General features: G+C 45.6%; 58 protein-coding genes (2 of these 58 cut by a window edge). 13 read left to right on the top strand and 45 right to left on the bottom strand.

What is annotated here, in order from left to right; genetic code table 11:
- The 10 genes from MHI37_RS09580 to MHI37_RS09535 all read right to left on the bottom strand — a co-directional run.
- Positions 1-692 carry the beginning of a hypothetical protein gene (locus MHI37_RS09580; RefSeq protein WP_144023806.1) on the bottom strand. The gene continues 778 nt to the left of window position 1, outside the view, so the window shows 692 of its 1,470 coding nt (coding positions 1-692); it begins with the start codon at positions 690-692; the stop codon falls past the left edge of the window.
- Positions 693-712: 20 nt separating this feature from the next.
- Positions 713-1,582, bottom strand: a complete 870-nt coding sequence (locus tag MHI37_RS09575) for a carbohydrate ABC transporter permease (RefSeq protein ID WP_083676549.1) — start codon at positions 1,580-1,582, stop codon at positions 713-715.
- A gap of 16 nt (positions 1,583-1,598) precedes the next feature.
- Complete coding sequence (locus tag MHI37_RS09570; RefSeq protein WP_076339623.1) at positions 1,599-2,498, bottom strand: sugar ABC transporter permease; 900 nt, start codon at positions 2,496-2,498, stop codon at positions 1,599-1,601.
- Positions 2,495-5,335 (bottom strand): extracellular solute-binding protein, encoded by a 2,841-nt coding sequence (locus MHI37_RS09565; RefSeq protein ID WP_083676548.1) that lies wholly within the window; start codon positions 5,333-5,335, stop codon positions 2,495-2,497. The genes MHI37_RS09570 and MHI37_RS09565 overlap by 4 nt, the downstream gene beginning before the upstream one ends.
- Before the next feature lie 319 nt (positions 5,336-5,654).
- Complete coding sequence (locus MHI37_RS09560) at positions 5,655-7,277, bottom strand: response regulator (RefSeq protein ID WP_256710704.1); 1,623 nt, start codon at positions 7,275-7,277, stop codon at positions 5,655-5,657.
- A gap of 3 nt (positions 7,278-7,280) precedes the next feature.
- Positions 7,281-9,065 carry a histidine kinase gene (locus MHI37_RS09555; protein ID WP_076339622.1) on the bottom strand — a complete coding sequence of 595 codons (1,785 nt, stop codon included), beginning with the start codon at positions 9,063-9,065 and terminating at the stop codon, positions 7,281-7,283.
- 31 nt (positions 9,066-9,096) lie between these two features.
- Positions 9,097-10,437, bottom strand: coding sequence for a sugar ABC transporter substrate-binding protein (locus MHI37_RS09550; RefSeq protein ID WP_256710703.1), 1,341 nt, complete (start codon positions 10,435-10,437; stop codon positions 9,097-9,099).
- A gap of 235 nt (positions 10,438-10,672) precedes the next feature.
- Positions 10,673-11,926 carry an MFS transporter gene (locus tag MHI37_RS09545; protein WP_076339621.1) on the bottom strand — a complete coding sequence of 418 codons (1,254 nt, stop codon included), beginning with the start codon at positions 11,924-11,926 and terminating at the stop codon, positions 10,673-10,675.
- Positions 11,927-12,184: 258 nt separating this feature from the next.
- Positions 12,185-13,507, bottom strand: coding sequence for a HAMP domain-containing sensor histidine kinase (locus MHI37_RS09540; protein WP_076339620.1), 1,323 nt, complete (start codon positions 13,505-13,507; stop codon positions 12,185-12,187).
- Between the two features lies 1 nt (position 13,508).
- Positions 13,509-14,195, bottom strand: a complete 687-nt coding sequence (locus MHI37_RS09535; protein ID WP_076339619.1) for a response regulator transcription factor — start codon at positions 14,193-14,195, stop codon at positions 13,509-13,511.
- Positions 14,196-14,368: 173 nt separating this feature from the next.
- Between MHI37_RS09535 and MHI37_RS09530 the strand changes: the two genes are divergently transcribed.
- Both MHI37_RS09530 and MHI37_RS09525 read left to right on the top strand, forming a co-directional pair.
- Positions 14,369-15,403, top strand: a complete 1,035-nt coding sequence (locus MHI37_RS09530) for a DJ-1/PfpI family protein (protein ID WP_076339618.1) — start codon at positions 14,369-14,371, stop codon at positions 15,401-15,403.
- Between the two features lie 20 nt (positions 15,404-15,423).
- Positions 15,424-16,059, top strand: coding sequence for a DUF2306 domain-containing protein (locus tag MHI37_RS09525; RefSeq protein ID WP_076339617.1), 636 nt, complete (start codon positions 15,424-15,426; stop codon positions 16,057-16,059).
- A gap of 152 nt (positions 16,060-16,211) precedes the next feature.
- Here MHI37_RS09525 and MHI37_RS09520 read toward each other — a convergent pair whose 3' ends face one another.
- From MHI37_RS09520 to MHI37_RS09500, 5 genes are all read right to left on the bottom strand, one after another.
- Positions 16,212-16,394 carry a DUF2524 domain-containing protein gene (locus MHI37_RS09520; RefSeq protein ID WP_076339616.1) on the bottom strand — a complete coding sequence of 61 codons (183 nt, stop codon included), beginning with the start codon at positions 16,392-16,394 and terminating at the stop codon, positions 16,212-16,214.
- Between the two features lie 243 nt (positions 16,395-16,637).
- Positions 16,638-17,180, bottom strand: coding sequence for a DinB family protein (locus tag MHI37_RS09515; RefSeq protein ID WP_076339632.1), 543 nt, complete (start codon positions 17,178-17,180; stop codon positions 16,638-16,640).
- 68 nt (positions 17,181-17,248) lie between these two features.
- Positions 17,249-18,196 carry a YafY family protein gene (locus MHI37_RS09510; RefSeq protein ID WP_076339615.1) on the bottom strand — a complete coding sequence of 316 codons (948 nt, stop codon included), beginning with the start codon at positions 18,194-18,196 and terminating at the stop codon, positions 17,249-17,251.
- A 77-nt stretch (positions 18,197-18,273) separates the two neighbouring features.
- Complete coding sequence (locus MHI37_RS09505) at positions 18,274-19,512, bottom strand: ATP-grasp domain-containing protein (protein WP_076339614.1); 1,239 nt, start codon at positions 19,510-19,512, stop codon at positions 18,274-18,276.
- 182 nt (positions 19,513-19,694) lie between these two features.
- Positions 19,695-19,961, bottom strand: coding sequence for a hypothetical protein (locus tag MHI37_RS09500; protein WP_179090323.1), 267 nt, complete (start codon positions 19,959-19,961; stop codon positions 19,695-19,697).
- On the opposite strand from MHI37_RS09500, the gene MHI37_RS09495 reads away from it, so the two are divergent.
- The gene (locus MHI37_RS09495; RefSeq protein WP_076339612.1) at positions 19,908-20,132 is read left to right on the top strand and encodes a helix-turn-helix transcriptional regulator; all 225 of its coding nucleotides are present in this window, start codon (positions 19,908-19,910) and stop codon (positions 20,130-20,132) included. The two genes, MHI37_RS09500 and MHI37_RS09495, sit on opposite strands and share 54 nt — an antisense overlap.
- 563 nt (positions 20,133-20,695) lie before the next feature.
- Here MHI37_RS09495 and MHI37_RS09490 read toward each other — a convergent pair.
- Complete coding sequence (locus MHI37_RS09490; protein WP_076340035.1) at positions 20,696-21,214, bottom strand: GNAT family N-acetyltransferase; 519 nt, start codon at positions 21,212-21,214, stop codon at positions 20,696-20,698.
- 243 nt (positions 21,215-21,457) lie between these two features.
- Here MHI37_RS09490 and MHI37_RS09485 point away from each other — a divergent pair, with 243 nt between their 5' ends.
- Positions 21,458-22,768 carry a GHKL domain-containing protein gene (locus tag MHI37_RS09485; RefSeq protein ID WP_076340034.1) on the top strand — a complete coding sequence of 437 codons (1,311 nt, stop codon included), beginning with the start codon at positions 21,458-21,460 and terminating at the stop codon, positions 22,766-22,768.
- A gap of 420 nt (positions 22,769-23,188) precedes the next feature.
- Here MHI37_RS09485 and MHI37_RS09480 read toward each other — a convergent pair whose 3' ends face one another.
- The gene (locus MHI37_RS09480) at positions 23,189-23,710 is read right to left on the bottom strand and encodes a GrpB family protein (protein WP_076340032.1); all 522 of its coding nucleotides are present in this window, start codon (positions 23,708-23,710) and stop codon (positions 23,189-23,191) included.
- A 401-nt stretch (positions 23,711-24,111) separates the two neighbouring features.
- Positions 24,112-24,540 (bottom strand): hypothetical protein, encoded by a 429-nt coding sequence (locus MHI37_RS09475; RefSeq protein WP_076340030.1) that lies wholly within the window; start codon positions 24,538-24,540, stop codon positions 24,112-24,114.
- 720 nt (positions 24,541-25,260) lie between these two features.
- Here MHI37_RS09475 and MHI37_RS09470 point away from each other — a divergent pair.
- From MHI37_RS09470 to MHI37_RS09455, 4 genes are all read left to right on the top strand, one after another.
- Entirely contained in the window at positions 25,261-25,716 is a 456-nt protein-coding gene (locus tag MHI37_RS09470) for a MarR family transcriptional regulator (RefSeq protein ID WP_076340029.1), read from the top strand.
- 128 nt (positions 25,717-25,844) lie between these two features.
- The gene (locus MHI37_RS09465; protein WP_076340028.1) at positions 25,845-26,405 is read left to right on the top strand and encodes an NAD(P)H-dependent oxidoreductase; all 561 of its coding nucleotides are present in this window, start codon (positions 25,845-25,847) and stop codon (positions 26,403-26,405) included.
- A gap of 136 nt (positions 26,406-26,541) precedes the next feature.
- Positions 26,542-27,567 carry an LLM class flavin-dependent oxidoreductase gene (locus tag MHI37_RS09460; protein WP_076340027.1) on the top strand — a complete coding sequence of 342 codons (1,026 nt, stop codon included), beginning with the start codon at positions 26,542-26,544 and terminating at the stop codon, positions 27,565-27,567.
- Between the two features lie 122 nt (positions 27,568-27,689).
- Positions 27,690-27,986 carry a hypothetical protein gene (locus tag MHI37_RS09455; protein WP_144023828.1) on the top strand — a complete coding sequence of 99 codons (297 nt, stop codon included), beginning with the start codon at positions 27,690-27,692 and terminating at the stop codon, positions 27,984-27,986.
- A 63-nt stretch (positions 27,987-28,049) separates the two neighbouring features.
- Here MHI37_RS09455 and MHI37_RS09450 read toward each other — a convergent pair whose 3' ends face one another.
- From MHI37_RS09450 to MHI37_RS09440, 3 genes are all read right to left on the bottom strand, one after another.
- Positions 28,050-28,514, bottom strand: coding sequence for a hypothetical protein (locus MHI37_RS09450; RefSeq protein ID WP_076340025.1), 465 nt, complete (start codon positions 28,512-28,514; stop codon positions 28,050-28,052).
- A 159-nt stretch (positions 28,515-28,673) separates the two neighbouring features.
- On the bottom strand, positions 28,674-29,006 hold the full coding sequence (locus tag MHI37_RS09445; RefSeq protein ID WP_256710730.1) for a DUF3221 domain-containing protein: 333 nt from the start codon (positions 29,004-29,006) through the stop codon (positions 28,674-28,676).
- A gap of 129 nt (positions 29,007-29,135) precedes the next feature.
- Positions 29,136-29,465 (bottom strand): hypothetical protein, encoded by a 330-nt coding sequence (locus MHI37_RS09440; RefSeq protein WP_144023827.1) that lies wholly within the window; start codon positions 29,463-29,465, stop codon positions 29,136-29,138.
- 417 nt (positions 29,466-29,882) lie between these two features.
- On the opposite strand from MHI37_RS09440, the gene MHI37_RS09435 reads away from it, so the two are divergent.
- Positions 29,883-30,275, top strand: a complete 393-nt coding sequence (locus MHI37_RS09435; protein WP_256710729.1) for an IS110 family transposase — start codon at positions 29,883-29,885, stop codon at positions 30,273-30,275.
- Positions 30,276-30,467: 192 nt separating this feature from the next.
- Here MHI37_RS09435 and MHI37_RS09430 read toward each other — a convergent pair whose 3' ends face one another.
- The 5 genes from MHI37_RS09430 to MHI37_RS09410 form a co-directional block, all read right to left on the bottom strand.
- Positions 30,468-30,719, bottom strand: a complete 252-nt coding sequence (locus tag MHI37_RS09430; protein WP_306010689.1) for a hypothetical protein — start codon at positions 30,717-30,719, stop codon at positions 30,468-30,470.
- Between the two features lie 166 nt (positions 30,720-30,885).
- Positions 30,886-30,987, bottom strand: coding sequence for a histidine phosphatase family protein (locus tag MHI37_RS09425; RefSeq protein ID WP_306010690.1), 102 nt, complete (start codon positions 30,985-30,987; stop codon positions 30,886-30,888).
- A gap of 249 nt (positions 30,988-31,236) precedes the next feature.
- Complete coding sequence (locus MHI37_RS09420) at positions 31,237-32,508, bottom strand: FAD-binding protein (RefSeq protein ID WP_076340022.1); 1,272 nt, start codon at positions 32,506-32,508, stop codon at positions 31,237-31,239.
- A 162-nt stretch (positions 32,509-32,670) separates the two neighbouring features.
- Entirely contained in the window at positions 32,671-34,029 is a 1,359-nt protein-coding gene (locus MHI37_RS09415) for a transposase (RefSeq protein ID WP_076340183.1), read from the bottom strand.
- A 102-nt stretch (positions 34,030-34,131) separates the two neighbouring features.
- Entirely contained in the window at positions 34,132-34,440 is a 309-nt protein-coding gene (locus MHI37_RS09410) for a DUF5071 domain-containing protein (protein ID WP_076340160.1), read from the bottom strand.
- Positions 34,441-34,705: 265 nt separating this feature from the next.
- On the opposite strand from MHI37_RS09410, the gene MHI37_RS09405 reads away from it, so the two are divergent.
- On the top strand, positions 34,706-35,041 hold the full coding sequence (locus MHI37_RS09405) for a metalloregulator ArsR/SmtB family transcription factor (protein ID WP_076340159.1): 336 nt from the start codon (positions 34,706-34,708) through the stop codon (positions 35,039-35,041).
- A 101-nt stretch (positions 35,042-35,142) separates the two neighbouring features.
- Positions 35,143-36,471 carry an alpha/beta fold hydrolase gene (locus MHI37_RS09400; protein WP_256710737.1) on the top strand — a complete coding sequence of 443 codons (1,329 nt, stop codon included), beginning with the start codon at positions 35,143-35,145 and terminating at the stop codon, positions 36,469-36,471.
- Between the two features lie 295 nt (positions 36,472-36,766).
- On the opposite strand, the gene MHI37_RS09395 is transcribed toward MHI37_RS09400, so the two are convergent.
- The 3 genes from MHI37_RS09395 to MHI37_RS09385 all read right to left on the bottom strand — a co-directional run bounded on the left by MHI37_RS09395 (position 36,767) and on the right by MHI37_RS09385 (position 38,329).
- The gene (locus MHI37_RS09395) at positions 36,767-37,393 is read right to left on the bottom strand and encodes a histidine phosphatase family protein (protein WP_076340158.1); all 627 of its coding nucleotides are present in this window, start codon (positions 37,391-37,393) and stop codon (positions 36,767-36,769) included.
- Positions 37,394-37,611: 218 nt separating this feature from the next.
- Positions 37,612-37,836 carry a helix-turn-helix transcriptional regulator gene (locus MHI37_RS09390; RefSeq protein ID WP_076340157.1) on the bottom strand — a complete coding sequence of 75 codons (225 nt, stop codon included), beginning with the start codon at positions 37,834-37,836 and terminating at the stop codon, positions 37,612-37,614.
- 10 nt (positions 37,837-37,846) lie between these two features.
- Positions 37,847-38,329, bottom strand: coding sequence for a DUF2975 domain-containing protein (locus tag MHI37_RS09385; protein WP_076340156.1), 483 nt, complete (start codon positions 38,327-38,329; stop codon positions 37,847-37,849).
- Between the two features lie 1,608 nt (positions 38,330-39,937).
- Between MHI37_RS09385 and MHI37_RS09380 the strand changes: the two genes are divergently transcribed.
- Entirely contained in the window at positions 39,938-40,552 is a 615-nt protein-coding gene (locus MHI37_RS09380) for a 3'-5' exonuclease (RefSeq protein WP_076337432.1), read from the top strand.
- Here the strand turns inward: MHI37_RS09380 and MHI37_RS09375 are convergent.
- The 15 genes from MHI37_RS09375 to MHI37_RS09305 all read right to left on the bottom strand — a co-directional run bounded on the left by MHI37_RS09375 (position 40,549) and on the right by MHI37_RS09305 (position 54,817).
- Complete coding sequence (locus tag MHI37_RS09375; protein ID WP_076337431.1) at positions 40,549-42,045, bottom strand: alpha-glucosidase/alpha-galactosidase; 1,497 nt, start codon at positions 42,043-42,045, stop codon at positions 40,549-40,551. The genes MHI37_RS09380 and MHI37_RS09375 overlap by 4 nt on opposite strands.
- 120 nt (positions 42,046-42,165) lie before the next feature.
- Positions 42,166-43,089, bottom strand: coding sequence for an AraC family transcriptional regulator (locus MHI37_RS09370; RefSeq protein WP_076337430.1), 924 nt, complete (start codon positions 43,087-43,089; stop codon positions 42,166-42,168).
- Between the two features lie 29 nt (positions 43,090-43,118).
- A complete protein-coding gene (locus tag MHI37_RS09365) occupies positions 43,119-43,853 on the bottom strand; it encodes a nucleoside phosphorylase (protein WP_076337429.1) in 735 nt (244 codons plus the stop codon).
- A gap of 4 nt (positions 43,854-43,857) precedes the next feature.
- Entirely contained in the window at positions 43,858-44,532 is a 675-nt protein-coding gene (locus tag MHI37_RS09360; protein WP_076337428.1) for a sulfite oxidase-like oxidoreductase, read from the bottom strand.
- A gap of 57 nt (positions 44,533-44,589) precedes the next feature.
- On the bottom strand, positions 44,590-45,513 hold the full coding sequence (locus tag MHI37_RS09355) for an ABC transporter permease (protein ID WP_076337427.1): 924 nt from the start codon (positions 45,511-45,513) through the stop codon (positions 44,590-44,592).
- 1 nt (position 45,514) lies between these two features.
- The gene (locus MHI37_RS09350; protein WP_076337426.1) at positions 45,515-46,564 is read right to left on the bottom strand and encodes an ABC transporter permease; all 1,050 of its coding nucleotides are present in this window, start codon (positions 46,562-46,564) and stop codon (positions 45,515-45,517) included.
- A complete protein-coding gene (locus MHI37_RS09345) occupies positions 46,557-48,056 on the bottom strand; it encodes an ABC transporter ATP-binding protein (RefSeq protein ID WP_076337425.1) in 1,500 nt (499 codons plus the stop codon). The genes MHI37_RS09350 and MHI37_RS09345 overlap by 8 nt, the downstream gene beginning before the upstream one ends.
- Positions 48,057-48,172: 116 nt before the next feature.
- On the bottom strand, positions 48,173-49,225 hold the full coding sequence (locus MHI37_RS09340) for a BMP family protein (protein ID WP_076337424.1): 1,053 nt from the start codon (positions 49,223-49,225) through the stop codon (positions 48,173-48,175).
- 163 nt (positions 49,226-49,388) lie between these two features.
- Positions 49,389-49,796: a MarR family transcriptional regulator gene (locus MHI37_RS09335; RefSeq protein ID WP_076337423.1), complete on the bottom strand. Its 408-nt coding sequence runs from the start codon at positions 49,794-49,796 to the stop codon at positions 49,389-49,391.
- A gap of 206 nt (positions 49,797-50,002) precedes the next feature.
- Complete coding sequence (locus MHI37_RS09330; RefSeq protein WP_342556544.1) at positions 50,003-50,827, bottom strand: urease accessory protein UreD; 825 nt, start codon at positions 50,825-50,827, stop codon at positions 50,003-50,005.
- A 50-nt stretch (positions 50,828-50,877) separates the two neighbouring features.
- Entirely contained in the window at positions 50,878-51,606 is a 729-nt protein-coding gene (gene ureG / locus MHI37_RS09325) for an urease accessory protein UreG (protein WP_076337422.1), read from the bottom strand.
- A gap of 33 nt (positions 51,607-51,639) precedes the next feature.
- Complete coding sequence (locus tag MHI37_RS09320; RefSeq protein WP_076337421.1) at positions 51,640-52,332, bottom strand: urease accessory UreF family protein; 693 nt, start codon at positions 52,330-52,332, stop codon at positions 51,640-51,642.
- Positions 52,333-52,371: 39 nt separating this feature from the next.
- A complete protein-coding gene (gene ureC, locus MHI37_RS09315; RefSeq protein ID WP_076337420.1) occupies positions 52,372-54,087 on the bottom strand; it encodes an urease subunit alpha in 1,716 nt (571 codons plus the stop codon).
- Entirely contained in the window at positions 54,084-54,452 is a 369-nt protein-coding gene (locus MHI37_RS09310; protein WP_076337419.1) for an urease subunit beta, read from the bottom strand. Before MHI37_RS09310 ends, ureC begins: the two co-directional genes overlap by 4 nt.
- 59 nt (positions 54,453-54,511) lie before the next feature.
- On the bottom strand, positions 54,512-54,817 hold the full coding sequence (locus MHI37_RS09305) for an urease subunit gamma (RefSeq protein ID WP_076337418.1): 306 nt from the start codon (positions 54,815-54,817) through the stop codon (positions 54,512-54,514).
- Between the two features lie 474 nt (positions 54,818-55,291).
- Between MHI37_RS09305 and ilvD the strand changes: the two genes are divergently transcribed.
- Positions 55,292-56,977, top strand: a complete 1,686-nt coding sequence (ilvD, locus tag MHI37_RS09300; RefSeq protein ID WP_256710549.1) for a dihydroxy-acid dehydratase — start codon at positions 55,292-55,294, stop codon at positions 56,975-56,977.
- Between the two features lie 615 nt (positions 56,978-57,592).
- On the opposite strand, the gene MHI37_RS09295 is transcribed toward ilvD, so the two are convergent.
- Positions 57,593-57,671, bottom strand: partial view of a polysaccharide deacetylase family protein gene (locus MHI37_RS09295; RefSeq protein ID WP_076337417.1) — the 3' end only. The gene runs 1,325 nt beyond the window's last position; only the last 79 of its 1,404 coding nucleotides appear in the window; the start codon falls outside the window, past its right edge; it ends in the stop codon at positions 57,593-57,595.

Below are 57,671 nucleotides of genomic sequence, written 5' to 3'. Positions count from 1 at the left end.
TTCATCATTGCAGAGCGCTGCTCCTTCGACAGCAGATTCTTCCAGAATGTCTCCAGCACAACCGCAGGCGTCACTTCCACCCGGTTGCTTCCAAAGTAGCCGGTAAATTCGCCTTTGCTGCTGAACTGCATCAGTCCGTAAAATTGTCCCTCCGACAAAACATAAATGCGTCCTGCATTGTCAACCGCTACCTTTGTCGGCTTGAACTGAAAACTGCTTGGAATAAGCGGATCGGTCGGCTTCTCAATGACAAGCTCCACCTTACCCTCTGCGCTGGCTCTAATAATTCGGCCGCTGTCCTTATCTGCGATGTACATCGCGCCGACGTCCGTGACGAATATGCCCATTGGCGACGCAAGCGTCATTTCTTTGCCATTATCGTCAAGCTTGTCGATGATTGCTTCCGCTTCGAACCGTTCATTCAGCTTGACGATTCGTTTATTGCCAGTATCCGCAATATAAATGGCGTTTTGGCTGTCTACGAACATATCCTGCGGCTCACTGAAAGTCCCTGCTCCAAGCTCAATACCGGAATAGGTACGCTCCGGCAAATAGCTGGCCGGTGCTGCCTTTGACTGATCCCACTCGTTGTATACGTAGGACTGGTAAGGCGCCTCCGCCATGACCGTTGACGGTGCAGCTGCCAATAAGGGGATAAGCAGCGCCGCAGCCAGCATCCTTTTCATCATCATGACTCCACCTCTAGCCCCCATCATTTAATCCCCGCAAAGGTCATCGTTTCGACAACCTTGCGCTGCAGCAGCACAAAAACGATAATTGGCGGGATCATGAGAATAACCGCCGCCGCCGATCCGGCCCCCATTCTTGCAATAGGGTCCCCCGCTACGATCTGCTCGAGCGCCATTCGGAATACTTTGAGCGACTCGCCGAATATGAGTTCCTTTGGCGCGTAGTTCCAAAGATTAATAAATTGAAAGATAACAACCGTCATAATAGCTGGCGTCGAATTCGGCCATATGATGGAGAAGAACGTTTTGTATTCGCTCGCCCCATCAATACGCGCCGCTTCCAGAATCGCATCGGGCAGCTGCTCGATAAATTGCTTCATTAAGAATAATCCGAGTGAAGCTCCGATCCACGGCAGGATCAACGCCCCGTACGTATTCACAATGTTCATTTGGGACATCAGCACAAACTGCGGAATGAACGTGACCTGAGGCACGAACATAAGCGCCATAACGATGACTGAGAAAATCAGGTTTTTGCCTGGAAACTTATGCTTCGCAAGCGGATAAGCAGCCATCGCCGCGAACAGTACGTGCAGCACCGTTCCTACGACCGAGATAAATGCCGTGTTGAAAATATACCGGGACAGCGGCACCCACATATTCGAGGCTAGCTGGAACAAATCCGTAAAATTATTAAGCGTCGGCCTCATGACGATCAAGCGAGGCGGGAACTGAAGCAGCTCATCAAGCGGCTTCAGCGACGTAATGATCGCGAAGATAAACGGAAAAGCGGAGAATAGGCCGAGAAGCGCCACGAATCCGAATATCGCGATGTTTCCGGCAAGCGAGCGTCTCGCTTTCGCGCCGGATTTTTTTTTGGCTATCGTGAACATGGATGTCCTCCTCCGATCAAATTCCGACCTTCTGCAATATTTTCGTCACGAGTCGGTTCGTGAACACCATCATGAAGAACAGGACAACCGCCATGGCGGAGGCATAGCCCATCTCATATCGGATGCTGCCGTAGTCCATGATGTGGGTAACCATCGTTTCGCCCGCGTACTCCGTACTCGGAAAGCCGGCAAGCTGAATGGAAACATCCGCGACGCTGAATGAAATGACAATCTGCATCACCGCCCCGAAGATCAGCTGCGGAATCATCGATGGCAGCGTAATGTACCAAAGCTCTTGAAATCTGTTTTTAATGCCGTCCATAACGCCTGCTTCATAAAGACTGCGATCGACGGTTTGCAGTCCGGCAACAAAGGCCAGAAAGCTGATGCCAAGGCTCATCCATAGTTGAACGACGATTAGAATGAGCAAAATGTACTCTTTATCGAGCAGCCAGGCGACTGGCTCGCTGATGAGCCCGAGGCCCATCAGCATGCCATTCAAATAACCGTAAGCATCTGGGCTGAATATGAGTCTCCACATGGGGAAGACAGATACGCCGATGATGGTCGGGATATAGAACACGGTAGTTGCGATCGAGCGCAAGGTCTTGGACAAGTCGTTGATCATCCAAGCGACGAGGAAGCTGAGCAAGTAGCTCACAGGCCCCGTAACGAACGCGAAGAACAACGTATTTTTGACCGCTATAATAAAGATGTCATCGTCAAGGAACAGACGAATGTAGTTGTACCAGCCGACGAAGCGCGGCGGCTCGATCATATTGTAGTAAGTAAAACCAAGCACGATGGACAGCACGACGGGAAGAATCGTAAAGAGCAGAAAGAAAATCATGTACGGCGTCATCAGCAGATAGCTTTCCTTATGCATGCCGATCGTTTGGGCTATTGATTTTTTCATTGCTCCACCCCGAATTCATACCTTTTTCGTTTAATTTCATCATTGATATCCTTGTTCCAATAGAAAAGGCTCTCTCTTGCGTTGCCCATTTGGAATACGACCTCGCGGAAGGCGTTATCCACGTTTCTTGACGTATAATAACCGCCTGGCAGCTCTGGAATTTCTTGCACCTGCTTCCACTGCTCCGTCAGCATTTCTTGCTCCGCCCTGCTCCAATTCGTCGACTTGAACGAGATTAGATTGGCTGGCACCCTTCTGCCCAACACGCCCATTTCATTTTCCAGCTCGCTGACGAACTGGCTTTGAATTTCCGGACGGTTGAACCATTTGATGAATGTCCAGGCATCTTCTTTGTTAACCGCGTCCTTGAGAATAATCGACGCTGTTCCTGTTGCACCTGTGGAGCGATCGATCGTACCATCCTGACGCTTCATGCCGGGAATGGGAATCATCTCCCACGTACCTGTAATTTCCGGCGCTGCAGCAGCTAAGCGAGTATAAAGCTTATAGGTGGAAATGACGATCGGCATCTCGCCCGTACGGAAACGGTTGAAATCATCCTTGTACAGCGGGTAATCATACAAGTTGTAGAAATCCGTCCATTGCTTGAAGGCGGTGTACGCTTCCGGCTCGCCGAAGCGTGTGCCGTCTTCCTTCGCATTGTAGATCCCTGTTCCGTGCTGCATCAGCAGCGTCGGGAACAAATTGAGCGCCCCGATCCCTTTCGTCAGCAGCTGGAAAGCATCGAGATTTTCATAAGGCAAGCCGATCTGCATATTATTGTTTTGCAGCACAGGAGCCACCTTGAGGAGCTCCTCCCACGTTTGCGGCGGCTCTATGCCAAGCTCCTGCAGGACATCCTTCCGGTAGAAAAGCATGAAGAACTCCTGATCATCGGGTACGGCGAAGGTGCTGCCCTCGTACTGGTACGGAATGAATGCCGTGTCCATGTATTCACGCTTCATCCCTTCGAACTCCTCGTACTGATCAAGCGGGGTAAGCGCGCCGCGCACCGCCAGGTTCATCGTATCGCCGCGACTCGTAAACAGGTTGACGTCTGGACCTTCCCCCGCCATAACAGCTGTCACGAGGGAGGTTCCTACCAAATTCAGATTCACGCTAATTCCGCTTTCGGGAATAAATGATTCGTCGATCAGACGCTTGAGCACATAGGCTTGGTCACGACCAAGTCCAGTCCATACGTCGATGGAGCGTTTTGCGTCCTCGCTGCCCTCCATCGAATCGTAATTTTGCAGAAACGAACCGGCAAAGGCGCGGATTTCATGTACGCTTTGCGCAATAACGCCAGCCTCCGCCTTCGGCCGCTCATAACCGTCCGATGCTGCATACAAATAATCGAGCTCCAGCGGCTGCTTCATCGCACTGAGCATCCAATCAGCCACCGCCGTAATGTTTGTTTTATAATTTTCCAGACGCTTCGGAATTTGGTCTGGACGGTCGATAAAGCCGTTAAGCTGAAGCGCAAGCAGCTTCAAGGTGCGGGAGCCGGCGTTCGCTTGTCCCGACAGCTGATCCAATCGATTTGCTTCGTCCTTCATGTGCCCAGACAACTCTTGAAATTGCTCCAGCAAGCCCGGTACGCTTTTCTCAATTTCATAATCACGGTAGACGTCAGGATTAACGCCGGTGATCATGACGATTTTCCTGTAAATCTGATTGAGATCGTAAACCATCTGTTGTACGCTTTGCACTGACGGCGCGATGTCGCCAAGTGTAACCTCAAGCTTCAGCTCATGCTCGCCCTTCGTGAGGTAGAACAGATAAGGCTTGCCTGTCTCTTCTCCAAGCTCCGTAATATCCCATTTCAAGGCATACGGGAATCGAACCGCATTCATTTCCTTAAATGGCACCTCTCCATCCAGCTCAAGCTTTCTTGAGACGAAGGAGCCTTTAACCTCGTTCTGATGGTACCGGGCTCCGATTTTGTACCAGCCATCCTCCGGTACCTCGAATTTATAGCTGATCCACTGCCCCGGCACATCCCAGTTGCTGCCGCCGATCGTATTGATCCGAAGCAAAGTCGGACTGTACGGCGTCGTAAGCGGCGAGGTCCGATCCGTCGTCGGGAACAAGCCCGATGCGGATTTCGCATAAGCGTGCTCCGCTTGAAAGGTGATGAAAGCTTCGCCGTTTCCTTTCGTTTCATTCACGGCCTGCGAGGTTTTATAGTCCGCATAGCCTTTCACATCGACTGCTTTCTCCAGCCTGATGTAATCAACTGCTGCGCTTTCTCTCACATTTTCCAGCTTGATGACATGCTTGCCGCTCGTTAGGGAGAGCTTCAGAGGACCATCCTCCAGCTCGCCCGCAACCGCCACCTTTGTATGCAGCCATACCTCGCCTTCAAGCTGCTTCGGACGCAGCTCATTGCCGCCGCTCCGCTTCAGTGCACCCGGTTCATCATAGAACAATCGGTTTAGCTTGAACGGCGCGTAAGAATCGGATAACGCTTCACCGTCAACATAAAGCATAAATTCAATCGGCTGCCCGTTCCCATTATGCGGATAATAGCCGAGCGACAGCTCGTAATCCGCTGGTTCCGCGACGTCTATCGTCCATTCCAGCGTCTTGCCTTCCTGCCAATCGGCGATTTGCTTCCGTCCCTTCCATTCGGAAAGAATGCTCGCATCCGTACTGCCGGTATTCATGCTGCCTGCTCCAAGAAGAATCCCGCCTGACGGCGGTTCTGCATCTGCAAGCTTGTATGCGACCACATCCGCAGTTTCTTCCTCGGAATATGAAAGCACTGCTGCTGCGCCTATTACTGCTATAAGAAGCGAAAACATCACGGTATAAAAGATCCAATCTTTTCTCACGGCCAACCCCCGAATTCATTTTTCCCGCTCCCGCCTTGCCTGTAGCGAGGTGAATGCACTTTGAATTACTGCTGCATGAACAATATATCAAAAACAAATCCGCACTTATTTCACAATGCTCAGGATCGTACTTTCAAAGTTTTTGGTTGTGCAGGATGGCGCGGCAAGCGACACAAAAAAAAAGATGACCCGGCATTTCGGGTCATCTTTCTAAAATTGGCATCCTGTGTCGCTGTCGAAATGCGGGTCTGTATCGATATAGCTGGAATAGGCTCTCCGATTAGACACTGAAGACGCTTATTGAATCGCCATGCCGGTACTATGCTTTAGATTGGTTCTGCTCCCGATATTCCTTAGGGCTGAGGCCATAATACTTTTTAAAGGAAGTGCTAAAATAGCTTGAGCTCGATATCCCGACAAGCATCGCGATATCCGTCAGCTTGAGGTCGCTTAACGCGAGCAGCTCACCCGCTTTCTTCATCCGGAGCCCCGTCAAATATTCGCTGAACGTCACACCTACATGCTGCTTGAAGAGCCCTGAAAGATAGGTTTCATTCAAGTGAAACATCGACGCAAGCGAGGTCAGCGCAAGCTCGTAGGAGAAGTTGTCGTCTACGTATTTCTGAATGGCTTTGACGATAGACTGGCCGCTCGAGGAACGCGTCTTAAGAGCTTCGTTCATCACGAGGCGAGCAAGCTCCTCCAGCTGATCCAAGATTTGCTCCCTGGAATGGAAATCCCCGATTGTCATCTGGCAATCCCATAGCCGTTTTTGCAGGATCGCTTCACCTGCTTCATATTTTTTGGCAATGGAATGAAAAAGAAGCAGAATGCGTGATGCGATAAAGGTAAACGAGTACATGGGAAAATCAACGCCGCTCGGAATAATTCGCTCGAGTAGAGATGAATAGGCTTTATGATCGCCATTCTCCACGGATACGACCAGCTGCCTCTCGAGCTCCGGAGAGAATGCCGCAATCAAATCCTGCACCTGCCGACTGCCCACACCGTTCGTCCCATGGATGGTGCTGCGGCTCCAGGAGAGCATGCTCGAGGAATAGCCGTTTTTAAATTGACGGACACCGTTAACCGCTTCTCCTACGCCGATAACAGAGTCGAGCTTCAAATACTTGTGTATGTTCGTTTTCATTAAGTGAACCAGACTCTCCGTTGCATCGATGCCTTCCATTCCATTTGAATGGACTTGCACCAGAAAATGCATCATAGACGGGTGGCTAGCGTCATAGAACGGATGTACCTCGGGAAAGGTGCTCGCCGTTTCTCGGCATAACATCTGGAATGCCATATGCAGCAAGTCCAGATGGCTTCTTTCATCGCCAAGCCTGCCAGCCGGCACGCGCATTTCCACCGTTATAAACCGAACTAGAAGTTGCTCATCGATTAACGCAGACAGCTGCAGCTGCTCTAATCGTTCCTTTATGACCAGCAGGCTGTAGAAATCCTCTTTCACCATCCGAAGCAGTATCTGCTCCTGCAAGGCAAGCAGCTGCTCCTTTCTTTGCCGCAGCTCGGCTTGCTGCAGCTGCTTATCCGTCTGCTGGGCCGCAACTTCTGCAGCGAGCTTCTCAAGCAGAGCAGCCAGCTCTCGCCGTCCAACCGGTTTGAGCAAATAATCCCTTACGCCGGCCTGTATCGCTGCTTGCATATAGGTATAATCCGAATATCCGGATAATACGACGATCTTGAGTGACGGATATAGTTGCTTGCACGCATTTATGAGTCCGATACCGTCCATCTGCGGCATCCGAATATCGGTGAGAAGAACTTCGGGAAGCTTGTTTTGCTTCAGGAAGGCCAGCGCCTCCTCGCCGTTCGATGCTTCCGCCACGATTTGAAATCCGTATCCCTGCCAATCTATTTTTGCTTTTATGCTGTTTCTAACTCCCGCTTCATCATCGACGATCATTATGCTGTACAACATCTATCACCCCTTAACTGCGGGAATGCTGATTCGAATTTCCGTACCTTCTCCGCGAGTTGAATCTATGCTGACCTCCAGCTGTTCCCCGTAGTAAAGACGGCAGCGTGAAAGTACGTTTCTTAGGCCGATGCTGTCGCCTCCGCTGTTCAAAATATCGACGGAATCGGCAGCGCTCAGTTCCTTCATCAGGTGCTCGACGAGATCCGCGTCCATGCCGATACCATTATCGGCCACGGTCATGCAGAGCTTGTCCTGCTCGCGTTTGACACGAAGCGAGATTTTAGCGACGCCGCTTTCCTCCAAGCTGTATTTAACAGCATTCTCCACGATTGGCTGTAATATGAATTTGGCAATCAATAGCGAGCCCACCGCCAAATCCTCCTCTATATCCACTTGGAGCCGATCCTCGTATCGCAGCTGCAGAATGAATAAATAATCGCGGATATAGTTCATTTCCTCTTTCGCTTTTACCAGATCGCTGTTTAAATTAAGCGAGTAGCGCATCATTTGGCCAAGCGCTTCCGTCGCATCCATTAACACGTCATTTTTTTTCATGGCAGCAAGACCGCCAATAATTTCCAGTGTGTTATTAAAAAAATGCGGATTGATCTGCAGCAGCAGTGCCTTGTATTCCGCATTTTTGCGCCTAAGATTCGTTTCGAACTCCGTCTCGATAAGAAACCGCAAGCGAGTTGTCATATTCTCGAACACTCTCGTCACATAGCCCACCTCGCTATGACCGGTCCGAACCTTCGGCATGATGCTAAACGCTTGGGCAAACTCCCCGCGCTCCACATGCTTCATTGCTCTAGCCATCGCTGTAAGCGGCCTTGTAATGCCAGATGAGAGCCAATAGGCGACTAAAATAATTAGCAGCAACAGAATCAAGCTAATAAACAGCATGGTACGCCGTATTTGCTCGATTTTGACGAACAGCTCCTTCTCGGGCACCTCCCCGATCACGTACCAGTCCTGCTCTTCAAAATAGCGATAGAATAGTAGATACGTCTCCGAATCTCTTTGTATGGGAAATACTCCGCTTGCTTCATACTCTTTCGCTGCCTTAATTTCTGTTAGCCCCGTTGATAGTACCATGAGACTGTCCTCCGGTAGCTTCTGGTCAAGCACGCTACTTCCATCCGAAGTCAGCAAAAAAGCTTGGCCCGTCTTGCCGAAGCGGATTTTCTCAATCGCGTCCCGAAGCACCGAGGTTGGATAATTGATTTTAACGATTCCCGACTTCGTAAACGATTGAAGCTGTACCAAAGGAAGCAAAAAGCTGTTCACCAATCGGGCTTTCATGATCGTATCCGCCTGATCGGGGTCGGAATGCGCCTCCGTCCAGCGCTTATCCTCATCTAGAAACCGATTGTACCAATCCTGCTCCAAATACGTCCGGTCCTGTGTCCATATCCCGCCCGTAAAATCAGAAAAAACCCCTATCGATATGCCGCTCGAGTTATTGATCGAGTAGGAAGATACATACTCCATAAGCTCCTGCTTGGCAAGAAGACGCTCCTCTGCTGTGCTGTCCGGACTCATTTGAGCCGTAATCCACTGCTGCGTTACGCGGTTGCTCATAACTTGATTGCCGATTTCCTCGACTTGCGTCATCGAGGTGTTGACATGCGACCCGAATTGCTCAATAGTCTGTGACGTCGAGATTTCTATGGATTGTCTAATCAGCTTGGCCGACTCTTCGCTAAGAACGAACACAAGCGTAATAAAGGGTACAACGAGCAATAACGAGAACGCCGCCATCAGACGGCTTCTTAGTGAGAAAAACATCGGGCAGCCCCCACTCTGTCTACTGGCTTGATTATTTGGATATGGCTACGGAATCATTGTATGCCTTGTCTATCGTGCTGATCGCAGCTTGGACGGCCTCATCCAAATTACGTTTCTCGAGCGCAACTTCCTCGAATAAATTTTTCACGGCCTCCGAAACCTGAGGGAAAACACGCGTAATCGGGCGAGGCCTGCCGTATTTCTGGTTTTGGATGACGAATATGTTTTTCGGGTATTCATTCAGCTCCGTAAACTCCTTCGCAACCGAATATCTCGCCGGAATATCCCTAGTAATGCTCGTGTACAGCTTTAAGCCCTCATAGCTTGTCATCCAGTTCACGAACAGCCATGCTTCTTCTTGATAGTTGCTCTTCTCCGAGATGCCTAGTCCCCAACTGCCATTGGCAACGGCCTGTCTTACCTCTTTAGGCAGCGGGGCAACATCGAAATCAACGCCCAGCTTAAAGTCAGGGAAATTTTCCGCGATGTGGGACAGAGACCAGGTTCCGTCGATCGTAATGCCAAGCTTGCGGTTCGGAAAGGCATCTACCGGATACTCAAAGGACGCTACCTTATGTTTCGTGAATAGCTCCGTATAGAACGTCAAGGCCCGCTTCGTTTCTGGAGAATCCAAATAGCCCTTCGCCGAGGTGCCTTCCGGATTCATAACGTCACCGCCAAATTGCCATATAATCGGATACTTAAAATAAGCAGTTGCCCCCGCGTTTTGGAACCCTTGGGCAGGGTCGATCCCGTAGATACCTCGATCTGGGTCGTTGATCTTCTTCGCAGCATCAAGCACCTGCTCCCACGTCCACGCTTGATCGGGATCGCGTGAGGGCAACGGAATTCCGGCAGATTCGAACATTTTTTTATTATAAAACATCGCGATGGATGATTCCGTCATAGGCGCCAAATAAATATGCTGCCGATAAGTATACCCTTCGATCGTCGTTTGCGGGATATCCTCGAGATGCCCGTCTTTCTGAAAAGCATCGGTCAAGGGGCTGAGTGCACCTGCTTCTGCGTAGGAAGCGAGGTTCGGAGCATCGATGGCCATAATGTCAGGCGGATTGCCCGCCGCAACTGCGGTCCTAAGCTTCGTATCATAATCGCTATATGGGAACGGCATCATCACGATTTTGATCGAGGGATGCTTGGACATGAATGCTTCCAGCAGCTGATCATAAGCGGCATTCTCTGCTTTGTTTCCTGAATTTCTCCAAAAAGTAAGCGTTACCGTTTTTTGTTTCGCAGCTTTATCCAGCTGTCCATTTCGATTTGAAGAGTTCTCTTCATTCTTCAAACAACCCGTTAAAAGCATCATTCCAAGCGTAATAATAAAAAAGATGGCATGATTTTTCCTTTGCACGGATAACTCCCCTTTGCTCATGAAGATTGTTTGCAATAATCCATCCATTTAGAATAACAGATTCGACGGCAGAAATACTTATAATTATCTCTGTATTCAAGTTTCAATATTCTCTGCTTCCTAGTTAAAATAAAAAAACTTCAGCCCCTCTATAGAGAGGCTGAAGTTTTAATAGACAGCTGCTTATTTATACTGTTTTTTCTATGCTTTCCTTTAATTCCGGTTGAAGCCGTTATTATTGCTCTCCCGTTTGCTTCTCCTTAATCAGTGCAACCGATACATATTGCAGCGCCGCCATAGCAAACAATACGATAGGCAGCCATACCGACTGCAAATCACGAGCTAGAAAAATAAGCAGCGTAATCGAAAATACTCTTCCAACGTTTAGAAACAGCTCACGCATGACGACCGATTCTACACGCAGCTGTCCTTTGAGCGGCAGCGTACCGATTAACCGATAATAGTAGGAGGTTAACGTATTAACTGCAAGCGGATTACAAATCGAGAATAAAATCATAAATATGGCGACCGACCAGAATTGCACTTGGAACAGCAGCAATGCTGAACCGATAACAACACCGGTAGTAGACAGCAATACATATTTACGAACTTGCTCCTTCTGTGCTTTCCTTGAAATGACATACCCGGTTGCAACGGTTAGCGATGAGAAAAACACACCCAAGTAGCCTACCCAATCCTCGCGCCCAACCGTTTGGTACAGCATAATATTGGGTAAAAAAAGCATGATCCCTTGGAAGAGTCCCAGCACGAAAAAGCTGTACAGCGCTTTCATCCAGCGCCGATTTTTATTCATCACCAGACCCATCAATTTCAAGTAATAAGCTTTATGATGGGATTGAATCATAGGAATGCGGAAGCTTACAATAGCTGCTATTAGAAACATAATGAATGCAAGCGTAAAAATAACAATATACCCTTGCAGCCCTTCGCTGCGCTGAATAATAAACCCGGCAAGCGCAGGACCAGCGAGTCCAGAGGAATTAAATACAATCATATTAATAGCTAGAAACCGTATGCGATTGGCTTCTGTAGACACATCATACTGGATAACCAAATAGCCGGTCCAATAAAAGCCTGCTGCAATTCCATTGAAAATAGCAAACCATATGTAATATTGTGCCACATGCTCCTGAGCGATGACGACCATCAAATAAAAGATAGCAATCATTACGATGCCGAGGCGATACGTAACCATTCGATCACGCCGTTTAGCGATCCAGCCCCCTAATGCAAAAGCTGGCGGCGTCAGTATAAACACGATGATGTTATAAATCCCATTTACCGCTAAATCCTGTGTCAAACGCCACAAATATAAATTTAGAAACAGGCCTGACATCGATGCGCCGAACTGAAAGCAGCAATGAATAATTAGAGCAGTAACAGCGTCCTTGCTTAGCCTGCTCTCTGGAGGAAGCGCTGTGCCTTTGAAAAGGTTGAATCTGCTCCAAACTCTTGTGCCTTTCCTCATCCTTAGCATCCCCCGCAGCTCATCATCTGGTAAATATTTCTCTTCATTCATTCTATCATAAGAAAACATTATAATATTGCAGCGAGAAAGCGCTCTCTGCTTCAAATTAACGGCTAAGCTTGCATCTGGGTCACATAAAGAATCGTATTCGTTGATTTCATCGATTGTTCGCTTGATTAAGGTTATAGGCCAGACTTGAAAATGGAAATCTTAATCAAACGCCTAACCATCACCATCATCCGAGGCGGTTCAAGCATTTCATTTTGCAGCTATCCAGCCCGACAGGAGGGCTCCACCCTCAGAATGGTTACCTGCAGTAAGCTCGCCTCCGTGACGCCTAATAATTTTTTGTGAAATCGTCAACCCTAATCCGCTGCCCCCCGTTAACCGATTCCGGGATATTTCACCGCGATATAAAGGTTCAAATACATGCGGCAATTCTTCCGAAGAGAAGCCTGGTCCACTATCACGAATCGTAAACTTTACTTTATTGCCATCTTTATAGCACATGGCAACAATTTCACCATCGGGTGGTGTGTGTCTGACCGCATTATCCAATAAATTATTCATGGCGCGTTCTAATAAGTGTGTATCGCATCTAATGATGCAGTCGTCTGTAAATTGACTGGAAATCGTAATCTGTTTTTGCTGAGCTAGCGGACTCAGACTATCCATTGACTTCCGAAGTACGAAAGTCAGATCAACCGTCTCGTTGTTTAGCTGCGTCTCCAAATAATCCATCTTCGTAAATGAGAATAGGTCCTCTACCAGCCGATCCAATTGTGCCGATTTTTCCTTGCAAACCGTCAAATATCTCGAGATTTTCTCAGGCGATTGAGCAATCCCTTGCTCCAGACCATCCAAATAACCTCGCAATGCAAACAATGGTGTTCGCAAATCATGCGCGACGGCCGCGATCACGAACCTTCGTTCCTCTTCGAGTTCCACTTGCTTCCGACTAGATGTTTGAAGTCCCTTCACCATCACTTCAAACCCATCGCGCACTTCGGCGATTTCCGTGATTCGGGATGCTGGCAACCGTACAGCCCAGTCACCTGCCGCAATTTGTCTGGCTGCAAGGCTCATTCTCTCAAGTGGCTTTAGGAGAAACCTTCGCATTTCAACAGCAACTATAAAAAATGCCAGCAATAATCCCGCAAAAATCGAAATGAATTGTACCCTATGCGTCTCCGGCAAATAGATGACAAACTTTCCGCGTAATTGACCGTCCTCCAGGACAGAAAACCGTTCGGTTGATGTAAAAGCGCTATGGCTATCTGGATTAGACTCATAAATTACCTGATCTGACGCATTTAAAATAACAGCATCCAATTTCGCTTCCTGCAATCGGGCTTGCAATTGGTATTGCCAATTCGGATCCGTCCAATTGAACGTGTTCGATTCGATTAGGCGAACCGTCTCCGTCAACTGATCTTGCAGAGCTTCGTTTGGCGACTGGCTATTTGCGAAACTGAACGTATTAGTCTCCAGAAAATGAGCGGCAATATAGAAGATCCAAGGCAAGGAAAGAATGAAGAAGAAACAAAGTAAAGTAAATGTGCGAATGCGAAGTGTCTTCATCTTATCCTCCCTCAAAGCGATACCCGACTCCCCATACATTGACTAGGCAGCGCGGTTGGTTAGGATCGGGTTCAATTTTGTCTCGAAGCCGGCTGAGGTGTACCCGAATCGTATGCCTATCGCCCACCCCTTCCCAGAACCTATCCAGTAATTGTTCATAGGAGAAAACCTGTCTAGGATGTTCTGCAAACAATTGCAGCAGCTCAAATTCCTTCGGTGTGAGCTCTACGCGCTCCCCTTCCACCATCAATTCTCTTGCAGTCAGATTTATTTTAATGCGTCCATAATCCAATATTCTTTCATCCATTCGCTGCTGGGAAGCGGACCGTCGCAATACCGCTTTAACCCTGGCAACAATTTCACCGGGGGAAGCGCTTTTGACAATATAATCATCGCCGCCAAGAGTCAGTCCTCGAATCTTGTCCACATCATCGCTGCGGGCGCTTAAAAAGAGGATCGGAACGCTGCTCTCCTTCCGAATACGACGGCATAACTCGAAGCCATCCTGCCCCGGCATCATGATATCCAGAATGATACAATGCACGGTGCTTTGCTCAAACAAGGCCCAAGCTTCCGAGGAATCGCAAGCGGTTATCACTTGAAAATTATCGTTTTCCAAAAAGTCTCTCAATAATTCAACGATACTAAGATCATCGTCTACGACGAGTATCGTTTGCATTACGCTCATGGGTATCCCACCTTCCCATCCAGTTTATCATTTTTTCTACCGGAGCAATCGACTTCCGATGTTTTGTGATTATTTGTTTATTGTTTTGTGACACTTTCACAACCTGGATTGAGATATTCCGTTGTTATGATTCTACTACGAACAAATTTTATTGAAATTAGGGGGACTTATTTATGTTACAGGTTCAAATTGTACTGTTTGACGGCTTCGATCTTCTGGATGCAATAGCACCTTACGAGGTTTTTAGCGCCGCCGTAATGATGACTGATAACGCGATAAGCGTGGAGCTTGTCACCGCCGAAGGACCTCGGTTCGTCACCAGCGGCATCAATGGGTTGAAAATTGAGGCGAGCGGCCGTTTGTACCCGGAAGTGCCGGGCATTATCCTTTTGCCTGGCGCATCCGGTGACCTCGAAGGAAATGGACCTGACTCCATCCCGGCTATTCTAGGCCGCGCCATGAATACGGCATTAACAGATTTGATTGAACAGGCGCTCGGGCAAACCGACATCGTGGTCGCTACCGTATGCGGAGGTTCACTGATACTGGCCATGGGAGGATTGCTGGAGGGCAGACCAGCTGTAACGAACCATCTGGGCATGGATTTACTCGGAGCAACTGGAGCTGTTCCCGTCACGGCACGCGTCGTGGATGACGGCAATCTGGTGACCGGCGGCGGCGTTACCTCTGGACTCGATGTCGCGCTGTATCTAGTGGAGCGTCAACTTGGGCCGCAAATCGCGCATGCGGTAGAGGAGTTATTCCAATACGAACGAAGAGGAACCGTTTGGAGAAAAGCTGGAATTGCGCCTAACCATCCTAAAACATTGGAAAGCGACGAACCGAATGTCGTGGCAGACACAGCGGAGAAGAATGGCGACGCAGTGGATAATCCAGCTACACAGGCATCTGTCTTCGATGGGGGTTGGGATGCGACAATCGCTACTCCAGTTGGTAAGCTCCTGGTCAAGCTCTCGATATCGAATAGGAATGGCATGATACAAGGAACAGCAACACAAGGGGACGAAACGATTGAAATGTTAGACCCCGTGCTTCAGAAAAACAAGCTTTTCTGGTCACTTCGAGTCACGCGGCCTATGCGCTTAAATCTGAAATTCGAAGTTTCCGTAGAAGGCGATCACATGACCGGAATCGCTAAGGCCGGCATACTTCCGGCATCTAAATTAATAGGCAATCGGATTTTCTAATGGGAAATAGGTTGGATGACATGAAAAATCGGAACAAGCTATTCGGAGTTTTAGTCAGTCTCAGTATCCTGTTTATTCTGTATGCCTTAGCGAAAAATTATTTCATCGATCCAGAGGCTACGGGTTTTCTAAGCCATAAAACCGGACTTAAACGCCCGATTAAACTCCCGGTCTGGTTAAACGTGATGTATGTGCATGTCGCATTCGCATGTCTGGCCATGGCCTCGGGGCTACTCAATTTCTCTAATCGTATTTTTAAAAAAAGCCGCAAGCTGCATCGTATGAACGGATATGTATATATCGTATCCGTCCTTCTTGTCGTGATCACCTCCGGCTATATGGCGCCTTATGCAACTGGCGGAAAAATCAGCAGTATGGGATTTAATTTGCTCAATATGATTTGGCCGATTATTACCATTACAGCGCTTGTCCAAATCTTAAAGAAACGCATGATCCGCCACCGGAACTGGATGATTCGCAGCTACGCCTTTTGTTTTACGAATATGGCGATTCATCTTATCACTCTACTTTTTGAGCAGGGATTCGGTCTCGGTTACGCTGACAGTTACACTATTGGCGTCTACGGATCTATAGCGCTGCTGCTGTTCATTCCTGAAGTCATCATTAGAACGATCTATAAATCCAGAGAGAATTAGATACACTTCTTATCTAAATATGGAAAAGTTTATAGGCTCTTGTTGTGAATAAAGGACAATAATAAATATGATTACACGTTTAAAACAACGAATCCCCTGCTTCACCACTTAATCGGGTAAAGAAAGGGATTCGTTGTTTATTCAAATTCAGGCTAATGGGTGATATCACATTTGTTTAATATGAACGAGATTTGATTTTCGAGACGATTGATCGTTTCTTGTGATTCATTGTCTTCTACTTGCTGTTCACGAAGCGATTCGAGCTCCTGCTTGAGTTGATGCAAATCATCTCCCGCATTGGCACAATCATAGTTACTCTCAAGGTTATTGAGCATGCTTTATCCTCCATTCGATAGGTAGGTGTTCTTGACTATTATGATGGATTTCCATTAATTTATTCATTTTCCTTGGATGACTAAGCGATTGCCGTCTTTCATGTTGCAAATTGAACTATCGGTACTCGTTACTATAACGACAACTTAATTATTCTTGCTATATGATTCGATCATCTCGGCTGGGTGATTATAATTGTTAGAGATCTGCTCATTGCATACCTATAATTCCCTTCCTTTTCTAAGTTAAGTAGCTTCCCGCAGCAATCCTTTTTTTAAACGGTCCAGCTGCAGAAGATGATGACGGTAGTGCATTTCAACAAGCAGAAACCATTCCTCCGCACACAGTCCACCGAATCTTGGATGAGACACTGTATTTTGTTTGGACATTTTCTCAAGGGCAGGTTCAATCTCCTTCATTCTCTGGATGACAGTCTGTAAGCCTTGAATGAGCTGCTCTTTGTTTTCCGGCTGCTCTGGCGTATATTGAGGGGAAGGCGGAACATGAATACGAATGGGCGGGAAGCTTCCTTGAGCAAATATAGCTGCACCAACCTCGGTTTTTTCCGTTGGAGATATCAGAGGATCTTGGCTTGGTATCAGGCTTTGATCAATATTGCGAAGCTGCATATCAAGCGCCGATCTAATGAGATGCTGAAACATCTGTCCGATCGACCACTCGTTGTCACTTTGTTTATCCCTCAGCTGCTCTAGACTGAATTGATCCAATTCATGAATATAATGTGTCGCAGTTTCCTCAAATCGTTGTAATGCTTCCTTTGTTGTAATCATCTTGTATCATCGCCTTTACTCATCTTTTTATCTAAGTATACAAAAACGCTACTGACACCATTATGTCAGTAGCGTTTTAACATTTTTTCTATTTCATTTCTAATTTGATGTCGGAAGGATTCCGGTTCCAGCACAACCACTCCGCCACCCCAACCGAGCACCCATTGCAGCAATTCCTCAGGCTGTCGAACGCGAAAGGTCACCAGCATCCCTTCCGGATGGTTCTCTATGGTTTCTGTATAGAAGTTGTTTGATTCCCTTACCTTATCAGCAATATCCGGCTGGACCTGGATGCGCACAAGGATGTTGCGATCGTCTGGCGGCTGATATACATTCAATTGAAAATCTGCTGGCAGCATAAATCTTTCTTCCAGATCGATTAGCTCCGTCATCCGTGACAACCGGAAATGCCGGATGTCTTGACGCAATTCACACCATGCAATGAGTACCCATGAACCTTGGTGAAGCACAAGTCCATAAGGAGCAACCGTACGAACACTTTGGCGGTTCCCATCCACTTCGGCGATTCTTTTGGAATAGCGGAAACTGATTTTCCTTTCCTCTAATATCGCTCGACGAATCGCTTCCAAGTATGCCTTCTCTTGCATTCGTACTGCACCCTCAGCAGAAGTGAGCAACCGAAAGCTCTTGCGAATCCGGGATGCCTCCTTGCGGATCGGTTCCGGCAGGATAGCTTCAATCTTCCCTCTAGAGGTTCGAGACTTGCTGCCATAGTGGATATCAAACCAATGCTCGATAAAATCTGTTCCGATGAGTAACGTTACTGCTTCTTCAACCGTGAAACTGACTGGCGGCAGAAAATACCCCTCCATTAAGGAGTATCCCTGTCCAGGTGCCCCTATCACGGTTACGCCAGCTTCACTCAAAGCCTGAATATCCCTGTAAATGGTTCTCACGCTTGTTTCAAATGTAGCGGCCAAATCCTCGGCTCGTAACACTTCATTACGCTGCAGCTCAAGCACTATAGCTAATAAACGATCTGTTTTGTTCATGCTCTAAACCCTTTTCCGAGAGATACACACTAACCTATTGAAAATCAACCGGTCCAGACTCTCATTATAATCGATGGTTACAGCTTGTCCTTGTTAAAATAATATCGCCGGAAATTATTTATATGTCCGAAATAATACCTTGAAACTCTTAAAATACGCTTCAAGTTCAGGTCCTTTTTATACCAAAGTGATTTGAGCACTTTTTTCTGTTTGTACAGCTTATTAATTTCATCAGATAATGCCGGTTCAGTTACATATTTTCGCAATACGACTTTCGGTACATTTGTCCAAAGGGCTGTTTTGTCACTATATACGCAGTCTTCGTCTTTGCCATAGACAACATTATCTATCAGCGCAGCTATCATATTAAGTCCAGCTGCCCTGACAAAAAAACTACTTCTGCCAAGTCGCGGATTAATTTCGAACATCATATATTTGCCTGTTCTGCTGTCATACTTCATATCGATATTGGAAAAACCGACATAACCGATCTGTTCAAGAAATTCCTTTACTTTCTGATAAATGTCCATATCTGAGCGACAAATAATCGCAGCGTAGTTGCCAAGTGTTTTCGGCGCATATTCCTCAAGCACCGGCTGGCCGAGACACATCATTTTCACTTTCCCGTTATCGTCAGAGTAGCTATTGATGACACGCATCGAACTATCCCCGCCAGGGATAAATTCTTGTATAATTAGCTTTCCTTTATAATCGGAAGTATTCATGTTTTTGACCATTGATAAATACTCGTCCTTAGTGCTAAAGAAAAACACCTTCTTTTTGCCTTCAAAATGACAATGTAAATATGCGTAGGCATTGCTGTTTTCGGGCTTTACGACGATTGGATATTGAAACTCCATTTGTTCCAGCGCTCTTTCACGCTCATGCGGCTCACAAACAATCGTTTTCGGATAATCCAGTCCATATTTTTCACAAAGTTTATAAAATTTATCTTTTGTATCAAACGTATCAAGCAAAGCCTCAGAAATAAAATGATTCTCGATAAGCCCTTTGAATTTGCTATAATGCCGTGACAACATGCCCGCATAATAATCCGAGCAAGGAATGACGACTAGTTTTCTGTTCGGAGCGATGTGTTTTTCCAATATGGAGAGCAGAGCACCCGGAAACACGTCCTCATGGTCAAATCGATCGATTTGAATGAGATCAAACAATTTGCTGTTCATCGTTGGAATTAACAGCCGGCTGCACAGCAGCAGTGGCTTGATCTGGTAAGTCTCATGGATAAGTCTAACGTTTCCATATGCATTTTCATCGCTGCCTAGTATAATCGGTAAAAAATCGTAACTATTCATGTTTTCTCCTTATTTAACCTGTTCTACATTCATTACTCTTATTATATCAAAAAAATATCTACATTTTTCTTTCGTCATTGCATTTGTCTGGAAATACTTTTCGAAATGATAATCTCTGAAAATATGATTAAAGGTTCGACCAACTAGCTCCTTTTTCTTCATATGTACCTGCTGCTGCCACATTAAGACACGCGTGTCAGTCTAACGGCCTGATAAATCTTATCCGGCAGCTCAATAATCCGATAAGCCGGATGGTGAATGCCACAGTATTGGAGATAGTACTCTCCTTCAATTCCAATGGTTGGCACATCGTATACCTCAGGGATCGGCTTATAGTTTTCGGGTGCTGTCTCCAGAATCGTCTGCAGAAAGCGGATCCGCATCGGACTGTCGCCATGCAGCTTTTCAAGCAAGCCACCGGACAAACCTTTAACCGTTATGTGCAGCATGTCCGCATTCAGAGAAGCTGCGTCATGCTGGAGACGACGGACCTGCCCGTCAACGAAATCGTTGGACGTATCGGCTATACCGATCTAAAATTTTTCCATGCCCTGTTCCGCAAGCTGACCGGGTGTACCCCTCTGCAGTATAGAAGCAAGGCTCTTAAAATCGGCGAATAAATCAGCCTCACCATCGATTTCATTCATCCTCTACAAACAGAGCAGCCCATCGTTCCTTTTTCGCATCCTTCACGGATTTCAGAAGAGCCCAATCTTGTTTGTTAATTCTAAATGCCTGTCATGATTTTAAATCCTCCTTTAACCTAACGATTTGTGAGCACTTACGCAGGTCGCTGCATAAATCTGTTCGTTAGCGGAACAAAATCACCCTTACAGGTGATTACACATCGCAGACGCGTCAGCTCGGACTTCTAACGGAAACCAGAGACGCTAAATCGCCTATATATGTCGTTTCAAGATTGTAACGGAAACACGGGCCTCTATTCGTACAAAAGATACACGATATCGCTTCATTTCTGCGTAATAGCGTCTCCCACTTCCGTTAAAATGTGACGCTAACCAAAAATCGCACTTTAGCGTCTCTGGTTTCCGTTAGCTTTCGTTATCCCCTCTCCGGCTGCTGGAGCAGCATCGTTATTAACAGGTTCGGAGAATCCATAGTTTCCTATACAACGAAAAAGGCTGCCGATTTATGCCAGCAGCCTAGTTCTCATAATTTTCGCTTACGAATCCGAAATTTCTTTTTGCATAATAAAATCATCCATGACAAATCCATTCCCGATATCCGCTCTTTGTTCTCGTACGATCTTGAAGCCTTTTTTCTCATATACCGCAATAGAGGATTCGTTATAACGATTGACCGTTAGCCAAATATGACTTAGATTTCGGTCTTTGCACAACTGCTCAAGGAATACCGACGCTTGGCTTGCATAGCTGCGTCCCCTGTGCTCCTTTCCTATATAAAACTTGCTCAAAAAGAGCTTCTCCTCTTCTTGTCTGACTGACATATAGCCGACCGCAGATCCATCGTGCTGGATAAAGTAATATTCGTAGCCCTGATGATTGATCTGATCCTTAATCGCTGGAATCGTTTGGTATTTGCCAATCATGTATTCAATCTGCTCTATCGTAATAATGGATACATAATATTCGCGCCATATTTCTGCTGCCAATCGCGCAACCTCAGCGATTTCTTCCACTGTATTCACCTTTGGAAATATAAGCTTCTCATATGATGCCATACAAATTCCTCCCAATATAAAGATCACTAGTACTCCTCATTATGGTAGCACATACTGTCAGTATCCTGCCGCTCATATTATAAAGTCATCATATCTTTCTGGTAATAGGCTTCTTGCTTGTAAATTTAATGATGTATTTAATAAAAATTATCCTTATAATTGTTTATAGACATTAATTCTAACGATTTGATACATTGTTGCCGATATTATTTGATTAAGTAATAGAAGAAAAGGAATAGGAAAATGAAACTAAAAAAATTATTTATTAACAAAAGAATTATATTTTTTATAGTTATTTCAATTATTATATTTAGCGTTCTAACTAGCTCAAAGTTAATTATTTCTAACTATTCTACTGGGAAATCAGCGCAAATAGCTCTTGCTAAACAATACATTACGATAGCTGAGGATATTGCTAATGACCTCGATAAAGATCTATATCAAACATGGTTAACTAATAAGGAATATGATGAAAATAGACAAGATATAAGGCGTTTCTTAGAACAATATCGTGATCCAATAAACGCACTTTACGTCTATATATTAATGTTGGACGAAAGTGATATTTCTAAAGTAATGGTAGCCGCCCTTCCACCTGGTGTGGATGATTTGCCAATCGGCTTAATATGCACGGTCCCTCCTGTTCAGGTTTCACAAGCAAAAGCTGGCCAAAGTTACTTTACGGAAATTGTTAAAGATGAACATAATGGTACCTATCTGTCTATTGGCGTACCATTCTATAATGGGGATGGAAAAATGATAGGCGTTGTTGGGATTGACATCGACGCTAATGATTTAGAGCTGGTAAGTCAGCAAGTTGTCCAAAGCAATGGAAATGTTTTAGGAATCGATATATTATTTGCAGTCACCTTATTAATTGTTGTGTTCATTTTAAACAAATGGTATAAGTTCCGTTTGAAGCTGGACTTACAGGAATCAGAAAAAATATATATTTCGGAGCTAAGTAAAGTGATCGACACCATTAAATCCACTAGACACGACTTAATGAATCATCTTCAAGTTCTAAATGGACTTATGGATTTAAAATTATATGATAAAACTAGTGATTACTTAAAAAGATTAACAATCGAATCCAAAACTTTAAACTTATCCTTGCGAATTAAAAACCCGATATTGCTGGTTCTGTTCCAAAGTAAATGGGAATTAGCCCAATCCAAAAATATACAAATGAATTTTGAAACTGATTTAAATGATTTTAGTGGAGTAGAGTCTATGGATCTGGTAAAAATCTTTGCCAATCTTATAGATAATTCAATTGAAGCAGTTGAGACTTATAAAGGAGAACAACCTAAATTCATTCGTGTTATTTGTAAATCAGACGGCACGAAATATCTATTTGCTGTTGAGAATACTGCTGAGCTTTCGAGTAATGAAGAAAAGAGCTTATTCCAATATGGTTTTACAACGCAAAATAATACGGATGGTTTGAGGGGCAACGGTTTAACGATTATTAAAAGAACGGTTGAGAAATATCAAGGCGATATCTATTTCCAATACGAACAAGGAAAGCTGCTAATCCAAATTACGATTTAGAATCAATGGTGTCGATTGCCGAAATCTATGATCCAATTTGAAAGACATCAATTACGGTTTTACCATCAACATCATATAGTGGGATATCACGACCACCCGGAGGTCTACTTTTCTGTATGGCCAATGCTTCCTCGGGCGTCTTTGGTTGGTCACCATCTAAATCTTTTTTTAGCTCATATCCCTCTGTGCCGTCTGCTGCTGAACTTTTGATTTTTAGGAAAACTAGAAGCATGTACAGAGCACGCGCTTACTAGGAGTGGTTTAGCTTCCAAACCGTAGTGTGAATTGGAGGGTTATTTGACTTGCCGATTTTAACTATAACGTAAGATTTAAGGTCATTTTAATGGTAATCTTGACAAGCCTTTAGCTGGTATAGGTTAATAACTTTCTGGATCTACCCTTAACACCAATATCTTTTTGTTATCTAAGAGACGAAGCCCATGTCATGGACTTTTCTACTAGCTCATTAACAAAAGATTCCTTACCTTCTTGGTATTTATGTGTGTCATCTGGAAACTCATTAGCTAATTTCAGTTTCAGTTCTCCGTACTTTTTTGCGTCTTCAGAGTGTGAAAGTAAATATCCTTTAAAGTTTAAATGCTGTTGAATGTTTATATTCCCAGTCTGGTATATATGCACGTGATGGGTTCTACTACTCCCACCCTTTGTAAAATACCGTCTTCCTACTATTCCCTGCTCACCTCGAACAGAATAACCAATATCAGCCATTTTTTCGTTACAGAGATCAACCCGCTCTATGTCTTTAACGACAAGCAATATATCAATAATTGGTTTTGAATAACCAATTTGAGGGACAGATGTACTTCCAATATGATAAATAACAATCATTTCATTAATAAAAATCCGACTAATTATATCTGATTCTATGGCGTACAGCTCATTCCACTTTTCCGTCCAAGCCACTATTTCTGTCTTCCGCATAAGTCCCTCCTACATCTTATAATCAAAATAATAAATAATGCGGTAAACGCATACCCCATTTTTACATATAGTGAAGTAATTTCATAAGGAACCATGAGTTTATCAAAAAATACAAAATAGCCTAAATACAAAACATACACAATTGTACATACTGTAATGATATCAACGATACGTTTTATGATTTTTTTTGACATGCACTCATCTCCGCCAATTAATTAAATAAAAATCGATATAAAATGTGCATTGCAACAGAACTGATGACTAATAAGTCCTACCCTGGCATGTGAGTATCAACGAAACCTGCCAATTAGCTTAATAAGAAGAGCAAGCCACAGTAGCACTTGCTCATGATCAGTGTACCTTTGTCAAATACGCACTTCTCTTTTATGAAAGCGTTGGTCTTAAATTTCCTCTTGATAAACTTTTAATTCAAGGAGAAAATTACGGCTAATTGGAATTAAAAATTCCTTTAATGATTCAACTGTTGTAAAAAACAAAGCAAGATTATCATCAGTATCATACGACCAAAGTGACTTTTTCAATGACCTTAATTCATCAACAGGAGGAAATGTATACTCACAATGTAATTGTTCCATATGCGAATATTCGCCTTCTTCCTCTATTGTAAACTGACGGACAAAATCGAAATAAAATAGTTCAGTTCCAGTAAAATTATAAACACCACACTGAAATAATAATGAAGATTCAGCACATTCAACCTCTACCTTAGCAAAGGTCTTAAACGTGTTCCAAATATTCAATATATCATCAGCATTTATATTTCTAATCATTGCTTTTAATTGGTTTTCAGCTTCTTTGACATTTATCATTAAACCCTACCTCCCATATATAAAATCGTACGAACTACGATAACTCTCCATAATTTAGTTATTCGTGAGATGAGTTAACTATCCTTCCCGTTTGCAAAAAGAAGCAGCCGATCATTGTGGTCAGCTGCTTCCATGTTTTTATTAAACTATCGTTACCCGCTAGCCTAATAATGCTTTACTATTGAATCTCCTTCTCTTGAAGTTGGTCACTTAAAATAAAGTGAGTAAATCTTTGTATAAATTGTACTCTAATCATTCCATCATTATAATTTTTTTGCACCACTGAAATCACCTACACCCCATGCTCCAGCATGTATTTTATTATTGTATTAAGAGGTACTTTTCTCGGTCCGCCGCAATTCATAAGAAACCAAAGTGAATGATGCCATTGCGCGTCATTTCATACCCTTCAAGTCAATAATGGCTCAATCTTTAAGCTAACGAATGGATTAGTTACATTTGCAGAGAGGTGTTCCTTTCGATCCAATTGCAAACTGCGATAAGCCGTTCTGAGGATACGAAAGAAGTGGAAGAGAGTTGACAACCATTTACCCTAATGTTAGGATATATTTATCCTAGTTATAGGATAAATTCGTTTTGCAAAAGGCTTGAATGGATAAATAACGGAGATGGGGTAAAATAGTAAAGTTTCAATTCGGAATGAAGTTTTAGAACTTGGAATTCTGATGCAGATATTGCCTATGAGGAGAAGGTGTTTGGATGAAACAAGCGGACGAGAACAGCGAACTTGACCTGAATTTGTTTCGGGTATGGGCTAAAGCCACAAAAACGCTGTTCGATAATTTTAAGCGTGACATTGAAAGCCATGGCATCAGCCAGGATCATTTTATGATACTTGAGTTGTTATATAACAAAGGACCGCATCCCATCCAGCGAATTAGCGAAATATTCGCGATTCCAAGCGGAAGCATCACATATGTGGTGGACAAGCTAGAAAAGATAGGCTATGTACGGCGACAACCGAGCGTTACGGATCGACGTACGTTGAACGTAAATCTCACCGAAAGCGGGGAAGCGCTTTTCAATGAAGTTTTCCCTAAGCATGTCGCGACGATTTCACGAAACTTCTCGTTTATCGACAACGAAGAAAAAACGCGTATGATTCAGCTGTTCAAACGGATAGGTCTGGGTGCTCAAGGACTTAGAGAGGAATAACGAACATCGCTTGACAGAAGGTATGATATAACGGCGGCAGCAAAGCAGACTTTGCTTGGCGGACTGAATGTCGAATTACTTAATTTAACGCTTACTTCACATAATCGTAACTAATTGGAGGAATTTAAATGCTAAAAATTGCTGTTATTCTTGGAAGTACTCGTCCTGGTCGCAATGGGGAAGCTGTCGCCAAATGGGTTCACGAGATTGCCCAAAAGCGTGGCGATGCGGATTACGAGTTGGTAGACATCGCGGATTTCAATCTGCCGATGTACGATGAACCGATTCCTGCGTCCATGGGACAATATACGATGCCGCATACGCAGGCTTGGGCGGCAAAAATCGCGACCTTCGACGGATTCATATTCGTTACACCTGAATATAACCATGCTATATCCGGCGCACTGAAGAACGCAATCGATTTTATCTACGGAGAATGGAACAACAAGGCGGCCGGTATGGTCGGCTACGGCGGTTCGGGCGGAACGCGCGCGGTAGAAAGCTTGCGGACGATTTTGTCCGAGGTTCAAATCGCCCATGTCAGAGCGCAAGTTGGTTTATCGTTGTTTACCGATTTCGAGAATTATTCCGTATTCAAACCGGCAGCGCATCAAGAAAAATCCGTAAACGCGATGCTCGACCAGTTAGTTCCCTGGACCAATGCAATGAAAGCGGTAAGAAGCAATTAATCCGACGGGAAATCGAGAAATACCCAATTGCGGCTAACTCGTAAAAACGGCTGAAACTAACGTTATTTTATCCGTTTTTACGTCTCTAATATCGAATTCTGAATTCTAGACATACTCAAGCGCTGGAGGCTTAAACATGGAAATAGGTATAGATACTTTTATCGAGACGACTCCGGACGTACAAACCGGCGAAACGATAAGTCATGCGGAACGATTGCGGCAAGTCGTCGAAGAAATCGTCCTTGCGGATCAGGTAGGATTAGACGTCTTCGGCATCGGAGAGCATCATCGGAAGGACTTCGCGGATTCCGCTTCTGCCCTGGTGTTGGCGGCAGCCGCGCCGATAACCGAAACAATTCGATTGACCAGTTCGGTTACCGTGCTCTCTGCCGCCGATCCCGTGCGCGTGTTTCAGCAATTCGCCACGCTCGACGGTCTTTCTAACGGTCGTGCCGAGATTATCGCGGGACGAGGCTCCTTGGTCGATGCATTCCCTCTGTTCGGTTATGATTTGAACGACTATGAAGATCTCTTCGATGAGAAACTGGAACTCTTGCTAAAACTAAGAGATTCGGAGAAGGTGACCTGGCGAGGAGGCCATCGACCGGCCTTTAAGGATCTAGGCGTGTATCCGCGTCCCGTTCAGAATCCTTTGCCGGTATGGATCGGCAGCGGGGGAAATCCGGACTCGGTCATACGGGCAGGGACGCTTGGGCTTCCGCTTGTTTTGGCGATCATAGGAGGGAACCCCCTGCGATTTGCTCCGCTCGTACCACTCTATAAGAATGCCGCTACCCGCGCGGGACATGATGCGTCGAAACTGAAGATAGCCGTACATTCACTCGGGTTTATTGCGGAGAGTACGACGGAAGCGGTCGATAAATTTTTCCCTCCGACTCAGGCTTTTTTGAATTCAATGTCTAAAGAGCGCGGGTGGGGACAATATAGTCGTGCGCAATTCGACGCGGAGTGTAGCTTGGAAGGCGCATATTACGTGGGCGATCCCGAAACGGTCGCCAATAAAATCGTTCACATGAGCAAACATTTAGGCTTCTCGCGATTTTTTCTCCATTTACCGATCGGCACAATGCCTCATGAGGACGTTATGAAAGCCATTGAACTGCTAGGAACCGAAGTCGCTCCGAGAGTTAGGGATCGGTAAAGGATGGAATTGTTGCTATTCCGGAAGTTCTGGCATCCGATCCCTATGCTATAATGGAAAGCTTGCTCATCCGCTGGCAATCGGATGAGCAAGCTTTCTATTTCGGAATAGGAGAGACGGCGATGCGTATGTTGGGGGCGGGACTGCCGCGTAAACATTTTCGAGAAATTTATTTTCTGATTTTTCTGGCGATGATCGTCCAGCTCACCTTATTCGCTTCCATCGCCTACCGGAACGAGCAGAAAGCGCTAACTGACAACGAGTATGAATCGAACAAAAAGTTCCTATCGCAAATTACGTTCAACATCAACTACATGGACCGGATGATCGCCAACTCTGCGCTTTCGATGTATTCGGACCAAAATATCCGCTCAGTCAGTCATCTATGCGACCACTGCAGCGCCTGCTCATCCATGTGAGTCATTCAACGATCTTAGTTCAACGAGTATCTATGCATATAAGACATTAATTTAAATCTTAAGTTATAAATCTTGAAGTGCAGTTTGAATTACATTGCCAAACTTCGGATGTTTTGTTGTATGGCTGAAGTAAATTTCCAACACGTTTTTTTGCACATAATAAAATGGAAATGCCGCCAATTTAGCGGTTTCAAGATGCTCTTTAAACGTAGCAGGTCCATTCATGCTAACTTGTTCTGATTCGAAAATGTAAATATAGATGTTCTCAAGCTTGGCTACATCTTCCAATGGGTTTCCAATCGTAAACGCATATGGTTTCACATCGTTTAATACAGTAAGCTCATCATCGAGTTGCCCCATAGAAAACAACTCAGCACCCCGTGCTTTCAACGATTGAGTGACATCCTCCATTGTTACATGGTTTTCTTTTTCTTCAACATTTGTGATACCTGTTATAAGACTTTCGTTATTCATGCACCCTGTAATAATGAAGCACATTATTAACAGTCTTATGATAATTTTTTTCATAATAATCCCACTCCACAGCAGTCATGACGTTTGGAGATGGAGGTAAGTTGCAAAAAAAGAAGGAAGATTCTATTCTGCTAACTTGCCCGTTAGTTGAGAAAAGGCTGCCGAACGGCAGCCTTGACGTTATTGAACTATCGTGTCCCGTAAGCGGAGTTCCTATTTCTTGATCACGTCCGCCGACGCCTGAGCTGGATAGGATTGGTCTATCGCCCCGTTAGAGATATTTATGCTCACTTGGTCACCTACCGAGACAGCATCGAAACCTTTTTTGTCCACTGAAAGCCAGATTGCATTCGGCTGAGCGTCTTCCAATATTTCGTTAAGTGGTGCTTCAATATTATCAACCCTGTCACGCACCACTAGGACTCTACCGTTTTCTTTTGCAACAACAAAACCCTCTTTATGATTCCAACGCTCGTCTGATTCACTATTATTGTCGGATGAACATCCTGTTGCCAGAACAAGTACGAATACGAGTAAAACAAACACTTTTTTCAAAATGATATCCCTCCAAGTTAAGTATTACATAAATATGAACGAGTTGAGAGGAGAATTGGTTGCAAACGAGAAGTGATGTAAAATCATGCTAAACTGCCCGTTAGCTTAATGAGAAATTTACTAACCCTCTATCAATTCCCTTAATTTGTTTGCATGAATTACTGGAATTTCATAACCCTCATTGGTATTTTCAAGGTCCACCAATAGCCCTTTCATATCCCTATTTGTACCTAATGAAAGATGGAAAGCTTTTGTTGCTTGATCTTGAAATTTCACCTCCAAATTGTATTCTGCTAAATAATTAATCATACCCGGCATTTTCTCTGCACTATCTAAAGCAGTTTTGAAAACTTGAAATGATTCGAGATCATTGAATTGCTGATCTGTGCATTCATTTGTATTATCCTGCCGACTACATATCAGATTAACGAAAATTCCATCGTTGTCCAAGATAGAGTCCTGGTTCTTCTCGTTACATCCAAGGATAATAATTAGAGTTAACAAGAAGAAGGTAATTAAATATTTTTTTACAATAATCGCCTCCTTAAACCTATATCTGCAGACGTAAAATGGAATAATAAGGTTTCACTTTATTTTAGGGGCGTTCCATAATCCTGCCCATTCGTATTACGAGGTCACCAGATCTTTCTGGTGGACCTCATTTTTGTGTGGTCGTAAGATAGCGGTAGCCGGGGATCGAACGATTCTGCCCGTGGGACCTTGGATCCCGAGAGCTATTCTGTTCATCCCCCCTTACTTGTTCAACCATGGTTAGGCTGGCTCAGACCTTGATCCCGTATCACATGCGATAGTGTGGAAGACAAGAAGGTTAGGGGTTGCCGGTGAAAATACTACAGGAGCGAAGTCATGAATCCAGTCATTGGTTTAGATGTGTCCAAGGGAGAGAGCCATGCACAAGCTTTTTTAGACCGTGGAGTCCCTCATGGGAAGACCTTTAAATTTAATCATGATCTAGAGGAATTATCGTCTTTTCTTCATTATGTTAGAGCAGTGGAATCAGTTGCAGGGATGAGCCCTTGCATTGTAATGGAGGCAACAGGCCATTATCATAGCCCTGTTGTTCAGTTTCTGGATGAGTACCAGTATCTGTACATCGTCATTCATCCGTTAATCTCATATGAAGCTAAAAAAACCAATCTGAGACGAGTGAAGACGGATGCCGCAGATGCCCATCAACTAGGGCATTGTATTATAAAGAAGAGTTTGAACCTATCAAAAAACGGGGTCAGCATCTCATGAACTTGCGCTATCTCACGCGCCAGTATGAAATAGAAAAAGATGAAATATATTCCTGTGCCGAAGGGATGGTTATTTGTCATATCTTTTTTTGAGTATACCACTTCAGGAATCGGCCTTTAATAATTAAATATTGATAAGCTATTAGCTGGAATAGCTCAATGAAAGTTTACAGATCCGCAGAGTACAAACAGCTTACTTGTGAGAATATACTTTATATTCGCCGTTGTCTGATGAGAATCTTAGTATGTTACCATCATTGGGGATGCCTTCAAAATAAGCATCAATACAACCTGTCGTACATCTGTGTCCGGATATCAGTTTATTTACCTGGCTGTCTAAATGCTCGGCTTTTAGTTCATTAAAAAAGGAGAAGATCCTATTTATAAAGTTAAATACTTCCTCAACACCTATATAGAAATTGGAATCAGGCACTACTCCATTCATTTTGACTTCACCTTTTTTTTCAATAGATCAGCCTCGCCAAGATCAAATACATCTAGCCTTTCATCGATAATAGGTTTTATACCTGTTGTGATTTCTGCGGTTTTAATAGCTCATTCTTGAGGTGAGGTATAAACATAATCAAATACTACATTTTCAAGTCTGTCTCTTAATAGTTTGCCTGCTCTACCCCAACGTCATTTAAGGGTAAGCCCCTTCTTCCCTGCAGCTTTCCTTCTCTGTTAATATCCGTTTGACCGTGCCGTACCACATAAATCAAGCAGTAGCCCTCCTTAACATAGCATATCACCAATTCCAATACACCATATTTTGGATTTTCTCTGCCCATTAGCGGAAAAGGCAGCCATAGCGAATCGGCTGCCTTTCGTTCTGGTATTGAGTTATCGTGGTCTTTTAATGCAGTGCTACTTATTTCTATCTATGATGCGGTCTCCGCGCTGTTTGTGAAAAAAGGCTTAAGGTTTTATTGGTGTTTCGGCTGGTATCGCTAATTTGGTGACTATGAATAGCTATCCTTAATATATGTTTTCAAGAAGCTATTGCAGAATTTCCCTTTGGGGTCGCATTGAAGGAGCAACCTCTGAAAGTCGGGCAATTTCTCATATAATGATTGTAAATCGACGGGCGGCATGGCAAATAACTTCCCCCAATGTGGACGGGCACGGAAAGGCGCAATCTGTTCCTCAATTAGTGGTAATATTTTCTCAACTGCAATCAAATCCGCTTTCCATGTAAAGTGAATAGCCACCGAGTCCTGCTTGTAGCAAGGGCTCATCCACAGATTGTCTTCCGCAATCGTGCGAATCTCGGACACATAAAGGTGTGGCGATATGTAGTTCCGTATTCGGTCAATCGCACAAAGTGCTTGATAGGCAGAGTGGCGCGGCACGAAATATTCACTTTGCAGTTCCTCACCGGCGCTTGGCGTGAAATCCATGCGGAAATGCGGCAGCCGTTCATGCCATGGTCCGGGAATGCCAAACTGCTCGCTGCAGTTCTCCGCTGAGTGTCCTGGCACTGGATGACGATTCACTCTTGCTTGCATGGCGCCAAAAAATTCAGAATCCTCCCCCGCTGGGGCATAATCTGATATTTTCCGCTTTAACCAAACTTGATTGAAAGTGTTTGTCTTCCAATCCGTGAAAAGACTAACACTGTAAGCGCTAGAGAAAATATCGTCAAAATGATCATTAAGCTGCGCTAAAGGCAAATTTTCAAATACATACTGACTCATCTGAAATGTGGGAATCACATCTAGAGTGATTTGTGTGATAACCCCTAGTCCCCCAAGTCCTACGACAGCTCCTGCGAGGAGCCCATCATGTTGATCACGGGAGAAAACGATCCTCTCCCCATCCGCTTTGACAACTTCCATGGAATGAACCGCTGTAGCAAGATTGCCGTTCCGGTCACCAGAACCATGTGTTGCCGTTGAGCATGCACCTGCAATGGTAATGTGCGGCAACGACGCCAAATTGTGCAAAGCATAGCCGCATCCGTACAAATAATCACATAGATCCCCGTATCTCATACCAGCCTCAACCGTAACCTTATTGCGTTTATGGTCTAATTCAATTACTCGGTTAAGCTTGTGCAGAGAGAGGAGGCTCTCGGTACAATCAGCGATTCCATTGAACGAATGACGAGTGCCAAGCGCCTTTATTCGACTGCTACGAGCTACCCATTCTTGTATTTGTTCCACGGTTTCCGGAACATGGAGTTCCGAAGCGCTATACTTATAGTTACCTGCCCAGTTTCGATTATTTTCCAATCACATACACTCCCGCTAAATCGAATGAAAGATCTGTACAAATTGATTGATATGCAATGAAAAACATTCCACATAATATAGGAGTAACCTACGCGTTAGCTCAACGAGGCTGCCGTGCTATGCCTAAGCTATAGTTACCTATTTGATATTCGTGTTATTAACTCAACTTTCGCAGCCTGAAATTGGCAAGTAAGCCTTGATGTAATTGGGCAAAGCGGAGATCCAGAGCTGTAGTTGACTTTTTATCATAGCGGATAGCTTTTTGCCGACTTGATTAGCGATTTCGTTCATCAATTCCACCAGTTGCTGTAAAGCCACTGCCCAGTCCAAAGAACCGACTTCATCGCATAGCAAATAAAACAGTCCACCGAGCGTCCGTTGATCGGTACTTTGCCGATGCTGCCAAGCCAGCAGAATATAACGGGAAAAGACAATCGTAGTATGGCTAATGAGCAGATCGTAGGAGCGACCTTGGAACTCTTTTTGCAGGCGCAGCAAGGATTTAGCGCATTTGAAAAAAACCTCGATGTCCCAGCGAAGAGCGTAGATTTGAATGATTTCCGGTGCCGTCAGTGTGAGATCCGTCGATAGAATCGCGAGCCACTCGTTTTTCTTGGAGCGATGGCGAACAAAGACCACGACGACTGGAATACCGGGAACCAGTTCCGTATGAATCTGACGCAAAATATTCCGTTGCTTCCCTTGGACTTGCGTTGCAGATCGGTAAAGACCTTTGAGATCGACCCGCTTGCCCTGAACGAGATATCGCTTGTTGTCGTTTTTCACCATGCCAATGACATGAAGACCTCGTTCCACCACTCGCTCGATTAAGGGCGCATGAGTGAACCAACTGTCCATGAGTACGTAAGACGCAGAAACACCCGAGGCGATGGCCCGATCCAGCAGTTCAGAAACCAGATGCGGGGCCGAAAGCAGAGCTTCTTTCCGGCGTTTGTACCCAGTGGATCGCTTATCGATTCCCGGATGAATACCGGTCAGTCCAGCCTTCACAGAACTGAGCAGGGCGAAGTCCAGAGGGAGAAATGTATGGCCGTCCGACCAGCCTAAAGTCAGCATACGGAACCCCTTATAATAAGCACCGGTGGCGTGATCCTTGAACCGAGCGAGAAGTTCTACCGCTTTGCTGCGATTTCGTTCAAACATGGAATCGTCGACAATAAACACGGAAGTTCGTGTGACGGAGGTCAAGGTTTCGACTCGCTGAACGGTGTCACTGCTGAGAGAAGTCAAGAAACGCCGCCAAGCAAATCCGCTGTGATTAAGAAACCGGTAGACGGCATCTTTGCCAGGAAAGGCTTCACTTTTGGAACTTTCGAGCAGACGAAACCAGTTCTTCTGATGAAAGAGAAGGACAAAAACGAGCATAAATAGATGGGAACAGGTATAGCCAAAAGTCTTTTTGAATCCTGCATTTCTCAGGTGCTTCAGTACACCGAGTTCCTGAAAAGCAGGCCTCATTTCAGGTGGGAGTTGATCTAGGGACGACTTTTGCTTTATCATGGAAGGGACACCTCTTCTTTGGTTTAGTGGATCTCGACAATCTCACTTTACCAAATGAAGCGGTGTTTTTCTATGTTGGCAAGATCGTTACTTAAACCAGCTTTACCTTAACACCGGATTGGAGTCAACTCGGTTTTGACTCTGCGAAAGTTGAGTTATTAATCCATAGAGCATAGAAAATTTCCATCCGGCATCACCAGAATTCAAAACAGCCTGAATATGAGGTATCAAATGATCTTCAAAATCCACAAGCACATCCTCTATATCTTGGGCTATCGGCCAGTTAATGTCTTGAAGCCATTCAAGTAATTGAGGCAGCACCAGTAATATACTTTCTTTTTTCGCTTTTTTTAATTGGTTTGCACGCTCGTAGTCAACTTTGGTTCTTGGTATTAATTCAGTGTGATCCATCCCTTCCAACTCCTTAGTTTTACGGCACTCTTACATCTGCTATTCGCCATTTTAAAGAGATATCCTTTAAGCAAGAACCTACCGTACTAAACTGCCCGATAGCTTAACGGTAAATTGCTCCTAGATCGCTCAACTAAAGTTCCCAGATTGTTTAATTGTAGATTCATATATTTCAAAAGTTTATGAACGCCTGGTAACAAAAGTATGAATTCTTTGACCTTTATATACATTGACACGTATATACACATTAGTGTATATTGCATATATGAACACAACAACAATGCAGTTAACGTTACTTACACTCGCCGAGCCCAATCGCTTCAACATTGTTGAGCTATTAAAAAAAGCACCACGATCGGTGAGCGAAATCGTCCATGCCCTCAATATCGGTCAGCCTCAAGTGTCTCGCCATCTACGGATTTTGAGCGAGGCCGGATTAGTGCGCGCCCGCAGCAAAGCACAGCAGCGAATATACAGCCTCGAAGCCCAACCATTTCAGGATCTGGATGAATGGTTTGATTCATTTAGCATCCTTTGGGAAGAGCGTCTCGATAATTTCGAGGATTATATGCTCGACTACAAAAGAAAGGAGGACTTATGATAGCCTTTATCTCAAACTTTATCGCAGCAACATTCGGAATTACCAAGCGCTTTGGAATGGGCGGTTTGACACGCTAGAAAATTATCTGAAAAGGATGAAAGATGATGAAATCAAAAACAAGAATTCATAGAAATCGCGATTCTCGTGAACTTACTGTGGAACGGGTGGTAGCCTTACCTCAAAAACTTGCTTGGGAAGGTTGGACAAAGCAAGAACACATTGCGCGTTGGTGGGGCCCAAAATTTTGGACCTCCACCGTGTATGAGATGGATGTAAGACCCGGTGGCGTTTGGCGTTATAGTCTAAAATCAAATGACAATAATGGAGAAGAAGCCTTCTGTAAAGCTGTTTATCAAGAGGTTAATGAACCCTCTTTATTGGTATATACCGACTCTTTTGCCGACAAGGACTGGAATATTGTAGAGAACAGCGAGATGTTAACGACCGTACAATTCGAGGCAGCAACAAATGGTACGAAGCTTAGCATCATTACGCGATTTTCAAGTGCCGAAGAACTGGATAATGCTGAAGCTATGGGTATGGTTGAAGGTTTCACCGAAGCATTTGACCGACTTGAAATATACTTAGAAAGCTTAACGGGAGGACATATGAACACAGTTATTTCAAAGGATGGAACAAAGATCGCTTATGAAAAGCAAGGAAACGGACCCGCCGTTATTCTCATAGCATCGGCTATTGCCGACCATCGCGATGCAGCCCAGCTCGCCGAGAAACTCGCTACTCATTTCACCGTCTACAACTATGATCGCCGCGGCCGCGGCCTAAGTTCTGATGTCGCGCCTTATACCGTCCAACGCGAAGTCGAGGATATTGAGACTCTAATTCACACTGCCGGCAGCAACGCTAGCCTGTTCGGAAGCTCATCTGGCGCGGTTTTAGCCCTTGAAGCGGCCAGCCAATTAGGAGACCAGGTGACAAAGCTATATCTGTACGAACCGCCTTTTATAATAAATGACAGTCGCAAGCCCGTACCGACAGATTACGTTCAACATTTGAACAGGCTACACGAAGCCGACAGAAGAAGCGAAGCGGTGGAATACTTTATGTCGGAAGCTCTCGGAATTCCGGCGGAATACATCGGCTACATGAAAGCCGATCCGTCTTGGCAGGTGATGGAAAGCATGTCTCATACTCTTGCCTATGACGGCATGATTATGAGTGACACGCAATCAGGCAAACCACTTCCAACCAACCGTTGGAAAGTGAACATTCCCACTTTGATCATGACAGGTGAAAACAGCGAGCCGCTATTCCACGACGCAGCCAAAGCGCTTGCCGAACTGCTGCCTATAGTTGATTCCCGCATACTGCCCGGACAGGACCATTCTGCAGTCGTGATGGCTCCGAACACCATAGCGAAGACGATTTTCGATTATGACATCGTCAGAGAGGAGAACGAAATTGTCTAAACCGCTTTTGATAGCAAAACCGGTATCCGCGATTGCTTTAAATACCGCTAATTTAGCGGTTTCAAGGTGCTCTTTAAACGTAGCAGGTCCATTCATGCTAGCTTGTTCTGATTCGAAAATGTAAATATAGATGTTCTCAAGCTTGGCTACATCTTCCAATGGGTTTCTAATCGTAAACTCATAAAAGAAGGAAGATTCTATTCTGCTGCCCGTTAGTTGAGAAAAGGCTGCCGAACGGCAGCCTTGACGTTATTGAACTATCGTTCTCAATTTGCTTAACGGTTCACACAAATGCTCACTCTAACTCTGATAAATGTGAAGTATCATTGAGCTTATGCAAAACATTTTGCTGATATATATTTTCATGTAGTGATGAGATACTTCCTACAGACGCAGAGAAGTAAGCTTTTTCTAGTACCTCAGGTTGAAGTTTCAACCACCAGGCGATGATGTATGCTAATGTACCACCATGAGTGATTATGATTAAGTTCTTATGTTCGGAATTATATATCCTATCCATGCACTTACAAACACGTTCATAAAATTGTCTCCAAGTTTCGCCTTCCTCGAACTCTTGGTAATCTATATCAAATTCACTTCTTGATCTGGGATTTCTATTTTCCTTTGCCCACTCTTTGGTTTTCCCTGCTGCAATTCCAGTGTTTATCTCTCGTAGATCGGTATCATCATGGACACTTAGGCTTAGATACTTCCCAACTATCTCGGCTGTTTCCTTTGCTCGCATTAAATCAGATGAAAATATGACATAATTATCAGTATCAATACTATCTTTCAATTTCCGACCAATACGCTCTGCCTGTTTATTACCTAGAACAGTAAGAGGTGTATCGGTCCAACCGCCAGACATATTATTTATATGATGTTCTGACTGACAGTGTTGAATGAGAATAATACTTCTCATTTCCCCTCTCCCCTTCCTAGTTCACCCTAGCACTTGTTATATTCGCTAAGTAATTAAGCTAACCTGCCCAGTAGTTCAACAGTTATTGCTCTTATAAAATAAAACCCCGCCAAAAATGGCGGGACTTAGTGTGCATTTTATTCTTTTTGAGCAATTAAAAGGACATTACATCCAGAATTTTTAGTATTCTTAACATCTCCGAAAAAATTTATCACCACTTATTTTTCGAGAGTGTTCTCGTCACTTTTGTATTCTAAAATATCTCCAGGCTGGCAATCTAATGCTTTGCAAATTGCTTCTAAAGTTGATAATCGGATCGCTTTGGCCTTACCGTTCTTCAATATAGAGAGATTAGCCATCGTTATTCCAACCCTCTCAGAAAGTTCTGTAACACTCATTTTCCTTTTAGCCAGCATCACATCAATATTAATTATAATTGCCATGTTATTCACCTCAGACGATTAAGTCATTTTCTGATTTTATATCTATAGCCTCTTTTAAAAGCCTTTGGAGAACAGCAGCAAAAACGGCAATCACCATAGAGGCAAAAATCAAGACCATTCCAATTACGATGATACCTGGGGCATCATCTTTCTCCGCTATGAGATAAAAGAGCGGCATGCCTACCACAAACAAGCTGCTGATTATGATTGCACAGAATTTTATTTTCTTTAAAGCTCCTACAGATAATTCCGAGAAGGCGTTGTTCTTGTCAATATAGCTTAAAAGTTTAAAAGCTTGATACAGAGCAAAGTAAAATGGTATCGCTGCTGCATAAAAATCAATAAAAACGAGATATTTCAAATAAGCAATATCCGGATACAATTCTACTGCAAAATCCCCAATCTCAGGCACCAAAAATATGCACAAAGCAAGAACTGGGATTCCAATAATGATAACAGCTATCTTTAAAAAAAGTGTTGTTCCTCGTTTCATAAAGAGCACCTCGCTTAGTTATTTTCATTTTGATTCTAATACAACATTTATCGTTTTGCAATATATAATTACCGTTTTCGGTTATGTTTTTGTTGTTTATAAGTTCCCGTTTGATTATAGACATAAAAAATCATTCTTCATAACCAAGAAATACTCTGGAACCTCAACGATTCCTCCAACGTGCTCTCCAACTAACCAACTATGGGGCTATCCTGCACTATAGCAGGGTAGAAGCAGGTTTTTCGAGCTCCCAGGTGTCTATGTTGCACTCCCGCACTATAGACAGCCTTACAGATGTGTCTAAGACAGAAAACACTCTATTCTAATGCAAATCTGCAGGATAGGCAGCTCAGGATGGCTGAAAAGCGCGAAGTTAGTGCAAATGTGTAGGATAGACTCCGTGCGGAGGATGCAGAGGCTCGTGCTCAGAGTAAATTTACAACTAGCCTAGAACTAACCCTCCAACCAGTTCTCAATCGCGCCCTCCAACTAACCAATTACGTTGCTATCCTGCACTTTCGCAGGGTAGAAGCGGGTTTTTCGAGCTCCCACGTGTCTATATTGCACCCCAGCACTATAGAGTGCCTCCCAGGTGCGTCATGAGCTGAAATCAATCTATTCTAATGCAAATCTGCAGGATAGGCAGCTCAAAGAGGCTGAAAAGCGCGAAGTTAGTGCAAATGTGCAGGATAGACTCCGTGCGGAGGATGCAGAGGCTCGTGCTCAGAGTGAATTTATGACTAACCAAGAATTAACCCTCCAACCAGTTCTCAACGGGCTCTCCAACTAACCAACTATGCAGCTATCCTGCACTATAGCAGGATAGCCGCAGGTTTTTCGAGCTCCCAGGTGTCTATGTTGCACTCCAGCACTATAGACAGCCTTACAGATGTGTCTAAGACAGAAAACACTCTATTCTAATGCAAATCTGCAGGATAGGCAGCTCTGGGTCACTGAAAAGCGCGAAGTTAGTGCAAATGTGCAGGATAGACTCCGTGCGGAGGATGCAGAGGCTCGTGCTCAGAGTAAATTTACAACTAGCCTAGAACTAACCCTCCAACCAGTTCTCAAACGCGCCCTCCAACTAACCAATTACGTTGCTATCCTGCACTTTAGCAGGATAGAAGCAGGTTTTTCGAGCTCCCACTTGTCTATATTGCACTCCAGCACTATAGAGTGCCTTCCAGGTGCGTCATGAGCTGAAATTAGTCTATTCTAATGCAAATCTGCAGGATAGGCAGCTCAGGATGGCTGGAAAGCGCGAAGTTAGTGCAAATGTGCAGGATAGACTCCGTGCGGAGGATGCAGGGCTCGTGCTCGGATTAAATGTACGACTAGCCTAGAACTAGCCCTCCGCGATTCCTCCAACCAGTTCTCAATCGCGCCCTCCAACTAACCAATTACGTTGCTATCCTGCACTATAGCAGGATAGCACCAGGTTCTGCGAGCTACCACGTGTCTATACTACAAATAGAAACGTCCCAAACTCCGCCTTATCAGCAGAGTATGGGACGTTTCTGATTAATCCTAAAAGGTTTTTTGCTATTTTTGTCGAATAATAGTCTATGAGAATTTATATTAATTTCAAGAAAAAGTGGTGAAACAGCTATGACTGCACATTCCTATACTGTGATCGATTTCGAAACAAGCGGACTAGATCCGAAGAAGGATCGTGTCATTGAGATGGCCGCAATTCGCTGTGTGAATGGAGAAATTGCGAGCGAATTCAGTACGCTTGTCCGTTATGACGGCAAGCTATCCGCCAAAATAACAGAACTGACCGGTATTACTGACGAGATGACTGCCACCGGTATGGACGAGGATACCGCCTTCCGCATCTTGAACCGCATGCTTGGCGATCATATTATCATCGCTCATAATGCCGCCTTCGACCTTGGCTTCCTGCACCATTCCTTGCTGCGTATTGCAGGTCGATCCTTCTCTAACGGCTTCATAGATACGCTGACGATAAGCCGCGCGCGGCATGTCTATCCACATACTCTAAAAGATATGTCCGATCGTTACGGCATTCCGCTCATTGGCGGCCACCGAGCGCTGAATGATGTCATCGCTTGCTGGGAAATTTTCCGCAAGATGGACGAGGAGCAATCCGCCTCGGACTACCTGAACACGCTTGGTTATCTTAAGAAGTTTGGCCCGCCTGCTTGGAGTCCCCCAGGTGCTATACTAGAGCCGATAGAGCTAAAATACGCTCCTCGTTAAACACGTTCCTTGCCTTTATCTGATTCGCCTGCATTTTTATTCGCGGCATCACGGTCCTGCTGCATCTCTTCTACCGTCTTCACCTTCAGGCGCGCTGCACCTTCATAGTCACGCGTTGGAAGAAGCGGACCTTCGGTTTGCCGCTTCTTGGCTGCTGCAATGGATTGCGTATATTGCGGCAGCCACTGCTCCTGCGCAACAAGCATTTCATCAACCATTTGCCAAATTTCATTTGGATTGCAAACCGCACCTACTAGCGGGTCCATCATGAATGCTTGGCGCAGCAGCTTATCGTCACCATGAATAGCTGCCTCGACTGCAAGACGCTGTACCGATATGCTCACATTGCATACCGCTGCGGCGCCAAGCGGCAGCTCTCCAACCGTGGGCATTGAGACGCCATTACGATCGACGTAGCCTGGTGCTTCAATAATCGCATCATTAGGCAGATTGGCGATAACCCCTTTATTTTCCACATTAAAGTGACCGCGATAAACCCGACCCGTTTCAAGTCCTTCAATAATGTAAGAGCCATGCTCATGACTGCGCAACTCGCTCTTGAACTCATTGGCAGGGTCCTTCATCCAGTTTGGAAAATCAGTCTCGAACCAGTTGCGTCCCTCTGTGCAAACCCGCAAATAACCACCGGTCTCTCCATTGATCCATGAGCTGAGGTCGATCCAATCGTTAATTTCCTCTGGACGCTTGCGATACCAAGGTACATATTCGCTCAAATGGCCATTAGACTCTGTGCTGTAATAGCCAAATCTACGCAGCATATCGATACGAACCTTTTCCGTACGGCTGAAATCAGGATGCTTCTCAAACGCTTCAAGTAGTTTATTGGTCAAATCCTCGCCGTTATGCTTAATTTGGATATACCAGGTTTGATGGTTTATTCCTGCACAAATGATATCGACCTCCTCTTGCTTAAGGCCAAATGCCTCAGCAATTTGCCAGTGACCGCCCTGCACGCCGTGACATAAGCCAATCGTCCTTACGCCGCCGTATTTATTGCAGGCCCAAGTCATCATCGCCATTGGGTTTGCATAGTTGAGCAGCAGTACATCCTCCGCAGCAACCTCACGAATATCACGGCAAATATTCATCATTTCAGCAATGCCGCGCTGACCGTACATAATTCCTCCAGCGCTAAGGGTATCGCCTACGCATTGGTCTACGCCGTATTTGAGTGGAATATCCACATCCGTTGCGAATGCTTCAAGACCCCCTACACGAATTGTACAAATTACGTACTTCGCATCCTGCAATGCCTCACGGCGATCCGTTGTCGACTGAATGGAAATCGATAAGCCATTCTCATGAATATCACGCTGGCAAAGTGCGGTAACCATTTCAAGATTATGCGCATTAATATCTGTAAAAGCGACTTCGATGTTCTGGAATTCTGGCACAGCAAGCAGGTCGCGAAGCAGGCCGCGCGTAAACCCGATGGAGCCGGCACCGATAAATGTAATTTTAAAAGCAGACATACTAATCAGCCTCCAAATTTCGTTTAATAGAGTTGTTTCATCTCCTCTACATTGTAGCAACGATAATTCGGAAGCGTTATCAATATTGTGACCAACTGACACTCAGACTGTCAGAAATCGTCACTTTAGTTTGTCCGAGCCTAGGCCCCGACTATCCAATATTTGTGTATCCATTCCATGCCGATAAGCGATTGGCGTCTGATTCGTATATTTTTTGAACATCGCATGAAAGTATTGCCGACTTCCCACACCTACATAATCACAAATGTCTGCAATCGCGATGTCCGTCTCGCGCAGCAGCATTTTTGCTTTCTCCATTCGCAGCTCCGTCAAATAGCCAGTCAGCGTTTTTCCAAGCTGCGCTCGAAATACACGGTGCAAATAACCGGGGTGCAAACTGACCGCTGACGCAATATCCTTCACCTGAATGTCTTGATCGTAGTTATGATGCATATATTCGATGGCCTGCTTAACATAAAGCTCTGTAGGATTGACCCCCTCAGCTCCACTCTCATGATGCAGCCGAGCAATCGCTAGTATCAGCTGTGCAAACAGCAGCTCTGCCTTCATATTAATGCTCTTCCCACGGCTATCCAGCTCAAGCACCAAGCTCTTAAGCACGTGATAGACCTCGCTAGGATCACGCAAAAACAAATAAGAGGACGGCTCTGTGATCAATTTAGCCACAAATTCGTCCTCCAAGGCAAGCTGGCGCATGGAAGGGAACGCCGTCCGGCGCTCCCGAAAATCAAATTCAACGTTAAGCATCCGGCAAGGTCCTCGTTCATCTACCATCAGCCGATGTGGAGCATTGGCATCAAGAATAACGAAATCGCCCTTTTTGAGCGTCATTTCATAAGCCTCAGCCGCTGCTGTCGCTTCAAACCCAATTCCGCAAGATCCTGAAATTACGTACATAATTTCAATGGCATCATGGGTGTGGTAGGTCATCGTGTAGTCGGACCATTGCTTAAAATAATAAGCAAATACATGCGGATACAAGTCACCGTTCAACCAATCTTGCTTAAATAAGGTACCGTCCACGAGTAGGCTCCTCCTTGCTCAGCTACATGCTAAATGCTTGATGAGGCAGCCGCCAGCTTGGCAACTGCACGAAGCGCCGTATCGATTTCACGCTCTATCGCATTTGCAACAACATCTGTATGCGGATCATACTCACCCGCCAAATCGGAATCAGCATAACCATCGAGCGCCAATATTGCTCCAGCTCGGACACCGCGAAGCGTTGCAATGACATACAAGGCTGCAATTTCCATCTCAACAGCGATCGCGCCCGATTGTTTATATTGCTTGTGCGGAATGTCTACCACGCCTGAGAAAAAGACGTCAAGCGTTACCGTAATTCCTTTTTTCACGATACCCTCAGTCTCCTGCGCAGCTGCATACAGTGCTTCAGTAACCTCGCTGTCTGCAATCGCAGGAAAACCCGCTGGAACGAGCTGATGCGTAAGTCCCTCAGCGCGAACCGCTGCCGTGCTTACGACCAGACTTCCCGCCGGGTGGTCTGCTGAATAAGAGCCTGCTGTACCGACACGAATGAGCGTTTTCACCCCGCCGCGAATAAGCTCCTCGAAACATACAGCGGCGCCAGGCGAGCCTACGCCATGACTGACTACCGCAAGTCTAACACCTGCATATTCTCCAACGAATGTCCGGTACTCCCTTGCAAACGCGAGCTCTTTTACATTGCTTAGCTTCTGTGAGATCGTCTCCGCGCGCCGTGGATCTCCGCATACGATCGCAAATTCCGGCAGATCCTCTGGGTTAACTTGTAGTATAGGTAGCATCTAATTAATCAAACTCCTTCTTCTGCCATTCGTCCTCAGGCATCGAATTTTCTTCACTGCTGAACCGCTGCTCTTTAAATGGATCGGCATAGCTATGGAAGCCGTTGCGCTCCCAGAAGCCTTCACGATCCTCTTTCATAAACTCAATTCCCGTAATCCACTTCGCGCTCTTCCAAAAATACAAATGTGGAACGAGCATGCGCATAGGACCGCCATGCTTATCGGTCAAAGGCTCGCCGTCATAGCGGTGGGCAAGCAGGATGTTGTCTAGCAGCAAATCCTCAAGCGGCAAATTCGTTTCATAGTCCTCATCCGCATGCAGCATGACATACTTAGCATCCGACTTCACTCCAAGCAGCGGCAGCAAATCGTTAAACTTGATGCCTTCCCATTCCGTATCAAGCTTGGACCAGCGCGTAACGCAGTGGATATCACATTGTATCTTCGTTTGCGGAAGAGCAAGCAGCTCCTCAAATCTGAAGCTGCGCTCCTCCTCTACTTCGCCAAACACACGAAGTGACCAGTTGTTCATATTATAAATGGGGATGTCCCCTTCGTGTAAAATAGGAAACCGCTCCGTCAGCGTTTGGCCTGGCGGTATCCGATGAGCAAGCTCAGGTGCAAGCTCTGTCTTTTTAATCGATGTAACTTTTTTTAGACGCTCAGCCTTTTTGTGCATCTTGTTAGCCTCCCCTATTTATGCGTTGCATTCCAATTCTGATCAAGAACCCGCCTATTAACGTGAGCTTTCATTCGATTTGCGTGCTTCCTGCATATACCCTTTATCTTTGAAAAACAGCATGGCAGCAATCGTCACGATATAAGGCAGCATCATCGTAAAATGTGTCGGCAAAGCGAAGCCCTGCAGCCTGATGCTGAGCGCGTCCATGAAACCAAACAGCAGACTTGAGCCCGCAACGCCAATCGGATTCGATTGGCCCAGCATCGTTGCAACAAGCGCAATAAAGCCGCGTCCCGATGTCATGCCCTCTGTAAACATCGTCACATTGCCAAGCGACAGCTGCGCGCCAGCAAGGCCGCATAATGCACCGCACATCAACACAGCGCCATATTGTATACGTGAAACTTTAATCCCTAAGCTTTTCGCAGCCGTTGGATTCTCCCCAGAGGCAAGCAGGCGGAAGCCGGTTACCGTCTTGAAGAAGAACAACTGCAAAGCGATGACAAGTACAAAGGATAAATAAACGAGCGGAGAATGTCCGGACAATATTTCACCTAGCCAAGGAATATCCTTGAGTATGGGAACATCCCATTTTGGAAGGCCGACCATATCCTTATTGTAGTATGCGCCTTTTACATCAAAGACCGCTCGCAGAGAGAAGGTAGTCAGCCCTAGCGCAAGAAAGTTCAGCGCAATCCCGACAACGATAACATTGGCCTTTAAATGTATACTCATAAAGCTAAATATCATCGAAAATATTAGCGTGCATAAAATCGCAAACAGAACTGCTGCAAATACATTGCCGGTGAAATGGTTGCCCACGATCGCAGAAAACGCACCAATCAAAATTAAACCTTCCAAACCTACGTTAAACAAGCCGACGCGTGCACAGATGGCTCCGCCAAGCGCAGCAAGCAAAATGGGCGTAACCATACGGAGTGTCGAAGCGTACAGGGAGGCATCCAAAAAGAAATCCATATTATGACCCCGCCTTCTTGCGTTTAATGAACGAATAGGTGAATTTAGCTGATACGAACAATATGAGTACGGCTTGAATAATGCTGGACACCTCAAGCGGAACGTCCGTGTTGCGCTCCATGCCCATGCCGCCAGTCTGAAGCGCGGCTAGCAATATAGCAGCAACCGCAGTCCCAAGTGGATGCGAGCCTGCAAGCAGCGTCGCCATAATGCCTGACCAGGCATACCCTGGAGAGGTTAATGCTCCATCCAGATAGCGATACTGCGTGCCTAGCACCTCTACCGATCCAGCAAGTCCAGCAAAGCCTCCGCTGATGAACATGCTGAACAGCATCATTTTACCACGCTGTACACCACCATAGCTTGCAAATAGAGGATTTCCACCCAGCATGCGAGTTTCGTAGCCTTTGACCGTGTACCGCATAAAAAGAAATAACAATATAGCGCCTACAGCCGCTATAATGAATCCGCCGTGAAGGCTCATGCCCTTAAACAGCTTCGGAAGCCATACGCTTTGATCAATCATAACCGTTTGTGCCATTGCCGCAGAGCCGGTTCGATCTTTAAGCGGATAGGATACGATATAGCCTGCAAATAATGTAGCTATGTAATTAAGAAGCAAGGTTGTAATGAGCAAATTCATACGGAATCTTGCATCGAGCCAGCCAGCGAAGGCCGACCATATTCCCCCGGAAATAATTCCGGCTATAATAGCTGCTGTAAGCTTAAACCAGCCTGGACCAGGCAAGTAAATGGCAGTAACTGCAGCGCTGAGAGCGCCCAGCACCATTTGGCCTTCTGATCCCATATTAAAAAATCCAGCACGAAAGGCAAGAGCAACGCCAAGCCCGATTAAAATAATTGGAGTTGCACGGCTTAATGTGTTAGTGAAAAAGTAAAAGCTGCCAAAGGCACCCTTCCACATTTCAGCGTAGGTTTCCGTTATGGAGCCGCCGACAATGGAAATAGCAACCGCACCGGCTGCCAAACCAACGAAAACAGCCAAAAGCGGCTGCAACAGCGAACGTCCGAGTTGTAATAGCTTATCCAACCGCTTTTCCTCCTGCCATCAACAAACTAATTTGCTCCTCAGTAGCCGTCTCTGCATCCAGCTCGCCTACGATTTCCCCTTCATACATCACTAAAATGCGATCCGACAGCTTGAGTATTTCCGTTAGCTCAGAGGAAACAAGCAATATTGCACCACGCTCATCCCGCTTCGCCAGGAGCTCTCCATGAATAATCTCCATCGCGCCGACATCAACGCCCCGCGTAGGCTCAGCCGCTATAAGAAAAGGAGTTTTCTGTGCAAGCTCCCTGGCAACGATCAGCTTTTGCAAATTCCCACCCGACAAATATTGCGCTTTTGTAGATAATGAGCCTGTTTTTATACCAAAGCGGGTTACCCATTCACCAACCATTTTCCGGATGCTCGATCCGTTTAACATGCCATATTTCTGATGCTTAGATGCATGTCCCATTAAGCCATTCTCAGTAACGGTCGCATCCTTCGCGACTCCCCACTGATAACGGTCCTCAGGTATATGAGCAAGCCCCTGCCTACGAATTGCTCCAACCTGTGCACCAGTAATATCTTGTCCGCGCAGCTTAACTGTCCCTGCTTCTGGCTTCAGCAAACCAGAAATCGATTGAATCAACTCAGATTGTCCGTTTCCTGAAATACCGGCGATGCCTACAATTTCTCCTTCATCGACATGAAGGCTTACATTTGCAAGTACCGGCTTCGCTTTCGCTCCGCTGATAGTCAGCTGCGAAACCTCAAGCACTGGCTTTCCTCTGCTAATCTTATTGCGTGATATATTGACTAATTCCCGACCTACCATCAGCCTTGATAAAAGTTCTGTATTCGTGTCCTTCGTGTCGACAGTGCCCGTAACCTTCCCGTCCCGCAGAACGGTCACACGGTCAGCTACCTCCATAATTTCCTGCAGCTTATGGCTGATCAGAATAAAGCTTTTCCCTTGTGCTGCCAAGCCCTTAATTGCGATCAGCAGCTCTTTGACCTCCAGAGGCGTCAAAACACCTGTCGGCTCATCCAAAATAATAACCTCTGCTCCTTGATACAGCACCTTCAATATTTCCACACGCTGCTGCATGCCTAAAGAGCAATCCGCTACCTTTTTCCATGGATCAACGGGCATGCCATAAAGCTTGCCGAGCCGCTCCGTCTCCAATGCCGCCGCCTTGCGGTCAAAGCCCACACCTTTAGAGGGCTCGCGTCCGATTACGATATTCTCAGCTATTGTAAATGTTGGGAATAGCATAAAATGCTGATGCACCATTCCGATTTTATGTTTAATCGCATCAGCCGGGCTTGCAAACGAAACGGGCTTGCCACCCAGCAATATTTGTCCGCTTGTCGGACTTTCCATTCCGTACAGAATACGCATTAAAGTTGTTTTTCCTGCCCCATTTTCGCCTACTAATGCATGAATTTCCCCTTTTTGAAGTGAAAAATGAACATGACTATTAGCCGTTACGCTCCCATAGGATTTCGTAATGCCCTCCATGTGCAGCAGCATACAAACGCACCTCTCCTTTCATAGCCTTATAAACAAAAAAAACCACTTCCCCCGGGGAGGAGGAAGCTTCCATGCAATTCGTAAACCGGCTGCAAAACAGCAGCCGGTCAATCATTCTATTGAGCTAGCGGGTTTGTTACTACAATTTTACCAGACTTAATATCTTCAGCGATAGCTTTAACTGTATCTACGTTTTCTTGGCCAATGAACGGGCTAAGCGTAGATTGGCTGTCTCTTGTTACGAAAGTCAGGCCTACGCCGTCTTCCTTCAAGCCATAGTCTGCTACACCAAATTCAAAGCTGCCTTCAACAAAGCTTTTTACCGTTTCATAAGCTACTGCATCCGTACCCTTCAATTGTGAGAGGACGATATGCTCTTGATCTTCATCTGTACGGTCAGTATCTTGACCGGAAGTGTAGAAGCCTTTCTCCTTAGCTGCCTCGAACACGCCGTTGTCGCCAACAGCTGCCATGCCTGCGATAAAGTCAGCACCTTTGGATTGTTGAAGAAGTGCAAGCTCTTTGCCTTTAACCGGATCTGTAAAGCTTCCTACATAATTGATAAGGAATTGTGCTTCAGGATTCGTGCTCTTCAAGCCTTCCTCGAAGCCGGATGTATATTTGCTAAGCAGTGGAGCATCCATAGCAACAACAGCACCAACAATGTTCGTTTTAGTTGCTAAACCTGCAAGTGCCCCCATTAGGTAGGAAGCTTCATGCTCACGGAAGTTAACGCTGCGTACGTTCGGCAGATCAACAACCGTATCAATAACAGCAAACGACTTGTCCGGATTTTCAGCTGCTACTTTTTTTAGCGCATCCTCTGCTTGGAAAGTTGCCGTAATAATCAAATCGTAATCTTCAGCTACTGTTGCACGAAGATTTTGTTCGAAGCCCGCAGGATCAGTCGATTCGATCGTTTTTACTTCAGCGCCGAACTCCGCTCCTGCTTTTTTGAAGCCTTCATCCATCAATACGAAAAACTTGTTCACGCCAATTTTTTCAGGAAGTACGAGTGCAATTTTTTTCTTTTCAGCTTTATCGCCTGTATTATTTGTTGCCGCGCTATTGTTTGCAGCGTTTCCTGCGTCTTTGTTGTTAGATCCACAAGCTGCAACGATCGCAACCATTAGAAATAACGATACCGCTAAAGCAAATGCCTTTTTCATTAATATCTCTCCCAAACGATCAAATGTATTAATTCCTTTTAATCCTAGTTGAATTATCGGAATTTGTCAACCTATTTAAGTTCGACAAATTTCTTGTTAATTCTACACTATTTTTAATCGTATTAAAAACGAATTATGAAAATAGTCACGATTTTGTAACATCCTATTCCATATTTTTACTCATATGATCAAAGAGCTGGACACCGCGCTCCATGTCTGCAACGGTCATGCCATTAAAAAGCCTGTGCATCAGCTTCGATCGAACCGTCTCGATCAGCTTGACGATGCCGCGCCCTTCCGGCGTAATCTCCAGCATGACCACGCGTCGATCCCTCTCGCTCCGTTCTCGTTTTATGTAACCAAGCTCAATAAGACGGTCAGCTATTCCTGTGACGCCGCCGCTAGTAATAAAGAGCTGTTCTGCTAGTGCCGAAGAATTTTGTGCGCCCGATTGCTCCAAGATGGTTAGCATTTTGCCATGTGTCATGCCTAAGCCATGTACGTTGTATGTGTTCCATTCCGTATTAATCTGTCTTCTCACCTGACGAAAGGATTCGTCTAAACGTCTCATCAATTCTTGCCTTTCCACACTTGAAGATTCCAAGCGATCACCAACCTATCTATAAAGATTGCTATAACTCTTCCATATTATAGCGTTCATTTATAAGATTAACTAATATTATTATCTAATTATTTATTTTCAATTGTTGTATACATGCAAATAGGCCAACTACCTAGGGCTGGTTGACCTACTTTATTATGCCGCAAACGTTATTCTTATAAAAATCGCAGCGGAGGCTGGTCGAGCAAGCATCCTCGCGCCGCTCCCCACAGTTCCTTCATTAGAAGCTCAAGCGGCCAAGCCGCCGTTGATGCGGCGGATACCGCAATGCCATACCGATAAGTCATAGACGCACCTGCAGTGATTGGATGCCCGGTTGGTGCAGCAAAGCAGTCCAGCTGCTCCTGAAGCTGCTCCAAATGCGAGCTATTCACTCGATCCGAGAAAATATAAAAGGTAGCCCAGTGCGTCATTTCATCCCAGCAGCCAGGGGCAGCGAGATGCTGCTCAGCCGGCTCGATTCGCTGCCTTTGCGAGAAGATAAGCTCATCTTTATACCGAACAGAAAGCGTATTGCTGTATATTCGATAATCAAAGCGCTCACCGCGCAGCGTGCGGCCAGGACACAGCACGTCCGCCTGCATCCAGACAGAGCCATTTTCCAAGCGTACCTCCGTCTCATTTTGAAAAGCAGCGTCCTTGTACAGCATAATTGGCTCTGGCATATGTTCAACAACTGCAGATTCCTCCAGAGAAAATGTCTGCCTCATTGATGAGCCCCTGCCGAGCGTGCTGGGGTGCACCTTAGTGAACGATTGGTTTGTAATCATCACTTGAGTCCCCTGATCTGCAACCCAGTCAAACTCATAGCGGTCACCATCCAGCAGGCCGGGCGAAACGTCCATAACGATTACGGCTAACTGATTCTCCAGCGGAAAAGCCTTTGCAATCTTAATAGGCGCGGTATGATATTTATTGTCCAGAACTGTCCGTGCCTGCCTGCTGACAAAGGAAGCACGCAGCACAGATGTCCTAATCAAACCTTCTGCGTGTCCGCGGCTATCTTCTCCCGCTGGTAGCTTGCGGTCCATTATGAAGCAGAATGACGCTGTTCAGCAGATATATTCGTTAGCTGAATAACATGGGAATGCTCCGTCCCACGCGCATGAGCAACCTCATGTGTAAGCCAGCTCACAATCTCAGCGACCCCATCGCCGCCGAACATATTGGAGAACACAAACGGACGCTCGCCTCGCATTTTCAACGTATCAGCTTCCATAACCTCAAGGCTTGCACCTACGTATGGCGCCAAATCGATTTTGTTGATGACAAGCAAATCGGAGCGCATAATACCAGGACCACCTTTGCGAGGAATTTTCTCCCCTTGGGCTACGTCGATAATATAGATGAATCGATCTACGAGTTCAGGACTGAAAGCAGCAGCAAGATTGTCTCCTCCGCTCTCAATGAAGATCAAATCCAAATCGTCAAAACGACGCTCCAGCTCCTCAATAGCTTCAAAGTTCATCGAAGCATCCTCGCGAATGGCTGTATGCGGGCAGCCGCCTGTCTCTACCCCGATAATACGCTCCTCAGGAAGTATGCCTGTATTAAATAAGATGCGAGCATCCTCTTTCGTATAAATATCATTCGTAATGACAGCTACGCTGTATTTCGTGTGAAGCTCGCGCGTCAGCCTTTCAACAAGTGCTGTTTTGCCAGAGCCTACCGGTCCGCCAATGCCAATCCGAATTGGTCTTGAGTTATCGATGGATGGGCTTTCCCACTCCTGATGCGTATGTCCTTGTCCTTGGCACATTAGTCATTCCTCCATATTGTTCCGTTAGATTTGTTAAGACATAAATAACCTTGAATACAAACGTTCATGCCGCATCATGGCAAGCTCTGCCATAGGCATATTGGAATACGCTTCCTCAGGCTCAAGCCTATCTGATATTGCCATCGCCTGCTCCGTGAGCGGAGTCAGTCTCGCAATTAACGACTGTCCCTCTGTCTGTCCCATCGACATAAGTCGAAGCGCACTATTGATACAAGTCACGATACACGTATAGAAATAACCTTGGATCGCTCGCTCCTCAGATACACCCAGTACCCAGCTTGCATACCCGTGTGCAAGTGGATGCGAGGCAAAGCATTTGCCTGATCGTGTCGCTTCTAGGAGCGGTGACCAATCGAGCTGTGGATGGATCGTTGCTGCCAGCTGCAGTAGGCGCCTCCCCATTTTTTCCACGCCACTGCGAGTTTCGGATGCCGCGCGCTGCACATGGACCAGCCGCTCTACCGCCCAAAGCCGCTCCCAATTTGCTGCAGGAGCATCACGGTAAACAGCCTTAATCACCATGGCATCTGAGCTCGCCCAGCTTTGCAGCAGCATCGCGGAGACATACACATATAGCTGGCTCGTTTGATTCATTCTGCCATCCTGCACCATCGTCTCAAGTCCAAAGGAATGAGAGAAACCTCCGATCGGCAGAGCAGAATCAAGCAGCTGCTGCATGGCGAGCCATCTCATTTGTTCCTTCATCTCAATTGCCCTCCGATCCGCTCAGGCCATACAGAAACATCAAAATAAGAAATAGCGCTGCGCCATCGGAAGCACCTCAGCAGGCTCGCAAGTCACATGCTCGCCATCGACCAGCACATGATACGTTTCTGCATCCACCTCCAGCTTAGGCGTCGCATCATTGTGGATCATGTCCTTCTTCGTTACCGTTCTACAGCCCTTAACTGGCTCAATTCGTTTCTGAAGCCCAAGCTCCTTCGCAATCCCTCGATCATAGGCGGCTTGTGAAACAAATGTAATGGAGCTGTTAAACACCAGCTTGCCAAACGAAGCAAACATAGGACGGCCAAATACGGGCTGTGGTGTCGGAATCGAAGCGTTAGGATCACCCATTTGAGCATAAGCAATGCTCCCGCCCTTCAGAACAAGATCCGGCTTAACACCAAAGAACATCGGACTCCAAATGACGAGATCTGCAAATTTCCCTGCCTCAAGCGAGCCAACTAGATGAGAGACACCATGCGTAATTGCCGGATTTATCGTATATTTGGCAATATATCTCTTGATGCGGAAGTTGTCATGCTCCTCGTTATCGGGCAGCAGAGGCCCGCGCTGCTTTTTCATTTTGTCAGCCGTTTGCCAAGTCCGAATAATAACCTCACCCACACGGCCCATCGCCTGTGAGTCTGAGCTGATCATGCTGAATACGCCCATGTCATGCAAAATATCTTCAGCAGCAATCGTCTCCGGCCGTATCCTGGAATCAGCAAACGCCACATCCTCTGGAATGCTGCTGTCTAGATGATGGCAAACCATCAGCATATCCAGATGCTCCTCGATCGTATTGATCGTAAAGGGCCGCGTCGGATTCGTTGAGGATGGAAGCACATTAAGCTCCCCTGCAGCAATAATAATGTCAGGCGCATGTCCGCCGCCCGCGCCTTCGGTATGATACGTATGAATAGTTCGTCCGCCAATGGCAGCAAGCGTATCCTCAACAAAGCCCGCTTCATTTAAAGTATCGCTGTGGATAGCAACCTGAACATCGTATAGATCTGCCGCCTGTAAGCATGCATCAATGGCTGCCGGTGTCGTACCCCAATCCTCGTGCAGCTTAAGCCCAATAGCGCCAGCTTCAATTTGCTCGATAAGCGGAGCTGTGAACGATGCGTTCCCTTTTCCCGTATAACCAATATTCATTGGAAAATGCTCAGCCGCCTCCAGCATCCGGCGCATATGCCATGCGCCTGGAGTGACCGTCGTTGCATTCGTTCCCGTTGCCGGGCCCGTACCGCCGCCAATCATCGTCGTAACACCAGAAGACAATGCAGTCTCGATCTGCTGAGGACAAATAAAGTGAATATGCGAGTCAATCGCACCCGCGGTTACAATTTTTCCTTCTCCAGCAATAACCTCCGTGCTTGCACCAACAATCATATTGGGGTGCACGCCATCCATAATATCGGGATTGCCGGCTTTGCCAATGCCAACAATAAATCCATCCTTAATGCCAATATCCGCTTTCACAATGCCTGAATGATCAATAATAACGGCATTTGTAATGAGCGTATCCAATACGCCTTCATCGCGCAGAGCGCCGCTTGATTGCCCCATCCCATCGCGTATAACCTTGCCGCCGCCAAACTTGCATTCATCACCATAGACTGTAAAATCATGCTCGATCTCCGCCCAAAGCTCTGTGTCTGCCAAACGAATGGCATCGCCAGTTGTTGGCCCAAACATCGCCGCATAGCTTCGTCTGTCCATCTTCGTCATTCGCCAGCTCCTTCCCAAGCCTTCAGTCGCGCTCGAGTTTCATCCGGCATCGCTCCTGCTACCGCAATACCTTGGCTTAAGCCGTTCAAGCCAAAGGAGAGCTTTGCACCGCCAAGCTCAACGAGCGTTACCGGCTTCTCCTCCCCTGGCTCAAAGCGAACCGCTGTACCCGCTGCAATATGCAGCCGCATGCCAAAAGCAGCCTCACGATCAAATTTCAATGCTCGATTCACTTCGAAAATATGAAAGTGAGAGCCTACTTGAACAGGTCGGTCACCTGTATTTACAACAATTAGCTGCAGCGTCCTTCTCCCCGCATTTAATTCAATTTCACCTTTAGCTACCCGATATTCTCCCGGTATCATCCGTGGCGGCGCTCCCTTCTGGCAAATAGCTTAGCTGGCTTTAGCCCCTGTCCTGCTCTCTATGCTGTAATCGGATTATGGACGGTAACTAGCTTTGTCCCATCTGGAAAAGTTGCTTCAACTTGAACCTCATGTATCATTTCGGGTATGCCGGACATCACCTGTTCAGATTTCAATACTTGCGTTCCGAACTCCATGAGCTGTGCAACCGTCATTCCATCCCGTGCGCCTTCCATAATTTCAGAGGTGATGAGTGCGATGCTCTCTGGATAATTAAGCTTGACCCCTCGGTTAAGCCTCCGTCTAGCTAAATCAGCAGCGATTGTAATGAGCAGCTTTTCTTTTTCACGTTCAGTTAACTGCAATTTCTCCACCTCTTTACCTTTAATACTTCCATTATAAACAGCAAATAATAACAAGTAAATCGTTTTGCGTTAGATTATGTGACATAAATACAAATAAAATCTCTTAATTGATTCGTGATCCCGCAATTAATTAACATTCATATTACATGAGTAAAACGGTGGGGTTAGTCGACTATTTTCGACGTGGTTCGACTTATAGCTACACACATATATATGAAACAGCGATTCTGACCAACTGAACTCCTCTTTCCATTAAAAATTCAAGCTGATATCTCATTATTATGTTTTTCTCATTGCAACTATTGAGCATACTACAATTGAAAATGGATCGACTTGTTACGTCGATCAGCGCGTATTTACATTACTCCACATGCTTTCAGGATCATATTCCGCTTATAGCACTTATAGCCAACGCTTGTCCGTTGTGATAAAATTGAGTATTGATATTTTATTTTGCACATAGGAGGCACTTACATGGCGACAAAAAGAATGCGTTCAGACATGATAAAAAAAGGATTCGACCGTGCCCCGCATCGCAGCTTGCTGCGTGCCGCAGGCGTAAAAGAAGAAGATTTTGACAAGCCATTTATTGCGGTTTGTAACTCGTATATTGATATCATTCCTGGTCATATGCACTTACAAGAATTCGGCAAGATCGTTAAGGATGCTATTCGCGAAGCAGGCGGCGTTCCTTTCGAATTTAATACAATCGGCGTTGATGACGGTATTGCAATGGGTCATATCGGAATGCGTTATTCCCTTGCAAGCCGTGAAATTATTGCCGATTCCATCGAGACGGTGGTTAATGCACACTGGTTTGACGGTATGGTCTGTATTCCAAACTGCGACAAAATCACGCCAGGTATGATTATGGGCGCCCTTCGCGTCAACATTCCGACTATGCTTGTGAGCGGCGGACCGATGAAAGCAGGTAGAACTTCCGACGGTCGTGCGATTTCACTTACGAGCGTATTTGAAGGCGTAGGCGCTCATCAAGTCGGTAAAATTAATGACGAGCAATTGTTAGAGCTTGAGCAATATGGTTGTCCGACTTGCGGATCATGCTCCGGTATGTTCACTGCTAACTCCATGAACTGCTTGGCAGAAGGTCTTGGCCTAGCTCTTCCAGGCAACGGTACAATCCTTGCTGTAGCCCCAGAGCGTAAAGAATTTGTTAAAGAAGCAGCTCGTCAGCTTATGAAAATTATTGATCTTGGCATTAAACCGCGTGACATTGTTACAAAGGATACGATTGACAATGCCTTCGCACTTGATATGGCAATGGGCGGTTCCACAAATACCGTTCTTCATACACTTGCTATTGCGCATGAAGCTGGCATCGAATATCCGATCGAGCGCATTAATGAAATAGCTGAACGTGTACCGCATCTTGCGAAGATCGCTCCTGCTTCCGACTATCATATTGAAGATGTTCATAATGCAGGCGGCGTCAGCGCTATTATTCACGAGCTGTTCAAAAAAGAAGGCACCTTGCACGGACACTGCATGACCGTTACCGGAAAAACACTGCGTGAAAACGTAGAAGGCTGCGAAATTCAAGATACAGACGTCATCCACACGATTGACAATCCGCATACAGCACGCGGCGGCTTGGCTGTCCTGTTCGGTAACATTGCTCCTGATGGCGCAATTATCAAGACGGGCGCGGTCGATAAATCGGTTGGAGGCTACCATAAAGGGCCTGCGATTTGCTTCGATTCACAGGATGATGCCCTACACGCTATTGCTAACGGCAAAGTAAAAGAAGGCCATGTCGTAATTATCCGCTATGAAGGACCTCGCGGCGGTCCTGGTATGCCGGAAATGCTTGCTCCTACATCACAAATCGTAGGTATGGGGCTAGGTGCGAAGGTTGCGCTCGTTACTGACGGACGTTTCTCCGGCGCATCTCGCGGCATAAGCATCGGTCATGTATCACCAGAGGCTGCTGATGGCGGTCCAATCGCATTCGTTAATGATGGCGACATCATAGAGATCGACATGAACAACCGTACGATGAATCTTCTCATCAGCGATGAAGACTTTGAACAACGCCGCTCCGAATGGAATGGCTTTGAGCTAAAAATCAAACGCGGCTACCTCGCGCGTTATGCTCATCTTGTTACTTCCGCCAGCACTGGCGGCGTAATGAAAATGTAATAAGCGTTAGAATAAATTAGGAGTACGAGCTGGAAACAGCTTGTACTCCTTTTTGCTATAGGCTTCTATCGTAATTATGGAGCTTCTGGGCATAATCAAAATAAAGACTCACTTGAGATGATGGGGGCGGGGCGGGGCGGGGCGGGGCTTGCGAAATCGGGAGGCTACGCTGCACTTTGTACAACAGATTGGCGACTGCTCACCTTAAACTCCACGTACATTGCACTTTTTACAATGGATTACCTGTTTTAAGCACAGAATCGTTCATTTTACACTCATTCTGCTGCATTATTACACTGTAGCTGATCAAATCTGCTCCCATGTGAGGTTTCTATTGCACTAAGTACATCGTACGCCGCACCCTCCTCTCTCCATTCACATTAGAGCGATCACAGACAATATTAGTTGGATACATATACACGACGGCATTCATCAGACACGTGTGATTGACAATAGTATAGGAGACTCCTCTCCTGCTTGCACAAATAATTAAGCGGGTAAGTGCCAGGTTAATCTGTGAAATGCATGTCCATTTTTATCACTCATCGTAAAACAAAAAATAACAGCCGCTCAAGATCTAGCTCTGAGCCGCTGTTATTCTAACCATCACTTTTGTTAAATTGCTGTTGTTTTCGTCCCTAGTTGCGCAGCTTCGTCGGCTGCTGCGCTTAATGTACGTTCTACAGCTTCGCTT

This window comes from Paenibacillus sp. FSL H8-0548 (assembly GCF_038630985.1).
GTDB lineage: Bacteria > Bacillota > Bacilli > Paenibacillales > Paenibacillaceae > Pristimantibacillus.
This window is presented reverse-complemented; position numbering and strand designations above follow the sequence as displayed.

What these genes read in the sequence shown, in the direction of transcription:
- MHI37_RS09575 (WP_083676549.1), bottom strand. Translation starts at nt 1,582, where the DNA reads ATGTTCACGATAGCCAAAAAAAAATCCGGCGCGAAAGCGAGACGCTCG.
- MHI37_RS09570 (WP_076339623.1), bottom strand. Translation starts at nt 2,498, where the DNA reads ATGAAAAAATCAATAGCCCAAACGATCGGCATGCATAAGGAAAGCTAT.
- MHI37_RS09560 (WP_256710704.1), bottom strand. Translation starts at nt 7,277, where the DNA reads ATGTTGTACAGCATAATGATCGTCGATGATGAAGCGGGAGTTAGAAAC.
- MHI37_RS09555 (WP_076339622.1), bottom strand. Translation starts at nt 9,065, where the DNA reads ATGTTTTTCTCACTAAGAAGCCGTCTGATGGCGGCGTTCTCGTTATTG.
- MHI37_RS09545 (WP_076339621.1), bottom strand. Translation starts at nt 11,926, where the DNA reads ATGAGGAAAGGCACAAGAGTTTGGAGCAGATTCAACCTTTTCAAAGGC.
- MHI37_RS09540 (WP_076339620.1), bottom strand. Translation starts at nt 13,507, where the DNA reads ATGAAGACACTTCGCATTCGCACATTTACTTTACTTTGTTTCTTCTTC.
- MHI37_RS09535 (WP_076339619.1), bottom strand. Translation starts at nt 14,195, where the DNA reads ATGAGCGTAATGCAAACGATACTCGTCGTAGACGATGATCTTAGTATC.
- MHI37_RS09530 (WP_076339618.1), top strand. Translation starts at nt 14,369, where the DNA reads ATGTTACAGGTTCAAATTGTACTGTTTGACGGCTTCGATCTTCTGGAT.
- MHI37_RS09525 (WP_076339617.1), top strand. Translation starts at nt 15,424, where the DNA reads ATGAAAAATCGGAACAAGCTATTCGGAGTTTTAGTCAGTCTCAGTATC.
- MHI37_RS09520 (WP_076339616.1), bottom strand. Translation starts at nt 16,394, where the DNA reads ATGCTCAATAACCTTGAGAGTAACTATGATTGTGCCAATGCGGGAGAT.
- MHI37_RS09510 (WP_076339615.1), bottom strand. Translation starts at nt 18,196, where the DNA reads ATGAACAAAACAGATCGTTTATTAGCTATAGTGCTTGAGCTGCAGCGT.
- MHI37_RS09505 (WP_076339614.1), bottom strand. Translation starts at nt 19,512, where the DNA reads ATGAATAGTTACGATTTTTTACCGATTATACTAGGCAGCGATGAAAAT.
- MHI37_RS09495 (WP_076339612.1), top strand. Translation starts at nt 19,908, where the DNA reads ATGCAGCTTTTCAAGCAAGCCACCGGACAAACCTTTAACCGTTATGTG.
- MHI37_RS09500 (WP_179090323.1), bottom strand. Translation starts at nt 19,961, where the DNA reads ATGCTGCACATAACGGTTAAAGGTTTGTCCGGTGGCTTGCTTGAAAAG.
- MHI37_RS09490 (WP_076340035.1), bottom strand. Translation starts at nt 21,214, where the DNA reads ATGGCATCATATGAGAAGCTTATATTTCCAAAGGTGAATACAGTGGAA.
- MHI37_RS09485 (WP_076340034.1), top strand. Translation starts at nt 21,458, where the DNA reads ATGAAACTAAAAAAATTATTTATTAACAAAAGAATTATATTTTTTATA.
- MHI37_RS09480 (WP_076340032.1), bottom strand. Translation starts at nt 23,710, where the DNA reads ATGCGGAAGACAGAAATAGTGGCTTGGACGGAAAAGTGGAATGAGCTG.
- MHI37_RS09475 (WP_076340030.1), bottom strand. Translation starts at nt 24,540, where the DNA reads ATGATAAATGTCAAAGAAGCTGAAAACCAATTAAAAGCAATGATTAGA.
- MHI37_RS09470 (WP_076340029.1), top strand. Translation starts at nt 25,261, where the DNA reads ATGAAACAAGCGGACGAGAACAGCGAACTTGACCTGAATTTGTTTCGG.
- MHI37_RS09465 (WP_076340028.1), top strand. Translation starts at nt 25,845, where the DNA reads ATGCTAAAAATTGCTGTTATTCTTGGAAGTACTCGTCCTGGTCGCAAT.
- MHI37_RS09460 (WP_076340027.1), top strand. Translation starts at nt 26,542, where the DNA reads ATGGAAATAGGTATAGATACTTTTATCGAGACGACTCCGGACGTACAA.
- MHI37_RS09455 (WP_144023828.1), top strand. Translation starts at nt 27,690, where the DNA reads ATGCGTATGTTGGGGGCGGGACTGCCGCGTAAACATTTTCGAGAAATT.
- MHI37_RS09450 (WP_076340025.1), bottom strand. Translation starts at nt 28,514, where the DNA reads ATGAAAAAAATTATCATAAGACTGTTAATAATGTGCTTCATTATTACA.
- MHI37_RS09435 (WP_256710729.1), top strand. Translation starts at nt 29,883, where the DNA reads ATGAATCCAGTCATTGGTTTAGATGTGTCCAAGGGAGAGAGCCATGCA.
- MHI37_RS09430 (WP_306010689.1), bottom strand. Translation starts at nt 30,719, where the DNA reads ATGAATGGAGTAGTGCCTGATTCCAATTTCTATATAGGTGTTGAGGAA.
- MHI37_RS09415 (WP_076340183.1), bottom strand. Translation starts at nt 34,029, where the DNA reads ATGATAAAGCAAAAGTCGTCCCTAGATCAACTCCCACCTGAAATGAGG.
- MHI37_RS09410 (WP_076340160.1), bottom strand. Translation starts at nt 34,440, where the DNA reads ATGGATCACACTGAATTAATACCAAGAACCAAAGTTGACTACGAGCGT.
- MHI37_RS09405 (WP_076340159.1), top strand. Translation starts at nt 34,706, where the DNA reads ATGAACACAACAACAATGCAGTTAACGTTACTTACACTCGCCGAGCCC.
- MHI37_RS09400 (WP_256710737.1), top strand. Translation starts at nt 35,143, where the DNA reads ATGATGAAATCAAAAACAAGAATTCATAGAAATCGCGATTCTCGTGAA.
- MHI37_RS09395 (WP_076340158.1), bottom strand. Translation starts at nt 37,393, where the DNA reads ATGAGAAGTATTATTCTCATTCAACACTGTCAGTCAGAACATCATATA.
- MHI37_RS09390 (WP_076340157.1), bottom strand. Translation starts at nt 37,836, where the DNA reads ATGGCAATTATAATTAATATTGATGTGATGCTGGCTAAAAGGAAAATG.
- MHI37_RS09385 (WP_076340156.1), bottom strand. Translation starts at nt 38,329, where the DNA reads ATGAAACGAGGAACAACACTTTTTTTAAAGATAGCTGTTATCATTATT.
- MHI37_RS09380 (WP_076337432.1), top strand. Translation starts at nt 39,938, where the DNA reads ATGACTGCACATTCCTATACTGTGATCGATTTCGAAACAAGCGGACTA.
- MHI37_RS09375 (WP_076337431.1), bottom strand. Translation starts at nt 42,045, where the DNA reads ATGTCTGCTTTTAAAATTACATTTATCGGTGCCGGCTCCATCGGGTTT.
- MHI37_RS09365 (WP_076337429.1), bottom strand. Translation starts at nt 43,853, where the DNA reads ATGCTACCTATACTACAAGTTAACCCAGAGGATCTGCCGGAATTTGCG.
- MHI37_RS09360 (WP_076337428.1), bottom strand. Translation starts at nt 44,532, where the DNA reads ATGCACAAAAAGGCTGAGCGTCTAAAAAAAGTTACATCGATTAAAAAG.
- MHI37_RS09355 (WP_076337427.1), bottom strand. Translation starts at nt 45,513, where the DNA reads ATGGATTTCTTTTTGGATGCCTCCCTGTACGCTTCGACACTCCGTATG.
- MHI37_RS09345 (WP_076337425.1), bottom strand. Translation starts at nt 48,056, where the DNA reads ATGCTGCTGCACATGGAGGGCATTACGAAATCCTATGGGAGCGTAACG.
- MHI37_RS09340 (WP_076337424.1), bottom strand. Translation starts at nt 49,225, where the DNA reads ATGAAAAAGGCATTTGCTTTAGCGGTATCGTTATTTCTAATGGTTGCG.
- MHI37_RS09335 (WP_076337423.1), bottom strand. Translation starts at nt 49,796, where the DNA reads ATGAGACGTTTAGACGAATCCTTTCGTCAGGTGAGAAGACAGATTAAT.
- ureG (WP_076337422.1), bottom strand. Translation starts at nt 51,606, where the DNA reads ATGTGCCAAGGACAAGGACATACGCATCAGGAGTGGGAAAGCCCATCC.
- MHI37_RS09320 (WP_076337421.1), bottom strand. Translation starts at nt 52,332, where the DNA reads ATGAAGGAACAAATGAGATGGCTCGCCATGCAGCAGCTGCTTGATTCT.
- ureC (WP_076337420.1), bottom strand. Translation starts at nt 54,087, where the DNA reads ATGACGAAGATGGACAGACGAAGCTATGCGGCGATGTTTGGGCCAACA.
- MHI37_RS09310 (WP_076337419.1), bottom strand. Translation starts at nt 54,452, where the DNA reads ATGATACCGGGAGAATATCGGGTAGCTAAAGGTGAAATTGAATTAAAT.
- ilvD (WP_256710549.1), top strand. Translation starts at nt 55,292, where the DNA reads ATGGCGACAAAAAGAATGCGTTCAGACATGATAAAAAAAGGATTCGAC.